This window comes from Streptomyces sp. NPDC001868 (assembly GCF_040297125.1).
In the GTDB taxonomy this organism is placed as follows: Bacteria; Actinomycetota; Actinomycetes; order Streptomycetales; family Streptomycetaceae; genus Streptomyces.
The window spans coordinates 1-56,963 of sequence record NZ_JBEOYO010000007.1; the positions used below are offsets into that span (position 1 = coordinate 1).

General features: G+C 70.5%; 53 protein-coding genes and 1 pseudogene (1 of these 54 running past the window's edge). 33 read left to right on the forward strand and 21 right to left on the reverse strand.

Going from position 1 to position 56,963, the window contains the following annotated elements:
- Positions 1-232 precede the first annotated feature (232 nt).
- Positions 233-2,635, reverse strand: a complete 2,403-nt coding sequence (lon, locus tag ABT147_RS10575) for an endopeptidase La (RefSeq protein ID WP_351404109.1) — start codon at positions 2,633-2,635, stop codon at positions 233-235.
- 172 nt (positions 2,636-2,807) lie between these two features.
- Here lon and ABT147_RS10580 point away from each other — a divergent pair, with 172 nt between their 5' ends.
- The 5 genes from ABT147_RS10580 (at position 2,808) to ABT147_RS10600 (ending at position 7,460) form a co-directional block, all read left to right on the forward strand.
- Positions 2,808-3,473: a GNAT family N-acetyltransferase gene (locus ABT147_RS10580; protein ID WP_351404605.1), complete on the forward strand. Its 666-nt coding sequence runs from the start codon at positions 2,808-2,810 to the stop codon at positions 3,471-3,473.
- A 229-nt stretch (positions 3,474-3,702) separates the two neighbouring features.
- Complete coding sequence (locus ABT147_RS10585) at positions 3,703-4,368, forward strand: RNA polymerase sigma factor (protein WP_351404111.1); 666 nt, start codon at positions 3,703-3,705, stop codon at positions 4,366-4,368.
- A complete protein-coding gene (locus tag ABT147_RS10590; RefSeq protein WP_351404113.1) occupies positions 4,319-5,794 on the forward strand; it encodes a hypothetical protein in 1,476 nt (491 codons plus the stop codon). The genes ABT147_RS10585 and ABT147_RS10590 overlap by 50 nt, the downstream gene beginning before the upstream one ends.
- A complete protein-coding gene (locus tag ABT147_RS10595) occupies positions 5,791-6,771 on the forward strand; it encodes a hypothetical protein (protein ID WP_351404115.1) in 981 nt (326 codons plus the stop codon). Before ABT147_RS10590 ends, ABT147_RS10595 begins: the two co-directional genes overlap by 4 nt.
- On the forward strand, positions 6,768-7,460 hold the full coding sequence (locus tag ABT147_RS10600) for an ATP-binding cassette domain-containing protein (RefSeq protein WP_351404117.1): 693 nt from the start codon (positions 6,768-6,770) through the stop codon (positions 7,458-7,460). Before ABT147_RS10595 ends, ABT147_RS10600 begins: the two co-directional genes overlap by 4 nt.
- On the opposite strand, the gene ABT147_RS10605 is transcribed toward ABT147_RS10600, so the two are convergent.
- On the reverse strand, positions 7,439-8,365 hold the full coding sequence (locus tag ABT147_RS10605; RefSeq protein WP_502983066.1) for a rhomboid-like protein: 927 nt from the start codon (positions 8,363-8,365) through the stop codon (positions 7,439-7,441). The two genes, ABT147_RS10600 and ABT147_RS10605, sit on opposite strands and share 22 nt — an antisense overlap.
- Before the next feature lie 214 nt (positions 8,366-8,579).
- On the opposite strand from ABT147_RS10605, the gene ABT147_RS10610 reads away from it, so the two are divergent.
- The 5 genes from ABT147_RS10610 to ABT147_RS10630 all read left to right on the forward strand — a co-directional run bounded on the left by ABT147_RS10610 (position 8,580) and on the right by ABT147_RS10630 (position 15,967).
- Entirely contained in the window at positions 8,580-9,254 is a 675-nt protein-coding gene (locus ABT147_RS10610) for a spermine/spermidine synthase domain-containing protein (RefSeq protein ID WP_351404119.1), read from the forward strand.
- A 131-nt stretch (positions 9,255-9,385) separates the two neighbouring features.
- On the forward strand, positions 9,386-10,123 hold the full coding sequence (locus ABT147_RS10615; RefSeq protein ID WP_326577558.1) for a response regulator transcription factor: 738 nt from the start codon (positions 9,386-9,388) through the stop codon (positions 10,121-10,123).
- Between the two features lie 66 nt (positions 10,124-10,189).
- Positions 10,190-11,347 (forward strand): sensor histidine kinase, encoded by a 1,158-nt coding sequence (locus ABT147_RS10620; RefSeq protein WP_351404121.1) that lies wholly within the window; start codon positions 10,190-10,192, stop codon positions 11,345-11,347.
- 574 nt (positions 11,348-11,921) lie between these two features.
- Entirely contained in the window at positions 11,922-15,701 is a 3,780-nt protein-coding gene (locus ABT147_RS10625) for a multifunctional oxoglutarate decarboxylase/oxoglutarate dehydrogenase thiamine pyrophosphate-binding subunit/dihydrolipoyllysine-residue succinyltransferase subunit (RefSeq protein ID WP_351404123.1), read from the forward strand.
- Positions 15,702-15,784: 83 nt separating this feature from the next.
- Positions 15,785-15,967 (forward strand): DUF6104 family protein, encoded by a 183-nt coding sequence (locus ABT147_RS10630; RefSeq protein WP_003961784.1) that lies wholly within the window; start codon positions 15,785-15,787, stop codon positions 15,965-15,967.
- A gap of 44 nt (positions 15,968-16,011) precedes the next feature.
- Here the strand turns inward: ABT147_RS10630 and ABT147_RS10635 are convergent, their stop codons facing one another.
- Positions 16,012-16,863: a hypothetical protein gene (locus tag ABT147_RS10635; protein WP_351404125.1), complete on the reverse strand. Its 852-nt coding sequence runs from the start codon at positions 16,861-16,863 to the stop codon at positions 16,012-16,014.
- 186 nt (positions 16,864-17,049) lie between these two features.
- Between ABT147_RS10635 and ABT147_RS10640 the strand changes: the two are divergent.
- Positions 17,050-17,875: pseudogene (locus ABT147_RS10640) on the forward strand (DUF4097 family beta strand repeat-containing protein); the annotation flags it as partial.
- 444 nt (positions 17,876-18,319) lie between these two features.
- Positions 18,320-19,432, forward strand: a complete 1,113-nt coding sequence (locus ABT147_RS10645) for a PadR family transcriptional regulator (RefSeq protein ID WP_351404127.1) — start codon at positions 18,320-18,322, stop codon at positions 19,430-19,432.
- Between the two features lie 204 nt (positions 19,433-19,636).
- On the opposite strand, the gene ABT147_RS10650 is transcribed toward ABT147_RS10645, so the two are convergent.
- From ABT147_RS10650 to ABT147_RS10665, 4 genes are all read right to left on the reverse strand, one after another.
- Positions 19,637-20,221 (reverse strand): Clp protease N-terminal domain-containing protein, encoded by a 585-nt coding sequence (locus ABT147_RS10650; RefSeq protein ID WP_351404129.1) that lies wholly within the window; start codon positions 20,219-20,221, stop codon positions 19,637-19,639.
- A complete protein-coding gene (locus ABT147_RS10655) occupies positions 20,221-20,430 on the reverse strand; it encodes a helix-turn-helix domain-containing protein (protein WP_007384656.1) in 210 nt (69 codons plus the stop codon). The genes ABT147_RS10650 and ABT147_RS10655 overlap by 1 nt, the downstream gene beginning before the upstream one ends.
- Positions 20,431-20,560: 130 nt before the next feature.
- Positions 20,561-21,526, reverse strand: coding sequence for a zinc-binding dehydrogenase (locus tag ABT147_RS10660; RefSeq protein WP_351404131.1), 966 nt, complete (start codon positions 21,524-21,526; stop codon positions 20,561-20,563).
- A 363-nt stretch (positions 21,527-21,889) separates the two neighbouring features.
- On the reverse strand, positions 21,890-23,131 hold the full coding sequence (locus ABT147_RS10665; protein WP_351404133.1) for an NAD(P)-dependent malic enzyme: 1,242 nt from the start codon (positions 23,129-23,131) through the stop codon (positions 21,890-21,892).
- Between the two features lie 612 nt (positions 23,132-23,743).
- On the opposite strand from ABT147_RS10665, the gene ABT147_RS10670 reads away from it, so the two are divergent.
- Genes ABT147_RS10670 through ABT147_RS10680 form a run of 3 tightly spaced genes read left to right on the forward strand, consistent with a single transcriptional unit; the run spans position 23,744 to position 26,459 of the window.
- Positions 23,744-24,709 carry an ABC transporter substrate-binding protein gene (locus ABT147_RS10670; RefSeq protein WP_351404135.1) on the forward strand — a complete coding sequence of 322 codons (966 nt, stop codon included), beginning with the start codon at positions 23,744-23,746 and terminating at the stop codon, positions 24,707-24,709.
- 50 nt (positions 24,710-24,759) lie between these two features.
- Positions 24,760-25,701 carry an amino acid ABC transporter permease gene (locus ABT147_RS10675; protein WP_351404137.1) on the forward strand — a complete coding sequence of 314 codons (942 nt, stop codon included), beginning with the start codon at positions 24,760-24,762 and terminating at the stop codon, positions 25,699-25,701.
- On the forward strand, positions 25,698-26,459 hold the full coding sequence (locus ABT147_RS10680; protein ID WP_351404139.1) for an amino acid ABC transporter ATP-binding protein: 762 nt from the start codon (positions 25,698-25,700) through the stop codon (positions 26,457-26,459). The genes ABT147_RS10675 and ABT147_RS10680 overlap by 4 nt, the downstream gene beginning before the upstream one ends.
- A 116-nt stretch (positions 26,460-26,575) precedes the next feature.
- Here the strand turns inward: ABT147_RS10680 and ABT147_RS10685 are convergent, their stop codons facing one another.
- On the reverse strand, positions 26,576-27,334 hold the full coding sequence (locus ABT147_RS10685; protein WP_351404141.1) for a class I SAM-dependent methyltransferase: 759 nt from the start codon (positions 27,332-27,334) through the stop codon (positions 26,576-26,578).
- Positions 27,335-27,450: 116 nt separating this feature from the next.
- Between ABT147_RS10685 and ABT147_RS10690 the strand changes: the two genes are divergently transcribed.
- Positions 27,451-28,080, forward strand: a complete 630-nt coding sequence (locus tag ABT147_RS10690; RefSeq protein ID WP_351404143.1) for a CGNR zinc finger domain-containing protein — start codon at positions 27,451-27,453, stop codon at positions 28,078-28,080.
- Here the strand turns inward: ABT147_RS10690 and sodX are convergent.
- Entirely contained in the window at positions 27,984-28,418 is a 435-nt protein-coding gene (gene sodX, locus ABT147_RS10695) for a nickel-type superoxide dismutase maturation protease (RefSeq protein WP_351404145.1), read from the reverse strand. The two genes, ABT147_RS10690 and sodX, sit on opposite strands and share 97 nt — an antisense overlap.
- A 156-nt stretch (positions 28,419-28,574) precedes the next feature.
- On the opposite strand from sodX, the gene sodN reads away from it, so the two are divergent.
- On the forward strand, positions 28,575-28,970 hold the full coding sequence (gene sodN, locus ABT147_RS10700) for a superoxide dismutase, Ni (protein WP_351404147.1): 396 nt from the start codon (positions 28,575-28,577) through the stop codon (positions 28,968-28,970).
- Between the two features lie 151 nt (positions 28,971-29,121).
- On the opposite strand, the gene ABT147_RS10705 is transcribed toward sodN, so the two are convergent.
- Positions 29,122-30,537: a glycoside hydrolase family protein gene (locus ABT147_RS10705; RefSeq protein ID WP_351404149.1), complete on the reverse strand. Its 1,416-nt coding sequence runs from the start codon at positions 30,535-30,537 to the stop codon at positions 29,122-29,124.
- A 262-nt stretch (positions 30,538-30,799) separates the two neighbouring features.
- Between ABT147_RS10705 and ABT147_RS10710 the strand changes: the two genes are divergently transcribed.
- From ABT147_RS10710 to ABT147_RS10740, 7 genes are all read left to right on the forward strand, one after another.
- The gene (locus ABT147_RS10710; protein ID WP_351404151.1) at positions 30,800-31,819 is read left to right on the forward strand and encodes a LacI family DNA-binding transcriptional regulator; all 1,020 of its coding nucleotides are present in this window, start codon (positions 30,800-30,802) and stop codon (positions 31,817-31,819) included.
- A gap of 260 nt (positions 31,820-32,079) precedes the next feature.
- Positions 32,080-33,441 carry an ABC transporter substrate-binding protein gene (locus ABT147_RS10715; protein WP_351404153.1) on the forward strand — a complete coding sequence of 454 codons (1,362 nt, stop codon included), beginning with the start codon at positions 32,080-32,082 and terminating at the stop codon, positions 33,439-33,441.
- A 217-nt stretch (positions 33,442-33,658) separates the two neighbouring features.
- On the forward strand, positions 33,659-34,642 hold the full coding sequence (locus ABT147_RS10720; protein WP_351404155.1) for a carbohydrate ABC transporter permease: 984 nt from the start codon (positions 33,659-33,661) through the stop codon (positions 34,640-34,642).
- A 2-nt stretch (positions 34,643-34,644) separates the two neighbouring features.
- A complete protein-coding gene (locus ABT147_RS10725) occupies positions 34,645-35,544 on the forward strand; it encodes a carbohydrate ABC transporter permease (RefSeq protein ID WP_351404157.1) in 900 nt (299 codons plus the stop codon).
- Between the two features lie 55 nt (positions 35,545-35,599).
- Positions 35,600-36,046, forward strand: coding sequence for a helix-turn-helix transcriptional regulator (locus tag ABT147_RS10730; protein WP_351404159.1), 447 nt, complete (start codon positions 35,600-35,602; stop codon positions 36,044-36,046).
- A gap of 9 nt (positions 36,047-36,055) precedes the next feature.
- Positions 36,056-36,535: a VOC family protein gene (locus ABT147_RS10735; RefSeq protein WP_351404161.1), complete on the forward strand. Its 480-nt coding sequence runs from the start codon at positions 36,056-36,058 to the stop codon at positions 36,533-36,535.
- Positions 36,536-36,703: 168 nt separating this feature from the next.
- Positions 36,704-37,492, forward strand: a complete 789-nt coding sequence (locus tag ABT147_RS10740) for a VOC family protein (RefSeq protein WP_351404163.1) — start codon at positions 36,704-36,706, stop codon at positions 37,490-37,492.
- A gap of 324 nt (positions 37,493-37,816) precedes the next feature.
- Here ABT147_RS10740 and ABT147_RS10745 read toward each other — a convergent pair whose 3' ends face one another.
- The 3 genes from ABT147_RS10745 to ABT147_RS10755 form a co-directional block, all read right to left on the reverse strand.
- Positions 37,817-38,230 carry a YciI family protein gene (locus ABT147_RS10745; RefSeq protein ID WP_351404165.1) on the reverse strand — a complete coding sequence of 138 codons (414 nt, stop codon included), beginning with the start codon at positions 38,228-38,230 and terminating at the stop codon, positions 37,817-37,819.
- A 166-nt stretch (positions 38,231-38,396) separates the two neighbouring features.
- The gene (locus ABT147_RS10750; RefSeq protein WP_351404167.1) at positions 38,397-38,723 is read right to left on the reverse strand and encodes a hypothetical protein; all 327 of its coding nucleotides are present in this window, start codon (positions 38,721-38,723) and stop codon (positions 38,397-38,399) included.
- 66 nt (positions 38,724-38,789) lie between these two features.
- Complete coding sequence (locus ABT147_RS10755; protein ID WP_351404169.1) at positions 38,790-39,374, reverse strand: dihydrofolate reductase family protein; 585 nt, start codon at positions 39,372-39,374, stop codon at positions 38,790-38,792.
- A 131-nt stretch (positions 39,375-39,505) separates the two neighbouring features.
- Here ABT147_RS10755 and ABT147_RS10760 point away from each other — a divergent pair, with 131 nt between their 5' ends.
- On the forward strand, positions 39,506-40,096 hold the full coding sequence (locus tag ABT147_RS10760; RefSeq protein WP_351404171.1) for a TetR/AcrR family transcriptional regulator: 591 nt from the start codon (positions 39,506-39,508) through the stop codon (positions 40,094-40,096).
- Positions 40,097-40,388: 292 nt separating this feature from the next.
- On the opposite strand, the gene ABT147_RS10765 is transcribed toward ABT147_RS10760, so the two are convergent.
- Together ABT147_RS10765 and ABT147_RS10770 are read right to left on the reverse strand one after the other, a co-directional pair.
- Positions 40,389-41,567 carry a family 2 encapsulin nanocompartment cargo protein polyprenyl transferase gene (locus tag ABT147_RS10765; RefSeq protein ID WP_502983074.1) on the reverse strand — a complete coding sequence of 393 codons (1,179 nt, stop codon included), beginning with the start codon at positions 41,565-41,567 and terminating at the stop codon, positions 40,389-40,391.
- Positions 41,568-41,777: 210 nt separating this feature from the next.
- Positions 41,778-43,184, reverse strand: a complete 1,407-nt coding sequence (locus ABT147_RS10770) for a family 2B encapsulin nanocompartment shell protein (protein WP_351404175.1) — start codon at positions 43,182-43,184, stop codon at positions 41,778-41,780.
- Positions 43,185-43,500: 316 nt separating this feature from the next.
- Between ABT147_RS10770 and ABT147_RS10775 the strand changes: the two genes are divergently transcribed.
- Positions 43,501-44,091, forward strand: coding sequence for an N-acetylmuramoyl-L-alanine amidase (locus tag ABT147_RS10775; RefSeq protein WP_351404177.1), 591 nt, complete (start codon positions 43,501-43,503; stop codon positions 44,089-44,091).
- Positions 44,092-44,145: 54 nt separating this feature from the next.
- Positions 44,146-45,123, forward strand: a complete 978-nt coding sequence (locus ABT147_RS10780) for a 1-aminocyclopropane-1-carboxylate deaminase/D-cysteine desulfhydrase (protein ID WP_351404179.1) — start codon at positions 44,146-44,148, stop codon at positions 45,121-45,123.
- Here the strand turns inward: ABT147_RS10780 and ABT147_RS10785 are convergent.
- A complete protein-coding gene (locus ABT147_RS10785) occupies positions 45,120-46,715 on the reverse strand; it encodes a Na+/H+ antiporter (RefSeq protein ID WP_351404181.1) in 1,596 nt (531 codons plus the stop codon). The two genes, ABT147_RS10780 and ABT147_RS10785, sit on opposite strands and share 4 nt — an antisense overlap.
- 59 nt (positions 46,716-46,774) lie before the next feature.
- Between ABT147_RS10785 and ABT147_RS10790 the strand changes: the two genes are divergently transcribed.
- From ABT147_RS10790 to ABT147_RS10800, 3 genes are all read left to right on the forward strand, one after another.
- Positions 46,775-47,035 (forward strand): UBP-type zinc finger domain-containing protein, encoded by a 261-nt coding sequence (locus ABT147_RS10790; protein ID WP_351404183.1) that lies wholly within the window; start codon positions 46,775-46,777, stop codon positions 47,033-47,035.
- A 345-nt stretch (positions 47,036-47,380) separates the two neighbouring features.
- Entirely contained in the window at positions 47,381-47,794 is a 414-nt protein-coding gene (locus ABT147_RS10795) for an ATP-binding protein (protein ID WP_037695150.1), read from the forward strand.
- Positions 47,791-48,960: a SigB/SigF/SigG family RNA polymerase sigma factor gene (locus tag ABT147_RS10800; protein ID WP_351404185.1), complete on the forward strand. Its 1,170-nt coding sequence runs from the start codon at positions 47,791-47,793 to the stop codon at positions 48,958-48,960. Before ABT147_RS10795 ends, ABT147_RS10800 begins: the two co-directional genes overlap by 4 nt.
- Positions 48,961-49,070: 110 nt before the next feature.
- Here ABT147_RS10800 and ABT147_RS10805 read toward each other — a convergent pair whose 3' ends face one another.
- Positions 49,071-49,523, reverse strand: coding sequence for a hypothetical protein (locus tag ABT147_RS10805; protein WP_351404187.1), 453 nt, complete (start codon positions 49,521-49,523; stop codon positions 49,071-49,073).
- 161 nt (positions 49,524-49,684) lie between these two features.
- On the opposite strand from ABT147_RS10805, the gene ABT147_RS10810 reads away from it, so the two are divergent.
- Positions 49,685-50,656: a diacylglycerol/lipid kinase family protein gene (locus tag ABT147_RS10810; protein ID WP_351404610.1), complete on the forward strand. Its 972-nt coding sequence runs from the start codon at positions 49,685-49,687 to the stop codon at positions 50,654-50,656.
- Positions 50,657-50,974: 318 nt separating this feature from the next.
- Complete coding sequence (locus tag ABT147_RS10815; protein ID WP_003992873.1) at positions 50,975-51,232, forward strand: WhiB family transcriptional regulator; 258 nt, start codon at positions 50,975-50,977, stop codon at positions 51,230-51,232.
- Positions 51,233-51,410: 178 nt separating this feature from the next.
- Here the strand turns inward: ABT147_RS10815 and ABT147_RS10820 are convergent, their stop codons facing one another.
- Positions 51,411-52,886 (reverse strand): sensor histidine kinase, encoded by a 1,476-nt coding sequence (locus ABT147_RS10820; protein WP_351404189.1) that lies wholly within the window; start codon positions 52,884-52,886, stop codon positions 51,411-51,413.
- A 623-nt stretch (positions 52,887-53,509) separates the two neighbouring features.
- On the opposite strand from ABT147_RS10820, the gene nagB reads away from it, so the two are divergent.
- The gene (gene nagB / locus ABT147_RS10825; protein WP_351404191.1) at positions 53,510-54,295 is read left to right on the forward strand and encodes a glucosamine-6-phosphate deaminase; all 786 of its coding nucleotides are present in this window, start codon (positions 53,510-53,512) and stop codon (positions 54,293-54,295) included.
- A gap of 228 nt (positions 54,296-54,523) precedes the next feature.
- On the opposite strand, the gene ABT147_RS10830 is transcribed toward nagB, so the two are convergent.
- The 3 genes in view from ABT147_RS10830 to ABT147_RS10840 are tightly spaced (at most 6 nt apart) and all read right to left on the reverse strand, a layout consistent with a single transcriptional unit that may run on beyond the window.
- Positions 54,524-56,071, reverse strand: coding sequence for a glycoside hydrolase family 3 protein (locus ABT147_RS10830; protein WP_351404193.1), 1,548 nt, complete (start codon positions 56,069-56,071; stop codon positions 54,524-54,526).
- Between the two features lie 6 nt (positions 56,072-56,077).
- A complete protein-coding gene (locus ABT147_RS10835) occupies positions 56,078-56,950 on the reverse strand; it encodes a carbohydrate ABC transporter permease (protein ID WP_351404195.1) in 873 nt (290 codons plus the stop codon).
- Positions 56,947-56,963 carry the final stretch of a carbohydrate ABC transporter permease gene (locus ABT147_RS10840; RefSeq protein WP_351404197.1) on the reverse strand. 976 nt of this gene lie beyond the right edge of the window, so 17 of the gene's 993 nt are visible here — the last part of the coding sequence; the start codon falls outside the window, past its right edge — the gene reads right to left on this strand; the stop codon is at positions 56,947-56,949. The genes ABT147_RS10835 and ABT147_RS10840 overlap by 4 nt, the downstream gene beginning before the upstream one ends.

A 56,963-nucleotide genomic window follows, 5' to 3' on the forward strand; every position in this document is an offset into this window, starting at 1 on the left:
GGGGCTGCGCCCCGTGCTTTTCAGGGGCGCGGCCCCGCCGGCTTTCAGGCCGGCAGGGCCGTGGTCTTTCACCCGGGGCTGTGGTCTTTCAGGCCGACGGGGCGTGATCCTTCAGGTCGGCGGAGCCGCGGTCTTTCAGGCCCGCAGGGGCCTGAATCTTTAGGGGCGCGGGGAACTGCGCGAGAAGCCCCACCGGACCCGCACCAGCCGACGAACCGAACCCCCCGAGCTGTCAGGCGGCCACAGACACCCCCACCTCCGCCGGGGCGAGCGCCAGTTCCAGAACCTGGCGGACATCGGTGACGGCATGGACGTCGAGCGTGTCGAGGACCTCGGCGGGCACATCGTCGAGGTCCGCCTCGTTCCGCTTGGGAATGATGACGGTCGTGACCCCGGCCCGATGCGCCGCCAGCAGCTTCTGCTTGACGCCACCGATGGGCAGCACCCGCCCGGTCAGCGAGACCTCCCCGGTCATCGCCACATCCGTACGGACCAGCCGCCCGGACAGCAGCGAGGCCAGGGCCGTCGTCATGGTGACACCGGCGCTCGGCCCGTCCTTGGGAACCGCGCCCGCCGGGAAGTGGATGTGCACACCCCGGTCCTTGAGGTCGGCGACCGGCAGCTCCAGCTCCGCACCGCGCGACCGCAGGAAGGAGAGCGCGATCTGCGCGGACTCCTTCATCACGTCACCCAGCTGCCCGGTGAGCGTCAGCCCCGCCGCGCCCGTCTCCGGGTCGGCGAGCGACGCCTCGACGTACAGCACGTCACCGCCCGCCCCGGTGACCGCGAGCCCGGTGGCGACACCCGGCACGGCCGTACGCCGCTCCGCCGGATCCTGCGCCGCCTCCGGCACATGGTGCGGGCGCCCGATGAGCCCGCGCAGATCCCCGTCGGTGACGGTGAACGGCAGCTCCCGCTGCCCCAGTTCGTGCTGGGCCGCGACCTTGCGCAGCAGCCGCGCCACGGACCGCTCCAGGTTCCGTACGCCCGCCTCGCGCGTGTACTCACCGGCCAGCTTGCGCAGCGCGCCCTCGTCGAGGACGACCTCGTCGGCGCCGAGCCCGGCCCGGTCCAGCTGCCGGGGCAGCAGGTGGTCCCGGGCGATGACGACCTTCTCGTCCTCGGTGTAGCCGTCCAGCCGGACGAGCTCCATCCGGTCGAGCAGCGCCTCCGGGATCGCCTCCAGCACGTTGGCGGTGGCCAGGAAGACGACGTCGCTCAGGTCCAGCTCGACCTCCAGGTAGTGGTCCCGGAAGGTGTGGTTCTGGGCCGGGTCGAGGACTTCGAGCAGCGCGGCGGCCGGGTCGCCCCGGAAGTCGGAGCCCACCTTGTCGATCTCGTCGAGCAGGACGACGGGGTTCATGGACCCGGCCTCCTTGATGGCGCGGACGATACGACCGGGCAGCGCGCCCACGTACGTACGCCGGTGCCCGCGGATCTCCGCCTCGTCGCGCACCCCACCGAGCGCGACCCGGACGAACTTGCGCCCCATGGCGTGTGCCACGGACTCCCCGAGGCTGGTCTTGCCGACACCGGGCGGCCCGACGAGCGCGAGCACGGCACCGCCGCGCCGCCCGCCGACGACACCCAGCCCCCGGTCCGCACGCCGCTTGCGCACGGCCAGGTACTCGGTGATGCGCTCCTTCACGTCCTCGAGGCCCGCGTGCTCGGCGTCGAGAATCCTCTTCGCCCCCCGGATGTCGTACTCGTCCTGGGTCCGCTCGTTCCACGGCAGTTCGAGCACGGTGTCGAGCCAGGTCCGGATCCACCCGCCCTCGGGCGACTGGTCGCTCGACCGCTCCAGCTTGTCGACCTCCTTGAGCGCGGCCTCCCGTACGGTCTCCGGCAGATCGGCGGCCTCGACGCGGGCCCGGTAGTCGTCGGACTCCTCGCCGTCCTGCTCGCCGTTCAGCTCGCGCAGTTCCTTGCGGACGGCTTCGAGCTGGCGCCGCAGCAGGAACTCGCGCTGCTGCTTCTCGACGCCCTCCTGGACGTCCTTGGCGATGGTCTCGGCGACGTCCTGCTCGGCGAGGTGGTCGCGCAGCTGCTGGGTGGCGAGCTTCAGCCGGGCGACCGGGTCGCCGGTCTCCAGGAGCTGGATCTTCTGCTCGGTGGTGAGGAACGGCGAGTAGCCGGAGTTGTCGGCGAGCGCGGAGACGTCGTCGATCGCCTGCACCCGGTCCACGACCTGCCAGGCGCCGCGCTTGCGCAGCCAGCTGGTGGCAAGTGCCTTGTACTCCTTGACGAGTTCGGCGACCTGGCCGGGCAGCGGCTCCGGCACGCTCTCGTCGATCCGCGTCCCCTCGACCCACAGCGCGGCGCCGGGCCCGGTGGTCCCGGCCCCGATCCGCACCCGGCCGAGCCCGCGGATAAGCGCCCCGGGGTCCCCGTCCGCCAGCCGTCCGACCTGCTCGACGGTCCCGAGCACACCCGTGCCCGCGTACGCCCCGTCGATCCGCGGCACCAGCAGCACCTTCGGCTTCCCGGGCTCCGCCCGCGCCGCCGCCTGCGCGGCCTCCACCGCGGCCCGTACATCCGTGTCATTGAGGTCCAGCGGCACCACCATTCCCGGCAGCACGACCTCTTCGTCGAGCGGCAGCACGGGCAGGGTGAGCGGTGCGGACGTGGATGCCATGATCTCTCCCTAGGCAGTCAAGTTGAGCTATGCCGACTCAATGCACCTGAGCCGATGAATGTTCCCCGAGGGGCGGGGCGTTCGCTGTGGGCGATCACGGCAGCCATGGCGGCGCCGACCGGCACGTAATAGCCTCATGCCACTATCACCTATTACGAACACGGGGGCCGTGGTGGACGGAATCGTGCGTGCCTGGGCCGACGGATGGGTCGTGTCGCGCGGCGCGGCGCCCCCGGCGGCCGAGCCCTGGGGCCTGACGATCGACATGGGGATGGCCCAGCACGTCACCCGCCACGTCTTCACCGCGACGAACGACGACGTGGAGGAGGCGACGGTCCGCAAGGTCGCGGACGCCGTCACCGGAGCCGGGACCTGGCTCAAGGTCTTCGCGGAGCCGTCGAGGGTGACCCCCTGGCTGGGCGAGGGCTGGTGGGTGGACCCCGAGCCGGGCTGCCTGATGTCGGTACGCCTGAGGACACCGAAGGCCCCGGCCCCCGTCCCCGACGGCTACCGGCTGCGCACCTGGTCGCGCGGCGGTGTGACCCGGGTGATGATCGCCGCACCGGACGGCTCCTGGGCCGCGCGCGGCCAGATCGCCCCGACCGGCGCGACGGCGGTCGTCGACCAGATAGAGACCTCCCCGGACCACCGCCGCCGCGGCCTCGGCACCCTCGTCATGCACACCCTCACCCGTGCCGCCCTCGAACAGGGCGCGGAGACAGGGGTGCTGGGCGGAACTCCGGACGGGCGGGCGCTGTACGAGTCGCTGGGGTGGCGGGTGGAGGCGCCGCTGACGAGTGCGAAGTTCACGGGGCGGCCGCGAGTGGAGCGCTCGTGAGCGGAGGGCTGCCCGAGCGGAGGGCGTACGCGCCCTCTGTGCGTCCTCCGCGCGCCCTCTGAGCGGCGCGCGGGCGCCGCCCGGACCACCCGCGCACATCCTCGCCCCACAGGACAGCCGCCACTCACGCAACCTCACACAGCGCATCGGGCGATAGCTGAACGTGATGACATTGGCGGCCGCCCCTGGTGACCTCGCGGCCCGATCGACCGACGACCACCGAGGCCGCATGACCACGTTTCCCGGGTGCCCGTCCTGCACCGACCCGCCGCCCGCACCCGCCCCCGAGGACGACGCCCCCTGCGACAGCCACCTCGTCCACGCCATGGCCGAGGGCAGCGGAGAGGCGCTGTCGGAGCTGTTCAGCCGGCACGCGGGAAGCGTCTTCGCGTATCTCCTGAACCGCGGATTCTCCGCCGACACCGCCGAGGACGCGGTGCAGGAGGCGTTCCTGTCCGCGTGGAAGGGCGCGTCGTCGTTCCACGAGGGCAACGCCATCGGGTGGTTGATGCGGATCGCCCACCGCCGGGCCCTCGACCTCGTCCGCGAGCAGGGCCGCCGTGCCGCCCTCGACGAGCGCGTCCAGTCCGCGCCCCCGGCCGACACCACGGTCCCCTCCGCCGAGGACTGCCTCCTCGCCTCCTCCCCGCGCTACACCGCCGTCGCCGTCGCCCTCGCGGAACTTCCGGCGGCCCAGCGGGACGTCATCGAGCTGCGCTATCTCCACCGGCTCAGCGTCCGCGAGACCGCCGAGCGGCTGGGGGTGGCGGAGGGGACGGTGAAGGCGCGGGCCTCGCGCGGGTGTGCCCAGTTACGGCGGTGGTTGCTGACGCATGGGGACGGAGGTGACGAGGAAGGTGGTCGCGGCGACCGGGTTCCACGTCCGCGTCCGTAACGCGTGGGCGCGGCGGACCGACTCGGGCGCCGGCCATCTGCGGGTGCTGCGAGCGCAGTTGCGGAGGGGACCGGCGGCGCCCGGAGCGGCGGTGTTCACGGTCGTCCTCCTGCTGACCGCCTGGCCCTCGCGCACCTCGCCGCACGAGGAGGCCTGGCACGGGGACTGGATCAACACGAGCGCGGTCCTCGGCTCGAGTCTCGCCTTCGGACTGCCGGTCGCCGTGGGCGTCGCCTGCTGGCAGGGCGGTGCCCAGACACGTGCCGGCATGCGCTGGGCCCAGGAACAGGCGGTACGTCCGCCGGTCGCCCGGGCTCTGCTCGCCTGCGCCCCGTCCGTCCTGTGGCCGCTGACCGCGTTCCTCGCCTTCACGCTCCTGCTCATGGGCATGACCTGGTGGACCGCCACAGCCGGAGCACCGCCCTGTCTCGAAGCGGCCTACAGCACACTGCTGCTGACCGCGCTCACGGCACTGGCGCACGTCCTGGGCGAGTTGCTGCCGCTGCGCGTCGTACCCGTTCTCGCCGCGGTGGGTTCCGCGCTGCTGCTCTCCCTCAACTCCGCCAGGACGAGCTACGGCTCCCTGGCCAACGGGCTGACGTTCTACGACGTCACTCCCGACCGGCGCTACACGGGCCGCCCCGTCCCCGGATACGAGGACGATTTCGGTTCCCCTTCGGCATACGACTACTGGGAGACCTCTGCTCCCTCCGACGTGACCTGGCCCTACTGGCTGCTCCTCGCCCTCCTGGCCACCGCGACGGCCACGGCGGTCGGGGTCCTGGCCCGGCGGTGGCTCCCCGTGGCACTCCTCTGCGCCGCTCTGACGTCGGCCGCGGTCCTGCCCGTCGACTACGCGGCCACACGCCCCGAGCCCGTCCTCATGGCGGTCCGCTGTTCACGCGGCACACCCGTTCTGTGCCTGTCGGACGACCGGGCGGCCTTCCACCAGGAGTCACGCCGGATGGTCGCCCACTTCGCCGCCCGACTGGCCGATGTACGTGGGGCACCCTCCCACTACCTGGCGACGGCGGAGACGGGACGCGGCTGCCGGTCCCCCGGCCCGTACACGTCTCCCAGGGGATGGACGGTGGAGTTCGCCGCGACCGACGCACCGGACATCCGGTTCGACGAGGTCGCCCATGACATCGCCATGTCATGCAGCCTCGGCTCCAACGACTCGCAACGGCATGCCGAGTACCTCGTCGCGGCCGTCCACACCTGGCTGGTCCCGGTCGAGCGGCGCGGCCCGCACACCCGCCCGCCGGCCGTACGCCGCGCGGTGGCCCGCCTCTCCGCCCTGCCGCACCGCACCCGCGCCGCCTGGTTGACCGACTACTTCACCGCCCTTCGACGCGATTCCCCCATCCCCGGGCTCCCGGCCCCGGGGGCAGACAGCCCGTCCCGGAAGAAGCCCGCCCGATGACCGATCCGCTGCCCCTCGTCCATCCCCTCCCGCGTATCGACGACGGCCACCTCCCCCTCTCCTGGGTCGCCGGCTACGCCGAAGGTTCCCTTTCCTCCGACCTGATCACGCACACCGAGGCCCACCTCCTCGCGTGCCGCCACTGCTCCGGCGCCGTCAACTCCTCCGTACAGAACGGAATCCACGGCATGCGACTCGACGCCATGCGTGGCGCACTGCTCAGCCGACTCGGCGGCCCCCCGCCCCCCAGCGATCCGCCGCCCCCGGCCGGGCCGGACAACGGCCGACCAGGGCGGCGTCCCCCCTGGCTGGCCGCGGTGCACGGGCTACGGCTGCCGTGGCTGTTGGCCGTACTCGCCGTGTGCACGGCCGGAGTGGGGCTCGCCCACCTCCATGACAACCGCGCCGTCCTGCCCTCCTTGCTCCTCCTCGCCCCGGTCCTGCCGCTGCTGTGCGTGGCGGCGAGCTACGGCGGAAAGGCCGACCCGTTCGCGGAGGTGACCCGCACCACCCCCTCCGGAGGGCTACGGCTTCTCCTGATCAGGACCGGGCAGGTGCTGGCCCTGTGCGTGCCGTTGCTCTCGATGGCGGCACTCGCCCTGCCCCGGACCAAGACCCTCGAAGCGAGCCCCGCCGGCTGGCTCCTGCCCTGCCTGGTCCTGACTCTGGCCACGCTGGTCCTCAGCTCGTACGTCGACAGCCGCGTCGCGGCCCTGCTCACCAGCGGTGGCTGGCTGCTCGTCGTGGGGGCGGTCGCCCACCTGTGCAGGCAGAAGTCGAACCCGCGGGCCACGGACATGGACCGGCTGGCCGACGCGCTGAGCATGCTCCTCGTCGGCACCGTCCAGATGGTCTACGCCATCGGCGCAGCCGTCCTCGTGGAGCTTCTCTTCCTCCGCCGCCACGCCTACAACACCCCCGCCCCCGGCGACCGCCGCCCCTCTCGGGGCCGACGAGACCAGCGAGCCCCTCGATGATCCACACCGACCGTCTCTGCGTACGCCGCCGCCGAACCCTCGTCCTGGACGAACTCACCCTCACGCTCGGCGAGGGCGTCCACGCCCTCCTCGGCCCCAACGGCGCCGGAAAATCCACCCTCCTGCGTGTCCTCGCCACGTCGTACTCGGCCACCGAAGGCACGCTCACCCTCCTCGACCGCGACCCCCGCGTCCCGGCCCAACGCCTGGAGATCCGGCGCCGTCTCGGGTACCTCCCGCAGGAGTTCGGGGTGTTCCGCGGCTACACGGTCCGGGAGTTCCTGTCCTACGCCGCCTGGCTGCGCGAGATGCCGGGCGGCCGTATCCCGGAGGCGGTCACGAGGGCGGCGGAGGCCGTCGGGCTGGGCGACCGCCTCGGCGACAAGCTGCGCACCCTCTCCGGCGGGATGAAACAGCGCGTCGGTATCGCCCAGGCCGTCGTCAACTCACCGACCCTGCTCCTGCTCGACGAGCCGACGGCCGGGCTCGATCCGCGGCAGCGGTCGGAGTTCCACGGCCTGGTGCGGCGGTTGGGCCGGACCGCGTGCGTGGTCGTGTCGACGCACCTGATGGAGGACGTCGAGGGTGCCTGCGACGACGTCACCGTCCTGGCCTCCGGCCGCGTCGCCTTCCACGGCCCGCTCGACGCGCTGGACGCGGCCGGCGGCTACGCGGCGGTGGTGGCCTGAGCCGGTCCCGGACCGGCCTCCGGGTATGCCCGGGCAGCGCCCCGGTCCGTCCGCCGCCACCGCCGCACCACCGGCCACATCGCCACCCCGATCGCCAAGGACAGCAGATGGCCCCAGTTCGTCATCGGGTCCGTGTACGCGATCAGGTCGTCCACCAGCATCCCGCCGAACCCCAGCAGAATCGGCCACCGCAGCCACGGCGACAGCAGCCCGGCCAGCGCGCCCACGCTCGACGCCACCCCGAAGCTGATGCCGTAGTCGAGGCGGTGGAGGGAACTGTCGGGCAGATGACCGGCCAGCACGGCGAAGCCCACCGGGACCTCGGTGGCGAGGGTGGCGAGGACGTGCCCCACCAGAAAGACCCCGGCCGTACGCCACCCGCCGATCCGGCGCTCCAGCCCGGTCAGCACCAGCAGGAAACCGAGGGCGTACGGGGATCCGACCCCGCCCGCGACCCACAGCGCGCTCGCGAACAGAACGAGCACCGGGGCCTGGACCAGATGCGCCACATCCGTGCTGGAGCCCTGGTGCAGGGCGTGCACCAGGGCCGGATCGGCGTACTCGGCGACGAGCGAGGTGACCACCAGGACGGCGGCGTAGAAGAAGGTGAAGGGCGTGGCCACGGGGGTGGGGAGCAGCCGCCAGGGGCGCGGGAGCGGGGGGCGCGTGGAGCGGGCGGGCGCGCGCTGGGCGAGCCGAACGGGCTCGCGTTCCCGCGCCTGTTGCGCCGCCCGCACGGGTGCCGGACCCGGCTGCCGCGGGATGCCGTCGAGCACGGGCCCGGTCACCGACGACGTCACGCCACCCCGCGCCGCACCCACCTCGGTCTCCCCGAGCTCCCCAGCCTCCCCGGGCGTCACGCTCTCCACGGGCTTCACGGGCTTCACGCTCTCGGCGGCATCCAAGGTGAGGCGCTCCTTCCGTTTCACCCCAGCCTCGACGCCCCGGCACCCCCCTGTCTGTGACCGCCACCACCCCGACCACGATTCACAGCAACTCGACAGGCTCGCAACAGGCTTACGACCCGGTCTGCCCGTACGGCCACGACTCGTCGTCAGCTCGTCGTCAGCTCGTCGTAATTCAGCCGTCCGCCCGCCACCGGCACGTAAAGATGGGCTCATGCCCATCACCGACGAACCCGAAGTCATCGACCGGCGCGAGGGCCCCTACGGCGAGGTCGTGCTGCGGCGGCACGGAGAGCTGTTGCAGATCATCGCCAACGGGTGCTTCTTGATGGACACCTCCGACGGCCGCTCGGAACGACTGCTGGTCGACGCCGCCCTCGCCGCACTGACCGGCCGTTCTCGGCCAAGTGTGCTCATCGGGGGTCTGGGCGTCGGCTTCTCACTCGCCCACGCCGCCGCGGATCCGCGCTGGGGCCCGATCACTGTTGTCGAACGCGAACCCTCCGTCATCGAATGGCATCGGGCCGGACCGCTGGCCGAGGTGTCCGCCGAAGCGCTCGCGGACCCCCGTACGGAGATCGTGGAAGCGGATCTCGTCGAGTACGTCAATGAGACATCCGCCACGTTCGACGCGCTCTGCCTGGACATCGACAACGGGCCCGGCTGGACCGTCTCCGAGGGCAACGGAAACCTCTACGCCCCGACCGGACTGGCAAGCTGCGCAAGGGTGTTGAGCCCTGGTGGGGTACTTGCCGTCTGGTCCGCCCAGCCATCTGCGGAATTCGAGGAAACCTTGGGGAATGCCGGGTTCCAACAGGTGCGTACCGAAGAGATCCCGGTTGCCCGAGGAGTTCCGGACGTGGTGCACCTCGCGATCCGACCTGGATAGCCCTGGTGCGGTGACTGCCCGTACCCTGCTTGCCTGACGCCGATCATTCAAGCGTCAATCGCAGTCATGCGCAGCCATGCGTAGTCAAGGGATCACCCCACGGATTCCGGAAAGCAACACAGGGGCGGGCGATGGAGCAGACACACACCACCCACAGCAGCACCACAGCGACGCCGGGCGCACAGCGCCGGGTGCTCGTGGTCGAGGACGACCCGACGATCGTCGACGCCATCGCGGCCCGTCTGCGCGCCGAGGGTTTCGTCGTGCAGACCGCGTCCGACGGCCCGGCCGCGGTGGACACCGCGGAGGCCTGGCAGCCCGATCTGCTGATCCTCGACATCATGCTGCCCGGCTTCGACGGCCTGGAGGTGTGCAGGCGCGTCCAGGCCCAGCGGCCCGTCCCCGTGCTGATGCTCACCGCCCGGGACGACGAGACGGACATGCTGGTCGGGCTCGGCGTCGGCGCCGACGACTACATGACCAAGCCGTTCTCCATGCGTGAGCTGGCCGCCCGCGTGCATGTCCTGCTGCGCCGCGTGGAGCGGGCCGCGCTGGCCGCCACCACACCGCGCTCGGGCATCCTGCGCCTCGGCGAGCTGGAGATCGACCACGCGCAGCGCCGCGTCCGGGTCCGCAGCGAGGACGTACACCTCACGCCCACCGAGTTCGACCTCCTCGTATGTCTCGCGAACACCCCGCGTGCCGTACTGTCGCGCGAGCAGCTGCTCGCCGAGGTGTGGGACTGGGCGGACGCGTCCGGGACGCGGACCGTGGACAGCCACATCAAGGCGCTGCGGCGGAAGATCGGCGCGGAGCGGATCCGCACGGTGCACGGTGTGGGGTACGCCCTGGAGACCCCGAATCCCTGACCTGTGCTCGCCGTCCGCGTGCGCGGGGCAGACGCAGGCAGGTAGGCACAGGGGGCTGGTGGCGTGATGAGCGGAGTCGGTGACCCGAGGTCCCGGAACCGGAATCCCGGAGGCGCGCAGGCACGGAAGGGCGCGGGACCGCTCGGCGGTCTGCGTCCCTTCTCGATCAAGACGAAGCTCGGCGCGCTCGTCGTCATCTCGGTCCTCATCACGACCGGTCTGTCGATGATCGCGGTGCACACCAAGACGGAGCTGCGCTTCATCACGGTGTTCTCGATGATCGCCACACTCTTGATTACGCAGTTCGTGGCGCATTCGCTCACCGCCCCGCTGGACGAGATGAACGCGGTCGCCCGGTCCATCTCGCGCGGCGACTACACCCGCCGGGTCAGCGAGAACCGCCGGGACGAGCTGGGTGACCTCGCCCACACGATCAATCTCATGGCCGACGAGCTGGAGGCCCAGGACCGCCAGCGCAAGGAACTCGTGGCGAATGTCTCCCACGAGCTGCGCACGCCCATCGCGGGCCTGCGGGCGGTCCTGGAGAACATCGTCGACGGCGTCACGCAGGCCGACCCCGAGACAATGCGTACGGCCCTGAAGCAGACGGAACGCCTGGGCCGCCTGGTGGAGACCCTGCTGGACCTCTCACGCCTGGACAACGGCGTGGTCCCGCTGCGCCGCCGCCGCTTCGAGGTCTGGCCGTACCTCTCGGGCGTCCTCAAGGAGGCCCAGATGGTCTCCTCAGCCCGCGGCGGCATCGCCTCGGACTCCGGCAAGCACACCCGCACCGACGTGCACCTGCACCTGGACGTGCACCCGCCGGAGCTGACGGCCAACGCCGACCCGGAGCGCATCCACCAGGTCGTCGCCAACCTCATCGACAACGCGGTCAAGCACAGCCCTGCGCACGGCCGCGTCACGGTGAGGGCCCGCCGGGGCCCGACCCCGGAATCCCTCGACCTCGAAGTCCTGGACGAGGGCCCCGGCATCCCCGAGTCCGAGTGGCACCGCGTCTTCGAACGCTTCAACCGCGGCGCCGTCAGCTCCCCCCACGGCCCCGGCAGCGACGGCGGCACCGGCCTGGGCCTCGCCATCGCCCGCTGGGCGGTGGACCTCCACGGCGGCCGCATCGGCGTGGCCGAGTCCCCGAAGGGCTGCCGCATCCAGGTGCTCCTCCCCGGCGTCTCCCCCCAGCCCGGCCAACGCCCCCAGCCGGCCTGACCGGCATGGGTGGCGCCCAGCGCTTTTAAGGGGCGCGGAGAACTGCGCGAGCAACCACACACAACCCGCACGCGCCCACGAACCAGCACCCCCGAGCTCTGAGGCGCAGGGGGGCAAAGGGGCACAGCCCCTTGAGGATGGGACGGGTAGGGGCGGCGGGGGCGAAAAATCCCCCGATACCCACATCCCGCATGGCCGAATCCCCCCACCCTTGCCAAATATCGCTCATCCTCCCGGGGCTTACTTCTCCCCCAAGTTGACGTAAAGTTCGAAGCGGAGCCACAAGATCCACGCCACGTCCGCCCAGCCGGACACGTGTGATCAGGTGCGTTCAGGCAGAGGGCCGCGTCCACATACCCGCAGGCCCCACCCGACGCATGCCCCGCACCCACCCCCCACCCCCATTCCAGACCGGAACCACGCTTGTTTCCCGCCATTTCCACCCCCGAAACACGCTTTCCGATGTGACTTACACGACGAAGAGCGGACTCGGCCTGACCTTCCCGGCCACGGGGGCGTAGCCTTAATTCCCGCTGTCCATCACCTTGTGAAGCGGAAGAGGGCGGTTGCCGCCGTGTCGCCACAGTCCCCCAGTAACTCGAGCATCTCGACCGACGCAGACCAAGCGGGTAAGAACCCCGCCGCGGCCTTCGGTCCGAACGAGTGGCTCGTCGATGAGATCTATCAGCAGTACCTCCAGGACCCGAACTCGGTAGACCGAGCCTGGTGGGACTTCTTCGCCGACTACAAGCCAGGCGCCGCTGCCGCCTCGGCTCCGGCGAGCACTGCGGCCGCGGGGGCCGCAGCGACCACCACGCCCGCGGCACCCGCCGCGCCGGCCCAGGCCGCACCCGCCGCCCCGGCGGCCCCGAAGCCCGCCGCGGCTCCGGCCCCGGCCCCCGCGAAGCCCGCGGCAGCGGCCCCCGCGCCCGCCAAGCCGGCGGCCTCCGCCCCGGCGAAGCAGGCCGCGCCCGCCGCCGCTGCCGACGGCCCGGAGCTGATCACGCTGCGTGGCCCGGCCGCCGCGGTCGCGAAGAACATGAACGCCTCCCTGGAGCTGCCCACGGCCACGTCCGTGCGCGCCGTCCCGGTGAAGCTGCTGTTCGACAACCGCATCGTCATCAACAACCACCTGAAGCGCGCCCGGGGCGGGAAGATCTCCTTCACGCACCTGATCGGCTACGCGATGGTGCAGGCCATCAAGGCCATGCCGTCGATGAACTGGCACTACGCGGAGAAGGACGGGAAGCCCACCCTCGTCAAGCCGCCGCACGTCAACTTCGGCCTCGCCATCGACCTGGTGAAGCCCAACGGCGACCGCCAGCTGGTCGTCGCGGGCATCAAGAAGGCCGAGACGCTGAACTTCTTCGAGTTCTGGCAGGCCTACGAGGACATCGTCCGCCGCGCCCGTGACGGCAAGCTGACGATGGACGACTTCACCGGTGTCACGGTCTCCCTGACCAACCCCGGCGGCCTCGGCACCGTCCACTCCGTGCCGCGCCTGATGCCCGGTCAGTCGGTCATCATGGGCGTCGGTTCCATGGACTACCCGGCCGAGTTCCAGGGCACGAGCCAGGACACCCTCAACAAGCTCGGCATCGCGAAGGTCATGACGCTCACGTCGACCTACGACCACCGGGTCATCCAGGGCGCCGCCTCCGGCGAGTTCCTACGCGTCGTCGCCAACTCCCTCCTCGGGGAGAACGGCTTCTACGACGAGATCTTCGAGGCGCTGCGCATCCCCTACGAGCCGGTCCGCTGGCTCAAGGACATCGACGCCAGCCACGACGACGACGTCACCAAGGCCGCCCGGGTCTTCGAGCTGATCCACTCCTACCGGGTCCGCGGCCACGTCATGGCCGACACCGACCCGCTGGAGTACCGCCAGCGCAAGCACCCCGACCTGGACATCACCGAGCACGGGCTCACCCTGTGGGACCTGGAGCGCGAGTTCGCGGTCGGCGGTTTCGCGGGCAAGTCCCTGATGAAGCTCCGCGACATCCTCGGCGTCCTGCGCGACTCGTACTGCCGTACGACCGGCGTCGAGTTCATGCACATCCAGGACCCGAAGCAGCGCCGCTGGATCCAGGACCGTATCGAGCGCCCGCACACCAAGCCGGAGCGCGAGGAGCAGCTGCGCATCCTGCGCCGGCTGAACGCGGCCGAGGCCTTCGAGACCTTCCTGCAGACGAAGTACGTCGGCCAGAAGCGCTTCTCCCTGGAGGGCGGCGAGTCGGTCATCCCGCTGCTCGACGCGGTCATCGACTCGGCGGCCGAGTCCCGCCTCGACGAGGTCGTCATCGGCATGGCCCACCGCGGCCGGCTGAACGTCCTGGCGAACATCGTCGGCAAGTCGTACGCCCAGATCTTCCGCGAGTTCGAGGGCAACCTCGACCCGAAGTCGATGCACGGCTCCGGCGACGTGAAGTACCACCTGGGCGCCGAGGGCACCTTCACGGGCCTGGACGGCGAGCAGATCAAGGTCAGCCTGGTCGCGAACCCCTCGCACCTGGAGGCGGTCGACCCCATCGTCGAGGGTGTCTCCCGCGCCAAGCAGGACATCATCAACAAGGGCGGCACGGACTTCACGGTCCTGCCGGTGGCCCTGCACGGCGACGCGGCCTTCGCGGGCCAGGGCGTGGTGGCCGAGACCCTGAACATGTCGCAGCTGCGCGGATACCGCACCGGCGGCACGGTCCACATCGTCATCAACAACCAGGTCGGCTTCACGGCCGCCCCGGAGTCCTCGCGTTCCTCCATGTACGCGACGGACGTGGCCCGCATGATCGAGGCCCCGATCTTCCACGTGAACGGCGACGACCCGGAGGCCGTGGTCCGCGTCGCGCGGCTCGCCTTCGAGTTCCGTCAGGCGTTCAACAAGGACGTGGTGATCGACCTCATCTGCTACCGCCGCCGCGGTCACAACGAGTCGGACAACCCGGCCTTCACGCAGCCGCTGATGTACGACCTGATCGACAAGAAGCGCTCGGTGCGCAAGCTCTACACCGAGTCCCTGATCGGTCGCGGCGACATCACCCTGGAAGAGGCCGAGCAGGCGCTGCAGGACTACCAGGGCCAGCTGGAGAAGGTCTTCACGGAGGTCCGCGAGGCCACCTCGCAGCCGGCGTCCGCCGAGGTCCACGACCCGCAGGACGGCTTCCCGGTCGCGGTGAACACCGCGATCACGGCGGAGACCGTCAAGCGCATCGCCGAGTCCCAGGTCAACGTCCCGGACCACATCACCGCCCACCCGCGTCTGCTGCCGCAGCTGCAGCGCCGGGCGTCGATGGTCGAGGACGGCACGATCGACTGGGGCATGGGCGAGACCCTCGCGATCGGCTCCCTCCTCCTGGAGGGCACCCCGGTCCGCCTGGCCGGCCAGGACTCGCAGCGCGGCACCTTCGGCCAGCGTCACGCGGTGATCATCGACCGTGAGACGGGCGAGGAGTTCACGCCGCTGATGTACCTCTCCGAGGACCAGGCGCGGCTGAACGTCTACAACTCCCTCCTCTCCGAGTACGCGGCGATGGGCTTCGAGTACGGCTACTCGCTCGCCCGCCCCGAGTCCCTGGTGATGTGGGAGGCCCAGTTCGGCGACTTCGTCAACGGCGCCCAGACGGTCGTGGACGAGTTCATCTCGTCGGCGGAGCAGAAGTGGGGCCAGACGTCCGGCGTCACCCTGCTCCTCCCGCACGGCTACGAGGGCCAGGGCCCGGACCACTCGTCCGCCCGCCCGGAGCGCTTCCTCCAGCTCTGCGCGCAGAACAACATGACGGTCGCCATGCCGACCCTCCCGTCGAACTACTTCCACCTCCTGCGGTGGCAGGTGCACAACCCGCACCACAAGCCGCTGGTCGTCTTCACCCCGAAGTCGATGCTGCGCCTCAAGGCCGCCGCGTCGAAGGCGGAGGAGTTCACGAGCGGCGAGTTCCGCCCGGTCATCGGCGACAGCTCGGTCGACCCGAACGCGGTCAAGAAGGTCGTCTTCTGCGCCGGCAAGGTCTACTACGACCTGGAGGCCGAGCGTCAGAAGCGGGGCGTCACCGACACGGCGATCATCCGCATCGAGCGGCTGTACCCGCTGCCGGGCGCCGAGGTCCAGGCCGAGGTCAACAAGTACCCCAACGCCGAGAAGTACCTCTGGACCCAGGAGGAGCCGGCGAACCAGGGTGCCTGGCCGTTCATCGCCCTCAACCTGATCGACCACCTCGACCTCGCGGTCGGCGCGGACGTCCCGCACGGCGAGCGCCTGCGCCGTATCTCCCGCCCGCACGGCTCGTCGCCGGCGGTGGGTTCGGCGAAGCGGCACCAGGCCGAGCAGGAGCAGTTGGTGCGTGAGGTGTTCGAGGCCTGAGGCCTCGAAAGCCGTACGCAACCGGGCCGCACCCCCTCTCCGGGGGTGCGGCCCGGCCGTTTGGGCGCACTTATCCTTGACCCATGTACTTCACGGACCGTGGCATCGAGGAACTGGAGAAGCGGCGCGGCGAGGAGGAGGTCACCTTCGAGTGGCTGGCCGAGCAGCTGCGGACGTTCGTCGATCTGAATCCGGACTTCGAGGTGCCGGTGGAGCGCCTGGCGACCTGGCTGGCACGGCTGGACGACGAGGACGAGGACGAGTAGCCGACCGCCCGGCCCGAGTGTCCGACCGCGCGGCCGGATCGGTGTCAGTCGCGCGGGTGCGCCAGGTCGTACAGCAGGCCGAGGGCGCCGTGGGCGATCAGGAGCCCGCCCGCGGTGAGCCAGCCGGGGCTACGGCGGTGCAGGCCCCAGGCGGTGAGCGGTAGGCCCGCGAGGAGCTGGGCGGTGGCGAGGGCGCGGGCCCTGGGCGTGCCGGCCCAGGGGAGCCAGGGGCCGAGGCGCCCGCGTTCGAGGGCGTCGAGCTCCGTACGGACCGCCCCGCGCCAGCCGGTCCACTCGATGCGCTGCACGCCGGGCTGGACGCGGGCGACCTCGCGCAGACGGTCGGCGGGTTCGCCCGGGGTGAGACCGGCCGGGAGCGTCAGTCCCGCGCGGGTGAGGACGGCGAGGAGGCCCAGCAGCCGGGCGCGGGCGTCCGCCGCCGGGTCGGGTCTGGTGAGGTCGTCCAGGGACTGGGTGTCGAGGACCGGGTCCAGGCCCAGTCGGGCGGCGAAGGTACGCATCGCCTCGTCCTCGCCGGCCGGGGTGCCGTTCGCGAGCCATACGTAGCCGACGGTGCGACGGAAGCCGGAGGCGAGGGTGTAGCCGCTGCGGTCGGCGTCCCACCAGAGGGCGAGCACGGGCCAGGGGACGCCGACGGCGAGGGCGGTCGCCCAGCCGGTGAGGACGCGGTCGACGTGCTCTCCGCCGTGCAGCCAGGGCTTCCCCTCGGGCACGAGCGCGGTCCACTCCGGGCCGGCCGGGGTGAGCAGCATGCGTTCGCGGAGCAGCTGGGCGACGGGGGCGACGGAGTCGGGATCCGCCCGGCAGAGCAGAAGCGCGCCCGGGGCGGGGGTGGGCCGGGGGGCACGGGATCCCTGGGAGCGTTCCGTCGACATGCACCCACGCTAGGGCGATTTGCCCACATACCTCCCTACGGGATCACCAGAACGGGTGTATTGACTTTCCGTGACCGCGATATATCGTGAATTACGGAAGACGCGATATGGCTCGTATGACGCACCAAGTGTGCGGGCGCGTATGGCGTGTTCCGTCCTGCCGGGTCTGTCGAGGAGGTCAGCACCATGTCCGAGTGGTCCGTCGCCGAGCCGCGGAAGCTCACGTTCGAAGATCCGGTGACGGCACTGCATGTGCGCATCGTCAACGGCACGGTGAATGTGATGGGCACCGACGAGGGTTCCGCCCGTCTGGAGGTGTCCGACGTCGAGGGCCCACCGCTGACGGTGACCCAGAAGGACGGCACCCTGACCGTGGCCTACGACGACCTGCCCTGGAAGGGCTTCCTGAAGTGGCTCGACCGCAAGGGCTGGCGTCGCAGCGTCCTGGTGTCGCTCGCCGTCCCGACGGGCACGCGTGTCGAGGTGGGCGTGGTCGGCGCCACGGCCGTCGTGTCCGGCCTTGCCGGGCGTACGGAGGTGAAGGGCATCTCGGGCGACACCACCCTGGTCGGACTGTCGGGCCCGGTGCGCGCCACGACGGTGTCGGGGAACGTGGAGGCGCAGGCCCTCACGGGCGCTCTCCGGCTCAGCTCCGTCTCCGGCGACCTGACCGTCATCGAGGGCTCCTGCCCCACCGTGAAGGCCGACTCGGTGAGCGGCTCCATCATCCTCGACCTCGACCCCACGGGCGGCCCCACCGACGTCGGCCTCACCAGCGTCTCCGGCGAGATCGCCATCCGCCTCCCCCACCCCACCGACACCGAGGTCGAGGCCAACACCGCCAGCGGCACCATCTCCAACGCCTTCGAAGGCCTCCGCGTCAGCGGCCCCTGGGGCGCCCACAAGGTCACCGGCCGCCTCGGCACGGGCAACGGCCGCCTCAAGGCCACCACCGTCTCCGGCTCCATCGCCCTCCTCCGCAGGCCCCCGACGGAGGACGAGCCCTGGGGTGAGGAGGCGGGGAGCGGGGGCCCGGCGGAAGCCGGGGATCCGCAGACCGGCGACGCCACGGAAAAGACCGGGAGCGCAGGGCTGAGCACCGGCATTGGGGAGAGCGGGGAGCCGGGGCCGCCACCAGGCAAGGTCCCGGGCGGTGCGGAGCCGTCGGTGGGCGCGTCCAGCGACGGCTCCGGTCCCGCCGGTGGCACACCGGAGTCCCCGTCAGCGGGCGCGGCCGCGCCGGGCGCGCCCAGCACCCCGCCAGGTACTCCGCCGGGCACCTCACCCGTGGGCCGGACCGATGACGTCACCGGCCACCCGCCCACCGGCCGGCCCGGCGGCGTGACCGACAATCCGTCCGAGGGCTCACCCGAGCTGCCGGACAGCCCACCGGACCACGCCCCCGCCCCGACCGACCGCACGAACGACCGCACGACCGACAAGAAGGTGCTCTGACATGCCTCCCGTCTTCGCCCACGGACGCCTGCGGCTGTATCTCCTGAAGCTGCTGGACGAGGCGCCGCGCCACGGCTACGAGGTGATCCGGCTGCTGGAGGAACGCTTCCAGGGCCTGTACGCCCCCTCGGCCGGCACCGTCTACCCCCGCCTGGCCAAGCTGGAGACCGAGGGCCTGGTCACCCACACCACCGAGGGCGGCCGCAAGGTGTACGCCATCACGGACGCGGGCCGCGCCGAACTGGCCGACCGCAGCGGCGAGCTGGCCGACCTGGAACTGGAGATCCGCGAATCGGTGGCGGAGCTGGCCGCCGAGATCCGGGCCGATGTACGCGGCGCGGCGGGCGACCTGCGCCGGGAGATGCGGGCGGCGGCCTCGGAGGCCCGCAAGGGAGGCGGCGAGCAGGCGCCCCTCGGCGACTTCGGGGAGTACGCCGACAACGAGTCCTGGCGCGCCGCGAAGGAGGAGATGCGGCGCGTCAAACAGGAGTGGAAGGAGCAGGCCCGTCGCGCGAAGGACGAGAGCCGGCGCGCCCGCGAGGAGGCCCAGCGCGCCCGCCGCCAGGCCAAGGACGCTCAGGAACATGCCCGCACCCAGGCCCAGGAGGAGTTGCAGCGCATCGCCAAGCGGGTCCAGGACCACGTCCAGGACCACTTCACCCGGGGCGACTGGCCGACGGGCGTACGGGAGGGGCTGACCGAACTGGCCAAGGAGTTCGGCGAGTTCGGGAAGGACTTCGGAAAGGAGTTCGGCAAGGACTTCGGCTTCGGGCGTACGGGGGCAGGGACCGGTGCGAGCGCGGGTACCGAGACCGGAGGCTCAGCGGATTCCGGCGCCGGGAGCAGGACCGGGGCCCGGACCGGCGTCGGGGAGCCCGAGTACTCCACGACCCCCGAGGAGTTCCCGGCCGACTACGAGCCCGCCTGGGTGCACGAGCCCCCCACGGGCGACCCGGCCCGTGACCTCGACCGCCTCCTGGACCGCTTCCGCGACGACATCCGCGACGCGGCCCGCGACCACGGCGTGACCGAGGACCAACTCCGCGACGCCCGCCACCATCTGTCGACAGCGGCGGCCCACATCGGCCTGGTCCTACGAGCACCGAAGGGATGAGCCAGGGAGGAGACACGGCAGGGGCAGGGGCAGGGGCGCAGCCCCGCCCCTGAGGGGCGCGGGGAACTGCGCGACAAGCCACAACGAACGGCCAGCCCGCAACGCACCCCGCCCCCACCCCAAACCCGAACCCACCCCAATCCCCAATCACCAATCACCAGTCACCAGTCACCAGCACCCGGTCACCAGCACCCAGTCACCCATTCACCCGGCCTTGGCCTCCCCCACCCCATAAAGAACCCGCTCCAACGCCTCGTACGTCACCCCATGGTCCGCGAGTACCTCGGCCGGGACCCCGGGGCGGGTGGTGAGGGCCAGAAGAAGGTGCTCGTCGCCGATGTGGCGATCCCGGTGCGCGTGGGCGACACGAAGGGCGCGGGTGAGGACATCCTTGGCGCCACGGGTGAAGGGCCGGTGCCCGGAGAGCCGCCCTCGACCACTCCGGGCGGCACCCTTCCCGCCCGGCTCCAACGCGCCCACCCCATGAGCCTCCTCGACACGGGAGACGATCTCCGAGAGGTCGATGCCGAGGCCCGAGAGGGCGTCCGCATCGGCCCGGGAGAGACCACCCCGCCGGCGGGCCTCACCGAGGGCCCGCCCCACGGAGTCCCGGCGATCACCCCCGGCCGGCCCCAGCGCGGCCAGGGCGAACGAGGCGCGGCTGGCCTCGCGGTCCAGCAGGGAGAGGAGGAGGTGCTCCTCGGTCACCTCCCTCGCATGGGCGCGCTCGGCATGGTCCACCGCTCCCAGAACCACCGCTCGGGCGTCTTTCGTGAACCGTTCGAACATCAATGCCTCCCGTACTTCTTGTGCACGGCCTGCCTGCTGACTCCGAGTTCCGCGGCGATCTCCTGCCACGACCAGCCCTGATTGCGCGCGCTGCGCACCTGCACCGACTCCAACTGCTCCAGCAGCCTCCGCAGCGCGGCGACGGCCCGCAGCCCGACCCGGGGGTCACGATCGCCCGCGCGCTCGGCGAGATCCGTTGCTTCGGTCATGACGTCAACTTAGGTTGACATGCCGGGCAATGTCAACCCCAGTTGACATGACGACGGCCGGCCCGATGCACAGAACCGGGCCGGCCGCACGTCTCAACGGATCGAAGGAGTCCCTCAGGGAACGAGCCCGTCAGGGACCGGTGAGCACGATCTTGCCGAACTGGTCGCCCGCCGCGAGGCGTTCGAAGCCCTCGCGGGCACGGTCCAGGGGCAGCACCTCGTCGATGACGGGGCGGACGCCGGTCACGGCGCAGAAGGAGAGGAGGTCCTCCAGCTCGTCCTTGGTGCCCATGGTGGAGCCGACCACCTTGAGTTCGAGGAAGAAGATGCGGGTCAGTTCGGCGTGGGAGGGGCGGTCACCGCTGGTGGCGCCCGAGATGACGAGGCTGCCGCCGGGGCGCAGCGACTTCACCGAGTGGGACCAGGTCGCGGCGCCGACGGTCTCGATGACCGCGTCGACGCGCTGCGGCAGCCGCGCCCCCGGCTCCAGCGCCTCCACCGCGCCCAGCTCCAGGGCCCGCTTGCGCTTGGCCTCGTCCCGGCTGGTGGCGAAGACCCGCAGTCCGGCCGCCTTGCCCAGCACGATCGCGGCGGTGGCGACACCGCCGCCGGCGCCCTGGACGAGGACGGAGTCACCGGGGCGTACGCCCGCGTTGGTGAAGAGCATGCGGTACGCCGTCAGCCAGGCGGTGGGCAGACAGGCGGCCTCTTCGAAGGAGAGTTCGGCGGGCTTGGGGAGCACGTTCCAGGTGGGGACGGAGACGAGTTCGGCGAAGGTGCCCTGATAGCGCTCGGTGAGGATCGAACGGGGTTCCTTGGGGCCGACACCGTGGCCGGTCTGGCCGATCACCGAGTGCAGGACGACCTCGTTGCCGTCCTCGTCGACGCCGGCCGCGTCACAGCCGAGGATCATGGGCAGCTTGTCCTCCGCGAGGCCGACGCCGCGCAGGGACCAGAGATCGTGGTGGTTCAGTGAGGCGGCCTTCACCTTGACGGTCGTCCAGCCGGGCCTCGTCTCCGGGGCCGGGCGGTCGCCCAACTCCAGTCCGTCGAGCGGTTGGTCACGGTCGATGCGGGCGGCATAGGCAGCGAACATGCGCCTGACCATAGGGCGACGCCGGGGCCGATGGAACCGAACCCCACTGTGACACGCGTCCCGTCGGCGCGTGACGACTCGGGCTGACGGGGTTCGTGGGCGGCCGCAGGTCCGTGGGACTTCTCGCGCAGTTCCCCGCGCCCCTGAAAAAGCAGGGGCTGCGCCCCATGCTTTTCCCCTGAGTGGCCGAAGGCCCTCAAGGGGCGCGGGGAACTGCGCGAGCAACCACAACACACCCGCACCCGCCAACGCACCGGACCCCCCGAGCTATAAGGCGGCGGGGGGTCGAAGGGGCACAGCCCCTGGGGATGGGAACGGGTAGGGGCGGCGGGGGCGAAGAACAACCCCACACCGCCCCGAACATCACCGCCGAGCCACACCCTCCGCCCGAGCCGCCGCAGCCACCGCCGCGGTAACGGCCGGAGCAACCCGCTCATCGAACGGCGACGGAATGACGTAATCCGCCGCAAGATCGTCCCCGACGACCGCCGCCAACGCCTCCGCCGCCGCGATCTTCATCCCCTCGGTGATCCGCGAGGCCCGCACCTGCAGCGCCCCCGCGAAGATCCCCGGGAAGGCGAGCACGTTGTTGATCTGGTTCGGGTAGTCGGACCGCCCGGTGGCGACGACGGCCGCGTACTTGTGGGCCACGTCCGGGTGCACCTCGGGATTGGGGTTGGCCATGGCGAACACGAACGCGTTCTCCGCCATCGAGGCCACCGCCGCCTCCGGGACCGTACCGCCGGAGACGCCGATGAAGACGTCCGCGCCGGCGAGGGCGTCCTCCAGGGAGCCCGAGAGCCCCGCCTTGTTGGTCAGCTCGGCGAGCTCCCGCTTGACGGGCGTGAGGTCCTCACGGTCCGCGGAGACGATGCCCTTGCGGTCGGTGACCGCGACATCGCCGAGACCGGCCTCCAGCAGCATCTTGGCGATGGCGACGCCCGCCGCGCCCGCGCCGGAGATCACGGCCCGCAGATCGCCCAGCCCACGGCCGGTCAGCTTCGCCGCGTTCCGCAGCGCCGCCAGCGTCACGACCGCCGTACCGTGCTGGTCGTCGTGGAAGACCGGGATGTCGAGGGCTTCCTGCAGCCGCTTCTCGATCTCGAAGCAGCGGGGCGCCGAGATGTCCTCCAGGTTCACGCCGCCGAAGGAGGGCGCGAGGCGGACGACGGTCTCGATGATCTCGTCGACGTCCGTGCAGGCGAGCGCGATCGGCACCGCGTCGACGCCGCCGAACTGCTTGAACAGGATCGCCTTGCCCTCCATCACGGGGAGGGAGGCCTCGGGGCCGATGTCGCCGAGGCCGAGGACCGCCGTACCGTCCGTCACGACGGCGACGACCGACGACTTCCAGGTGTAGTCGTTGACCAGGTCCGGCTGCTCGGCGATGGCGGTGCACACCCGCGCGACGCCGGGCGTGTACGCCAGGGAAAGGTCGTCCTTGTCACGAATCGGCACGGTGGCCTGCACGGCCATCTTGCCACCGCGGTGCAGCGCGAAGGCGGGGTCGAAGGCGTCGAGGGAATTGAGAGGCTCTCCGCCGCCCTCCTGGCCCGTACTGCCGTCGCCGCTGTCGGTGCGAGGATTGACAATCTCCGCTGCCACTTTGTGTACCCCTTAGGTCTTCATGGCTTGAGGGTGAGAACCGCTCCCGGTTCGGGAGCGGGCGGGCACCGCGTAAGTCCCGGGTCACCGATACGTACGGCGACGCCTGCGGGCTCAGACGCGACGGGCGCGCCGCACACGCGCCCTGGGCCCCGGATGAGGGGTGTAAGGAACCTTCTTACCGGACGGACGGCATCGACGACGAGTCCACGCGTCTTCATACCTCGAAGGTCACAACTCGAAGGTCATTTGAAGACGATCATGGTTGGTTCGACTCATCGACGGATGGCGGGACAAGTCGGATCACATCACGACAAGTCCTGTACGGCCACGTGCGCGGAGTTCGTGGCCGACCGCATCCTGAGATGCACCGAAGATCTTCCGGCCGGAAGAGGGGATTCCCGCACAAGATCCGGTGTGATCACCTGGTCCGCAGCGGTTCGTGGGTCATTCGGGGTTCGCCCGTTATCCGATTTTGACATGGCTGGTCATCTGAATGCACATGCCCGAATGGCAAGATGCCGTAATCACACGAGGTCGCCACACTCGAAGACGCGTGTTAATCGTCGACCTGTCGGCAACTCCACACCACCCCCGCCGGAGGAACCCACCATGACCGCAAGCACCACCTGTCGTACGACCGGCCTGCGTTCCCGTACAGCCGCGGTCGGAGCGATCGCGGTCGCGGGCGCCCTGCTGCTCACCGGCTGCGGTGACCAGACCAAGAAGAAGGAGAGCGGTTCGGAGACCGCCTCCACGAGCGCGGCCCCGCTGGCCGACAAGCTTCCCGCGGCCCTCCGGGACAAGGGCGTGGTGAACGTCGGTTCGGACATCGCGTACGCCCCCGTGGAGTACAAGGACTCCTCCGGCAAGGTCGTCGGCATCGACATCGACATCGCCAACGCGATGGGCAAGCAGCTCGGCGTGGACTTCAAGTTCCAGAACGCCACCTTCGACACCCTCATCGGTGGCCTGTCGGCCAAGCGCTACGACATCGCGATGTCGGCCATGACCGACACCAAGGACCGCCAGGAGGGCATCGACGCCGACACCGGCAAGAAGGTCGGCTCCGGCGTCGACTTCGTCGACTACTTCACCGCGGGTGTCTCGCTGTACACCAACAAGGGCGACGACCAGGGCATCAAGACCTGGGACGACCTCTGCGGCAAGACCATCGCGGTGCAGCGCAACACGTTCTCGCACGATCTCGCCAAGGACCAGGCGAAGAAGTGCAAGGACGACGGCGGCAAGGCGCTCAAGATCGAGGACTTCGCCACCAACCCCGAGGCCGAGACCCGGATGCGCTCCAAGGGCGCGGACGTCGTCTCCGCCGACTACCCGGTGGCCGCGTACTCCGTGAAGACCTCGGGAGGCGGCGACTACTTCGAGATCGTCGGCGACCAGGTCGAGGCGGGCCCGTACGGCATCGCCGTCGCCAAGGACAACGCCGAGCTGCGGGACGCGCTGCAGGCCGCCGTGCAGGCGATCATCGACAACGGCGAGTACGAGAAGATCATCAAGAAGTGGGGTGTCGAGGACGGCGCGATCACCGAGGCCAAGATCAACGGCGGCACCTGATCCGCTGCTGGTCCCGGCTCGGTTCTGTTCGTTCCTGAAAGGCTCCACCCGTGACTGTTGACGTCAGCAAGACGGACGGTCCCTCGGACACGCCCCCCGCCGGCCCGGAGGCCCTCAAGGCCATTCCGGTCCGGCACCCGGGGCGCTATGTGTCCGCGGCCATCGCGCTCGCTCTCCTCGGCTCCATCGTCTACGCGTTCGCGCAGGCGAAGAAGATCAACTGGGGCGCGATCCCCGACTACTTCTTCGACGACCGCATCATCGAGGGTGTCATGAACACCCTCCTGCTCACCGTGGTGTCCATGGTGATCGGCATCGTCGGCGGCATCCTGCTCGCCGTGATGCGGCTGTCGAAGAACCCCGTGACCTCGTCGGTCGCGTGGTTCTACATCTGGTTCTTCCGCGGCACCCCGGTCCTGGTCCAGCTCTTCGTCTGGTTCAACCTCGGCCTGGTCTTCGAGTACATCAACCTCGGACCGATCTACAAGGACTACTGGTCCTCGTTCATGACGCCGCTGCTGACGGCGCTGCTCGGCCTCGGTCTCAACGAGGCCGCGTACATGGCGGAGATCTGCCGCGCCGGTCTGCTGTCGGTCGACGACGGCCAGACCGAGGCGTCGCACGCGCTCGGCATGAGCCAGTCCAAGACGCTGCGCCGGATCGTGATCCCGCAGGCGATGCGCGTGATCGTGCCGCCGACGGGCAACGAGGTCATCAACATGCTGAAGACCACGTCGCTCGTGTCGACGGTGCAGTACGTGGATCTCCTCAAGGCGGCTCAGGACATCGGCCAGGGCGCGGGCGCGCCCGTGGAGATGCTGTTCCTCGCCGCCGCCTGGTACCTGATCCTGACCAGCATCTTCAGCGTCGGGCAGTACTACCTGGAGCGGCACTACGCGAAGGGGTCCTCCCGGTCCCTGCCGCCGACCCCGGTCCAGCGTCTGAAGACGGCCCTACTGCCCGTGCGCCGCCCGAAGGGAGTCTCGGCATGACCGCCATGGTGAAGGCCGAGGGCATCCACAAGTCCTTCGGCCCCGTCGAGGTCCTCAAGGGCATCGATCTTGAGGTGCAGACGGGCGAGGTGTTCTGCCTCATCGGCCCGTCAGGCTCCGGCAAGAGCACGTTCCTCAGGTGCATCAACCATCTTGAAAAGATCAACGCCGGCCGGCTGTACGTCGACGGCGAGCTGGTCGGCTACCGCCAGAAGGGCGACAAGCTGTACGAGCTCAAGGACAGCGAGGTCGCGCTGAAGCGCCGTGACATCGGCATGGTGTTCCAGCGCTTCAACCTGTTCCCGCACATGACGGCCGCGGAGAACGTGATGGAGGCGCCGGTCCAGGTCAAGGGCGTCAGCAGGGCCCAGGCACGCGAGCGCGCCCTCGCCCTCCTGGACAAGGTCGGCCTCGGCGACAAGGCGGGCAACTACCCGTCCCAGCTCTCCGGCGGCCAGCAGCAGCGGGTGGCCATCGCCCGGGCGCTGGCCATGGAGCCGAAGCTGATGCTCTTCGACGAGCCGACCTCGGCGCTCGACCCGGAGCTGGTCGGTGACGTCCTCGACGTCATGCGCGATCTGGCCGAATCCGGTATGACCATGATCGTCGTCACCCACGAGATGGGCTTCGCCCGCGAGGTCGGCGACAGCCTGGTCTTCATGGACGGCGGTGTGGTGGTCGAGTCCGGCAACCCCCGTGATGTGCTGACCAACCCGCAGGAGGAGCGGACCCAGTCCTTCCTCTCCAAGGTGCTCTGACGGTGCTCTGACCGGTACGCACGGGTGAGGGGCGGTACGGATTCCCGTACCGCCCCTTACTCGTGCACCGAAGCGCGGGTACCGGCGTTCGGGTACCGGCGTGTGTGCGGGCGGGCCTACTTCACCGCCAGCACCAGCGAGTCGGAGGGCGAGCACCACACCGCGCGGGCCTCGGCGAAGCCCTTCTCACGCAGGACGCGGGCGTGCCACTCGACGCTCTGGACGTCGCCCTCGGCGTGCTCCCCGTAGATCTCGAATCGGCGTGCCGTCGGCGCGGCGAGCACGGGGTCCTGGGCGGCGAGCTGCCACCATTCGGCCCAGTCGACGACGCCGTCCGCCTTGGCTTGTTCCATACCCGCGTGACGGTGCGCGCGCTCCGCGGCGTTGATCCGGGGCGTCGTCTCGTCGATCATGTGGTCCGCGTTCATGAAGACACCGCCGTCGCGGACCAGCTCCGCGACCTGACCGTAGAGAGCGGCGAGGGGTTCGCTGTGCAGCCAGTGCAGGGCTGTGGCCGTCAGGACGGCGTCGTACGAGTCGTACGGCAGCCGGGCCGTCCAGTCGGGGTCGGTGAGGTCGGCGGTGACGAAGGTGACCCGGTCGTCGCCCTCGAAGGTGCCCTCGGCGATGGTCAGGAGGGCGGGATCGAGGTCCACCCCGGTGCTGACGGCTTTCGGGAACCGCGCGAACAGTCTGGACGTGATGGAACCCGTACCGCAGGCGAGGTCGAGGACGCGGGGCTCGGGGCCGGCGAAGGCCTCCACCATGTCCAGCATCACCCGGAACCGCTCCTCACGGTCCGGCAGGTACCACTCCTGCTGCCGGTCCCAGCTCTCCTGCCAGGCATGCCAGTCGGTTCCGGCCGTGGTGGTCATGAGGTCCCCTTCCTCCGTGTACGCCGTCTTCCGCCTACCGCGTAATACCCTGTAAGCACGAGCAGCCATTACCTGACCCGCACCACGACAATAGAGCGCCCCCGTAAGGACTACAAGTGGAACTGGCCCATTACTCGGACTACGCCGTACGCCTCGTCAACACCGAGGAGCCGGCCCGGGGCAAGGACACGCTCACCTCGGTCGAGGCCGTCCGTGATCTCTTCGGGCCCAGCCGGCAGGCGGCCCGGCGGGCGACGGACGCCGATGTCACCCGGTTCCGGTCGGTGCGTGCCCGGCTGCGCTCGGTCTTCGAGGCGGCGGACGGCGGTGACGAGACCCTCGCCGTGGACCTGCTGAACTCACTGCTGCTGGAGTTCCCGGTGAACCCGCAGATCTCCGGACACGACTTCCGGGACGACGACGGCCGCCCGCTGTGGCACATGCACCTGGCGGACCACCCCTCCAACGCGACGGCGGGCTACGCGGCGATCGCGGCGATGGGCCTGGCCTTCCACCTCACCGAGTACGGCGTGGACCGGCTCGGCCTGTGCGAGGCGGCCCCGTGCCGCAACGCCTATCTCGACACCTCCACCAACCGCTCCCGGCGCTACTGCTCGGACCGCTGCGCGACCCGCGCCAACGTGGCCGCCTACCGGGCCCGCAAACGCCTGGAGGCGGACCGGTCGCCGAACACGGGCCGGGCCGCCGAGAGCGCCCAGCGGGCGAGCGCGAACGGCGAGCGCTGACCGTCCGGCCGGGGCCGGTACCGGAACCGCACCTTGCCGAGCACGAGTTCGTCGGGCACCACCCCGTAGTCGGTGCTGTCCCCACCCGCGTAGGCGTTGTCCCCGAGCACCCACCAGCCACCGTCGCGCCGCTCGGCGATCCGTTTCACGACGAGCAGGTCCTGCTGGAAGGGGTGCCGCAGCACCAGCACGTCACCGACCCCGAGGCGGGCGCCGTAGTGGACCAGCAGCTGGTCCCCGTGGCGCAGCGTCGGCACCATGGAGGGTCCCGTCACCTCGGCCACCCCGAAGGGCAGGAGGGCCCTCCCCCGCTCGCTCTCCTGCGACGGCTCCGGCATCACCCGGCACCTCCCCGGTCCGTTCCTCTCCGCTTCTCCACCAGTCCCAGTCTGACCCCGGACTTTTGTCCTAAGCCCATGGGGGCACTCGCGAAAAGCTCTCTCGTAGGGAGTAATGTCCCACCTGAGAAGACGATCACGAGGAAGGAATGCTCCATGCTTTCCCGCCTGTTTGCCCCCAAGGTCAAGGTCAGCGCGCACTGCGACCTGCCCTGCGGTGTGTACGACCCGGCCCAGGCCCGCATCGAGGCGGAGTCGGTGAAGGCCGTGCAGGACAAGATGGCCGCCAACGACGACCCTCACTTCCAGGCTCGCGCGACCGTCATCAAGGAGCAGCGCGCCGAGCTCGCCAAGCACCACGTCTCGGTGCTCTGGAGCGACTACTTCAAGCCCCCGCACTTCGAGAAGTACCCGGAGCTGCACCAGCTGGTCAACGACGCCCTCAAGGCCCTCTCGGCCGCCAAGGGCTCGACCGACCCGGCGACGGGCCAGAAGGCGCTCGACTACATCGCCCAGATCGACAAGATCTTCTGGGAGACCAAGAAGGCCTGACCCGGCCTCTCTCGCCCGCACCCGGTCCGCATACCACCGTCCAGTACGGCGGTGTGACGGGCCGGGTGCGGTCGTGTTCGGGGGTGGGAGACGCCGAACACGACCTCGGCCCTCAGCTCGGTCAGGACGGCACCACGACCGGCTGATCCCATCAACTCCGGGCGTGGCCGGGCCAGATGGCCGAGGCGTCGTCGCGGTCGGGGGCCGGGAGGCGGAGGGGGCGGACGGGGACGACGGTCCGGGTGTGGTCCCCGGTGACGGCTGTCCAGGGCACGGGCTGCCCGGAATAGCACAGGCTCGTCAGGACGAAGACACCGTCCGCGTAGACCTCGACGTACTCACCGACGGTCAGGATGCGCAGGGTGGCGGCCGGTTCGGGGAGGACTGTCTCGGCGAGGAGGGTGCCGGCGGGGCCGGAGATCCGGAGGTTCCGGCCGTCGCAGCCGACGGTGAGGGCGGGGCGGTCGGAGTCCGTGGTGGCGGTGCGGAGGGTGACTTCGACGGGGTCGGCGGAGAGCTCGATGTCGCCGACCGCGTGCAGGGTGGGGGCGGTGGTCCGGTCCCCCAGCCAGGCGTCCAGGCCCGGCCACCAGGCCAGGTGGGGGGCTGAATCCTCCCGTACGACCAGGGACTTGGGCTGGGCGAGCATGCCCCGGCAGTGGTCGCCGGTGTCGGTCAGACCGACTCGGCGGGGGGAGGTGTGCAGGACGACCCGGGAGCCGTCGGGGGCGGGGATCACGCGGGGGGCGTACGCCCCCGTGGGGCCGAGTTGCCCCCGCCGGGTCCAGGGGCCGCGCAGGCGCGGGGCCGTCCACGCCTCGAAGCCCCGGGTCGCGCCGATGGAGCCGAGAAGGAGCCAGGTGCCGTCGTCGAGGCGTTCCAGGACCGGGCATTCGAGTTCGTCGACGTCGCCGGGCGAGATCAGCGGCGGGTGGACCGTCCAGTTCTCCAGGTCGGGGGAGGTGGCCAGGGCCACACAGCCGCTGACCTCCACGGGGAGGGAGGCGTCGCTCGCGCAGATCACCATCGCCCAGCCGCCGTCGTCACCGCTACCGCCCCCGTCAGCGCCGCCGTCGCCGCTACCGCCCCCCTCAGCGCCGCCCTCGTCGTCACGTACGACGAACGGGTCGCGCCAGCCCATGCGGTCGGCTGTGCGGTACCAGCGGGGGTCCGCCTCGACGACGGGTGCCGTGCCGTGGCGCCGCCACCCCGTGCCGTCCGTGCGGTCGGCGTACGCGAGGCCCACGGACTGGAGCGGCCAGCCCTCCGGCGTCAGTCCGCTCACGCCCGTGTAGAACATCGCCATTCCGGTGCCGTGACGGAACGGATGCATCGTCCACACCGCCTGCTGGTCGAAACGGCCGGGCAGACCGTTGCCGAAGGCGGTGCCCTCGGGCCGCCAGTCGACCAGGTCGGCGGAGGTGGCCCGGCCGTAGGAGGTCTCCATCCGCAGATGGTCGAACTCGGCGGTCCAGGGGCCCTGGAGATGCAGCACGGTGTACGTGCCGTTGTCGTCGCGGAGCAGGGCGAAGTCGTTCACGCAGAGGCCGGGCGGGGCGTATCGCATGCGCAGCAGTCCTGTCGCTCACAGCGCCCAAACGCGTGCGCTGACCAAGGGTCCGGAAGATCTCACTTGAGAATCAGCGCAAGTAAAACTGAACGCAAACGCTTGCGCAACAGAGGAGGCGGGTCTACGGTCACGTCACTCCACGGATCACACCGACGTGAAACCGGCGCGGTACCCGGACCATGACCGGCCGCCCACGCAATGGCTTCGCGACGGTGCGGTACCCCTCCGTACCCACGCCCTACCGACGGGAGAAGTCGCCGTGACGGTCAGCATCACCGATGTCGCCACCGCCGCCGGTGTCTCGGCATCCACCGTGTCCCGCGCGCTGCGCGGCCGGCCGGGCGTCTCGGACGAGGTGCGCGCCCAGATCACGGCCGTCGCCGCACGGCTCGGCTATACGGCGTCCCGCTCGGCGTCCAGCCTGGCCAGCGGGCGGACCTACACGATCGGGGTCGTCGCCCCGTACATCGGCCGCTGGTTCTTCGGCACTGTGCTGGACGCCGCCGAGCAGGTGTTCAGCGCGGCCGGGTACGACGTGCTGCTGTACAACCTGGGTTCGCCCGAGGCACGCAAGCGTTTCTTCACCAAGCTGCCGGTGCGCAAGCGGGTCGACGCGGTGCTGTCGCTGCTCATACCGGACGAGGACGAGTCCGCCGCCCTGCGCTCGCTCGGGGTGCCGCTGGCCTCCACGGTCGGGGGCCCCCGGCCCGGCTTCACGGTGGTCGGCATCGACGACCGGGCGGGCGCGGAGAGCGCCGTACGGCATCTGGTGAACCTCGGCCACCGCCGGATCGGCACGATCGCCGGGGCCAGCGGCCCGCTGCACTGGACCACCCCCGTCGACCGTCGCGCCGCCTATCTGCACGTCCTCGCCGAGGCCGGGATCGAACACGACCCGGCGCTGGTGGTGGACGGCGACTACACCGTCGACGGCGGTGAGCGGGCGATGACCGAACTGCTGGCCGCGTCCCGGCCGCCGACCGCCGTGTTCGCCCAGTCCGACGAGATGGCGATGGGCGCGCTGCGCGCGCTCAGACGGCATCGGCTCCGGGTGCCGGACGACGTGTCCGTGGTCGGCTTCGACGACCACGAACTCGCCGACGTGGTCGGGCTGACCACCGTCGCCCAGCCGGTCGCCGGGCAGGGCGCGGAGGCCGCGCGGCTGCTGCTGCGGCGGCTGGACGAGCCGGACGGCGACCAGCCCGGCCATGTGCAGATGCCCATCCGACTCGTCCTGCGCGAGACGACGGCCCCGCCGCGCCCGCGCGGACCCCAGTGACCGCCCGCACACTCCTGCGCACTCCTGCACACTCCGACCTACGGGACCCAAGTCCCCGTCCGCGCACCGCTCTTGACCGGCGCGCCCCGACGCCGGAAGGCCCCGCACTTCACACCCGCTCCCGCTCCCGATCGATCTCGATCAACTTCACTCGATCTTGATTGAATTCGCCTGATTCGGCTCGATTCCGCTTGATTTCAGCGCGATTCCGCTCGATTCCGCACGATTCCGCACGATTCCGCCGCACGGAGGCACACACCATGAGCCCGATCTCCAGCTCGACCAGCAGAAGGTTCCGCCGCACGGCCCGTGCGGGACTGGCCCTGGCCCTCCCCCTGGCGGCGCTGGCCGCCTGCGGTGGGGGCGGGGGTGCCGGCGGCGACACGTCCGCCGAGGCCGGCAGCGGTGAGGGGACGATCAGCGTCTGGGCCCACCAGGGCCAGAAGGCCGAGTCGGAGGCGCTGCAGAGCGCGGTGAAGGCCTTCAACTCCCCTCAGGACAAGGTCAAGGTCGAGCTGAAGCTCATACCCGAGACCGACTACACCAAGACGATCACCGCCACGGACGCCGACAAGCTGCCGGACGTACTGGAGTTCGACGGCCCGACCATGGCGAACTTCGTCTACACCAAGAAGCTCGCCCCCATCGACGGCCATGTCTCCGCCAAGACCCTCGACAACGCCACCGACGCGAGCAAGGCGCAGGGCGAGATCGACGGCAAGCACTACGGCCTGGGCATGTTCGACTCCGGGCTCGGCATGTACGGCAGCAAGAAGCTGCTGGACGCGGCCGGCGTGAAGTACCCGAAGGGCGTGGACGACGCCTGGACGGCGGACGAGTTCGACGCGGCGCTCAAGGCTCTGAAGGCGAAGGACTCCGACGGCAAGGTCGTCGACCTCCAGGAGGGCAGCGGCTACGCCAACGAGTGGGGCACCTACGGCTTCGCCCCGATCGTCTGGTCGGCCGGGGGCTCCCTGCTCAAGGACGGCAAGGCGGAAGGGGCCCTCGACACCCCGGCCGTGGTGTCGGCGATGAAGACCTTCCAGTCCTGGAAGACGTACACCGACGCCAACACCGACGGCAACGCCTTCGCCAAGGGCCGCGTCGCCCTGAGCTGGGTCGGGCACTGGATGTACCCCGCCTACAGCGAGGCGCTCGGCGACGACCTGGTCGTCCTGCCGCTGCCCGACTTCGGCGACGGCCCGAAGACCGGCCAGGGTTCATGGGCCTGGGGCGTCGGCGCCAACTCCAAGAACGCCAAGGCGGCGGGTACGTTCCTGGACTTCCTCCTCAACGACGCCAACGTGGGCGCGATGACGAAGGCCAACGGCGCCCCGCCCGCCACCAAGTCCGCGCTCGCCGCCAGCGAGCTGTACAAGCAGGGCGGCCCGCTCCAGCTCTTCGCGGACCAGCTCGCCAAGCCCTGTGGTGACAGCGACATCAGCAAGTCGTGCGTCGCCGTCACCCGCCCGGTGACCGCCGGATACCCCGTGGTGACCGCGAAGTTCAGCGAGGCCGTCAACTCGGTCTACGGCGGCGCCGACCCGAAGGACGCCCTGGCCAAGGCCGCCCGCGCCATCGACCGGGACTTCTCGGACAACGCGGGTTACGCCATCCCGTAGCCGACGTCCCGCCCGTCCCAGCCGACGTGACGCCCGTCCGTAGCCGATGGCCCGCCTCCATAGCCGATGGCCCGCCCGTCCGCGGGCGACGTCCCGTCCCGTCCGTAGCCAACTGTCGACAGTCGACGTCCCGTCGTCGAACCTCCCGTCGGACCCATCGGCGGGGGCGGGCGCGCACACCGTGGCCGCCCGCCCCCGCCGGGAAGAGGACCCACCCGTGACAACCGTGGAACCCGCGCCCGCCGCGGCCTCTGGCCGGGAGCCGGCCCCACCCCTCGCCGCAACGGCGCGTCCGTCCCGCAGGAACCGCGAGTGGCTGCACGGACTGCTGATGTCCGCGCCCGCCGTCGCCGGACTCGTCGCCTTCGTCGGCATCCCGTTCTGCTACGCCGTGGTGCTCTCCTTCTACAACGTGCGCCTCGGCTCCCCGCTGGAGCCCACCTTCTTCGGGATCGAGCAGTACCGGCGGCTCTTCACCGACCCCGACCTGTCCGGCCCGTTCCTGCGGGCACTGCTCAACAACCTGACCTTCGCCGTGGTCGTCGTCCCCCTCCAGACGGGCCTCGCGCTCGGCCTGGCGATCCTGCTCAACCGCAAGCTGAAGGCGATCGGCCTGTTCCGGTCACTCTTCTTCATGCCGGTCGTCTTCCCGATGGCCCTGGTCGCCGTGATCTGGCGGCTGATCCTCGCCCGCAGCGACCAGGGCATGCTCAACTCGGCGCTGGACGCGGTGAGTCTCGGCAACTGGGGTGCGTTCGACTGGCTCGGCGACGGGCTGACCGCGATGGCCTCGATCATCGTGCTGTCGGTGTGGCAGGGCGTCGGCTTCCAGATGGTGATCCTGCTCGCCGGCCTCCAGCAGATACCGGGCGAGCTCTACGAGGCCGCCGAACTCGACCGGGCGTCCCGCTGGCAGCAGTTCCGGCACGTCACCCTGCCCGGCATCCGCGGCACCCTCGTCTTCGTCGCGCTGCTGACGTCGGTGCTGTCGTTCCGGGTCTTCGACCAGGTGTACGTGCTGGTCAAGGGCGGCGGGCTCGACGAGGACGCCGCCCGCACGGTGATGTACCAGGCCGTGACCACCGCCTTCGACCAGAACAACATCGGCCAGGCCTCCGCGATCACCGTCGTCTTCTTCCTGATCGTCGTCGTCCTGACCCTGATCCAGCGCCGCGTCGTCCGGCCCGACAACGAGGACTGAGCATGAGTACGACCACGAGTACGAGCATGAGTACGACCACGGGCACCGGCGCGGCCGGTGGCGGCCTCTCGCGCGGCTCGCTGCGCCGCGCTCTCGACTACGCCGTCCTCTCCGTCCTGGCGTTCGTCTTCACTCTGCCCGTCCTCTACCTCCTCCTCGGCAGCCTCAAGCCGTCCGACGAGGTCCTGAACGGCCTGTCCGGTTTCCTCCCCACCCATCTGTCCTTCGACAACTACGCCGCCGTCCTGGACAGCCTGAACTCCGACAGCACGGGCTACTTCTGGCAGTTCATGGGCGTCTCGCTGCTGGTGGCGTTCGTGGTGGTGACCGGCGGCCTGTTCGTCAACTCGATGGCGGCGTACGGCCTTTCGCGGCTGAAGTGGCGGGGCAGGGAGGCCGTGTTCACCCTCGTCCTGCTGCTGATGCTGGTCCCGTTCGAGTCGGTGGCCGTGCCGCTGTTCTACATGTTCAACGACCAGCGGAACACGCTCTTCATCCAGGCGCTCCCCTTCGTCGCCAACGCGTTCTCGGTCTACCAGTTCCACACGTTCTTCCGCTCGATCCCGCCGAGCATCGAGGAGGCGGCCCGGCTGGACGGCGCGGGCCCCTGGCGCACCTTCTTCGCGATCATCGTTCCGATGTCGAAGCCGGCGTTCGCGTCGGTCGCGATCCTGACCTTCCTCACCCAGTGGGGTTCGTTCCTGTGGCCGGTGCTGATGGTCTCCGACCCGTCGGTACGGCCGCTGCCGCTGGAGATGAGCGTCTTCCAGGGCCAGCAGCCCCCGGACTGGGGCCAGATCCTCGCCTTCGGCGTCCTCCTCGTCCTCCCGGTACTGATCGTCTTCGCCTTCTTCCAGCGGTGGTTCGTCCAGGGGGTGGCCAGCTCGGCGGTGAAGGGGTGACCGGGCGTGGGTCTCCCCGTGGTCCGTTGTCAGTGGTCGGTGCGATGCTGTGGGCATGAACCGGGACGATCTGGTGCGGCTGCGGCGGGCGCGGGACCGCATGGACCGCGAGTACGCCGAGCCGCTGGACGTGACAGCCCTGGCCCGCACCGCGCTGATGTCGCCCGGCCACTTCCAGCGCACCTTCCGCGCGGCCTTCGGCGAGACGCCGTACGGCTATCTCATGACCCGCCGGATAGAGCGCGCCAAGGCGTTGCTGCGCCGGGGCGACCTGTCGGTGACCGAGGTGTGCGTCGCCGTGGGGTGTACGTCGCTGGGCTCCTTCAGCTCCCGCTTCACGGAGCTGGTCGGTGAGACGCCGAGCGCGTACCGGGCGCGCTCGCACGAGGAGAGCGCGGCGATCCCCGCGTGCGTGGCGAAGCGGCTGACCCGGCCGGCCCGGCATCGCATACGCACGGCGGAACCGGGCGAGCGTCCTGCGGAACCGAGTGAGGCGTCCTAGCGTGAGGGCATGGCTACGAACGATCCGAACACCACGCGCGCTTCGAGCAGGCTTCCGATATCGGATGTGAAGCTGGCCCAGTGCTTCCTCGCCGTGGACGACCACGACAAGGCGCTCGCCTTCTACCGCGACGTACTGGGCATGGAGGTCCGCGGTGACGTGGGCTTCGAGGGCATGCGCTGGGTCACCGTGGGCTCCCCTCTCCAGCCGGACGTCGAGATCGTCCTGGAACCCCCCGCCGCCGACCCCGACATCTCCCCCGCCGACCGCGAGACCATCGCCACGCTCCTCGCCAAGGGCGTCCTGCGCGGGGTCAACTTCACCACCACCGACTGCGACGCCCTCTACGCCCGCGTCGAGGCCTCGGGCGCCGATGTCCTCCAGGAACCCACGGACCAGCCCTACGGCGTCCGCGACTGCGCCTTCCGCGACCCTGCGGGCAACATGCTGCGCTTCATGCAGCGCCGGGGGGAGAGCGACGCGGGGTGACTGGTGGGGCAGCGGGCGGCGGGGCAGTAAGTCGGCGCGGCAGCGGGGCGGCGCGGCAGCGGGTCGGCGGGGGCGGCGAAAACCTCGTTGCGTGGAGCCGGGGGTCGGGAGAACGTACGAGGCGTTCGGCCGTGAGGGGCGGACGACCGTACGAGAGGGAGCGGCGCTGTGGGCGGAGTGGGCGGGAACGGCAGCGGTGGGGACGCGGGGCCGGGCGGGGCGATTCGGTGGACGTACGCCTTCGTCGACCGACCGATGGCCGGGTTCGAGCGGGCGTGTGCCTTCTGGACGGCGGTCACGGCGACCGAGCTGTCCGAACCGAGGGGCGACCTGGGCGAGTTCGTGACCCTGCTGCCCGAGACGGGCGACGCGTGTGTGAAGGCGCAGGGTGTCCTGTCCGGCGCCGGCGGTGCTCACCTGGACTTCGCCGTCGAGGACATCCCCGCGTTCGTGGACCGGGCGGTCAGGCTCGGCGCCGAGGTGGTCGCCCCGCACGACGGCTGGGCGGTGCTGCGCTCACCCGCCGGTCAGCTCTTCTGCGCGGTGCCCTGGCACGGGGAATCCGTGCGGCCACCGGTGGTCGACGGGAGCCGGCTGGACCAGGTGTGCCTGGACGTGGCGCCGGCCGCGTTCGAGGACGAGGTCGCGTTCTGGGCGGCACTGTCGGGCTGGGACTCCCATCCGGGCTCCCTCCCGGAGTTCCACGTACTGCGCCCCCCGACCGGCCTCCCTGTCCGCATCCTCCTCCAGCGCCTCGACACCCCCCGCCCCACCTCCGCCCACCTCGACCTGGCCTGCACCGACATCGCCACCACCCGCACCCACCACGAATCCCTCGGCGCCACCGTCGTGTCCCACCACCCCCACTGGACGGTGATGCGCGACCCGACGGGCGGCACGTACTGCCTGACAGGCCGAGCCCCGGAAACAGGCGGCCTCCCCTCGACAACGAGCTGACACCCCCAACCCACGACGCCCCGATCCCGACGGCACAGCAGCATCCAGGTGCCGCCCCCTGAGCCCCGACGACCACTGGGACGGTGCCCTGCACCCCGGGTGGCGGCGGCCCGGGGGATCCGCAGCGAAGCCCCAAGGGAACCCGGCGAGCACGGAACCCGGGCACGGACGCGCGGGCACGGGGTCGAAGGGGCGGAGCCGAAGGGGCGGGGTCGAAGGGGCGGAGCCCCTGGGGATGGGAAGGGTAAGGGCGGCGGGGGCGAAACCAGCAGGCCCAGCCCCTACCCCCGTCACCCGAGCCGCCCGCCCGCCCGCCCCAGCAGCTCAGATGTCCCCCGCCCCATCCAACACCGGCCGAATGACCACCGGGTACTCCGTGAGCCCCTCGGGGCCGGGGCACCGGGCGACGCGGGCCGCGATCTCCGTGACCCGGTCCAGGCTCGCGCAGTCCAGCAGCCAGTAGCCGGCGAGCAGTTCCTCGGTCTCCGGGTACGGCGCGTCCGTGATCACCGGCTTGCCGTCGGCGTCGGCGGTGACGAACCGGGTCCGCGCCGGCTCGGCCAGCCCCTGCCCGTCGATCATCTCCCCGGTCTCGGCGAGGTCGTCGTTGATGGAGCCCATGTGGGCGTACATGGCCTGCAGTTGCTCCCGCGTCCAGGCCGGGGAGTGCTCGGACGCGTTGCCGCGCATGCCCTCGTAGTCCGCCTGGGTGCCCAGGACCATCATCAGGTACTTCATGAGTCCGCTCCTTCGTCCGTCCTCCTCGGTTCGAACCACCCGCGGCGGGCGGCTCTCACCGGAGACGTCAGAGCCGTCCCACACCTCTCGACACACCCGCGCGACGCCCCGAGTTCTCTCCGAAGCCACGACTCCACGAACCCACCTGCCCGGTGAGCAAGGCCCGTCAGACGTTCCCCGCGCTCTTCTCCTCAGTCGTCCCCTCGGTCATCCCCTCGGCCTTCACCTCGGGCCGCGCGCCGGCCTCCGCCACCTGCACGTCATGACCACCATGCGTGCCATGACTCCCGTGCGTCCGCCGGGCCACCGCCCGGGGTTTCTCCGCGGCGGCCGGTTCGGCCTCGACGGCCTCGTCGACGTATGCCGCACACTCGTGATTCCTGCACGGACCCGGACTCCATACGGGTACCCACGCGCCCAGCGTCTTGTGCCGCCGTACGACCGTGGCCACAGGCTGTCCGCAGACCGGGCAGACTCGCTCGTCAATGCCCATGCCTTCAGGGTATGACCGACGGGGCCGGGCCGCTCCCCGCCGTACAGGGGCAATCGGCGACACCGCTCACCGCTTCCTGCTGTACGTCCGCACCACCACCCCGTTGTCGAAGCCCCGCACCTCGTCGAGCGTGAACTCGGAGAGGGCGAAGCCGGAGCCGAACATCGGCATGCCGGTGCCCAGCACGATCGGGTACGTCTTGATGAACAGCTCGTCGATCTCGTCGATCAACTCGCCCGCGAGGGCCGAGCCGCCGCAGAGGTAGATGTCGAGTCCGCCGTCCTCCGCCTTGAGCTCGCGGACCCTGCCGACCAGGTCGTCCGAGATGATCTCGACATGCGGGTCGGGCGACTCCTTCAGCGTGCGCGAGGCGACGTACTCGCGCAGATGGGCGTAGGGGCTGGTGATGCCCTCCCGCAGCGCCACGTCGTAGCTGGCGCGGCCCTGGATGATCGTGTCGTACTCCTTGTTCGGCAGACCGTCGGTGCCGATGAGACGACGCACATGGCTCGGGTTGGTGTCCGGGTGCTCCGCGTTGAGGTATTCGGCGAAGTCGCCCACCACGAAGGGGTACATGAACGACGCGTCGCCGTCCTGGTCCCCGATGAAGCCGTCGATCGAACAAGCGACGAAGTACGTGAGCTTGCGCAAACCGGTCTCTTTTCCTTGTCCGACAGGTGATCGCCCATGCGACCACCGCTCAACCACGTCAGTTATAGTACTTCAGATGTAGTGGTTGCAAGGCATTACTCATTGCTTCAGACACTGGACAAGGAGCCCGGATGGTCAGGAACCCGGAGCGCAGGGCCGCTCTGCTGGACGCGGCGGTGGAGGTGCTGGCGCGGGAGGGCGCGCGCGGACTGACGTTCCGGGCGGTGGACGCCGAGGCCGGGGTGCCGGTGGGCACCGCGTCGAACTACTTCGCCGACCGTGACGCCCTGCTCCACCAGATCGACGCGCGGCTGAAGGAACGACTGACCCCTGACCCGGCCGTGGTCGAGGAGCTGCTCGCGTCCCCGAAGGACCGGACCCTGGTCATGGCCTTCATGCGCGACCTGCTGTCCCGCGTCACCGGCGACCGCACCGGCTATCTCGCCCACCTCGAACTGCGCCTGGAAGCCACCCGCCGCCCGGCCCTGCACGCCTCGTACACCGAGTCGGTGCGCGGCGAGCTGGAGTTCGGGATGCGCTTCCACCGCGAGGCGGGTCTCCCCGGCGGCGACGAGACGGTCATGGTCCTCTACCTGGCCATGCAGGGCCTCCTCCTCGAACACCTCACCCTGCCGGAGGTCCTGAACGACGCCCTCCCCGGTGTCACCACCCCCGAGACCCTGATGGAGCGCATCGTGAAAACGATCGTCCCGGCCCACTGACTCCAGCGCGGGTCCCGCCCAGCAGGGGCGCGAGGAACTGCGCGATCAATCACTCACGACCCGCACCCGCCCACGAACACCGGCACCCCCGAGCTCTCAGGCGCAGGGGGGCGAAGGGGCACAGCCCCTGGGGACGGGAACGGGTAGGGGCGGCGGGGGCGAAACCCGGCGGGCCCCGCACACCGTGGGGATGTGCGGGACCCACCGACCATCCGAAGGCACCGGCCCCGCGCAGGGTCAGGTCGGCACGGCGCCACCACCTCCGGAGCATCAACCACCGCCAGGCCTCGCCTCAGCTGCTGCGCCGCGTCACGAACTCGGCCAGCGCCAGAAGCCCACCGGCCGACTCCGGATCCGGAACCGCGCGGGCGAGCTCGTGCATGGCCCGGGCCATACGGTCGGCGGCCTGGACCTGCGCCCAGTCGCGCCCACCGGCCCGCTCCACCACGAGCGCCGTACGCTCCAGATCGCCCTCCGCGTACGGCAGCCCGTACAGCTCGGCGAGTTCGGCGGCCTCCGGGGTGCCGGAGGCGAGCGCGGCGACCACGGGGAGGGACTTCTTGCGGACCATGAGATCCGCCCCGGCCGGCTTGCCGGTACGGCTGGGGTCCCCCCAGATGCCGATCACGTCGTCGATGAGCTGGAAGGCGAGCCCGGCCTCCCGTCCGAACGCGTCCAGAGCCTCGACGTCCTCGTCACCTGCGCCCGCGTACAACGCCCCCACCGCACAGGCGCAGCCGAGCAGCGCGCCCGTCTTCGCCTCGGCCATCGCGAGCACCTCGTCGAGAGTGACCTCCTCGGGCCTGCGGCCCTCCAGCTCGGTGTCCGTGTGCTGGCCCTCGCACAGCTCGACGACACAGGCCGCGAGCCGTGCGGAGGCCGCGGCCGACGCCGGATGCGGGTCCTCGGCGAGCAGTCGCTGAGCGAGGGCCTGCATGGCGTCCCCGGCGAGGATCGCGTCGGGGATTCCGAACACGGTCCACGCGGTGGCCCGGTGTCTGCGGGTGATGTCCCGGTCCATCACGTCGTCGTGGAGCAGCGTGAAGTTGTGCACCAGCTCCACCGCGGCGGCGGCCCGGACGGCGACGGACTCCCGCCCGCCGAGCGCGGCTACGGCGGCCAGGACCAGCGCCGGGCGTATCGCCTTGCCCGCGTTGCCCGCGGCCGGGGCGCCGTCCGCGTCCTCCCAGCCGAAGTGGTAGCGGGCGACCCGGCGCATCGAACCGGGTAACGACTCGACGGCCCGGCGCAGTTCGGGATCGACGGACACCCGGGCCTGCTCCAGGATCCCCGCGGCCTCCTGCCCGTCGAACACACTCGCCCCACCCGCCCGGCCGGCCCAACCCTGATCACCGACAGGAAACCCGCCCCTCACCGGCTCCCCGTCCCCCTTCGGCCCCACCGCTCCCCCCGGATCCCCCGCTCCCAGCGGCCCCGAGGCCTCCCCCACAGGCCTCCGCCGCTCCGGGATCTCGCCGCTCGGCGCGCCCCCGCTGTCCGAGGTTTCGGCGGGGCCCCGCTTGGCCTCGGTCATGAACCGCGCCATGAATTCCGTCGTGAACTCACCCATGGGATCGCCTCGGAGAGTCCGGGGACGGTGGTGCCTGCGCTGCCGATGGGCGCGCGGGCCCGGGGTGCACCCGCCCTGACGAGCGGGTGCACGGCGTCCGGTCGGACAAGGTCACCGCCAGCGGCCGATCTCGACGTTCTCCAGAACGCCGAGCGCGTCGGGGACCAGGACCGCGGCCGAGTAGTAGGCCGTCACGAGGTACTTGATGATCGCCTGTTCGTTGATGCCCATGAAACGCACGGACAGGCTGGGCTCGATCTCGTCCGGGATGCTCGCGGCCCGCAGACCGATGACACCCTGGTCGTCCTCGCCGGTACGCATGGCGATGATCGAGGTGGTCCTGGCCTCGGTCACCGGGATCTTGTTGCACGGGTAGATCGGCACACCGCGCCAGGTGGGGATCCGGTTGCCGGCGATGTCGACGGTCTCCGGGACCAGCCCGCGCTTGTTCAGCTCGCGGCCGAACGCGGAGATCGCGCGCGGGTGGGCGAGCAGCAGCTTGGTGCCCCGGCGGCGGCAGAGCAGCTCGTCCAGGTCGTCCGGGCTGGGCACCCCGTCATGCGGCTGGAGCCGCTGGTCGTACTCGCAGTTGTGGAGGAGGCCGAACTCGCGGTTGTTGATCAGCTCGTGCTCCTGGCGCTCCTTCAACGCCTCGACCGTGAGCCGGATCTGCTGCTCGGTCTGGTTCATCGGCTGGTTGTAGAGGTCGGCCACGCGCGTGTGGATGCGCAGGACGGTCTGGGCGACGCTGAGTTCGTACTCGCGCGGCGCGGCCTCGTAGTCGACGAAGGTGTGCGGGATGTCCGGCTCTCCGCTGTGGCCCGCGGCGAGGTCGATCTCCTTCTCGCCGTAGGTGTTGGTGCGCTGCGACGGGATCGCGCGCTGCTCCTGAAGGTGCTCGCTCAGGGTGTCGGCGCGCTCCGCGAGCTGCTCGACGGCCTGACGCGGCAGGACGAGCACCGTGCACGCGGTGACCGCGCGGGCCGTGTACTCCCAGATCGCCTCGGGGTCGAGCAGTGCCTGTTCGCCGAAGTAGGCCCCGTCGGCGAGGACGCCGAGGACCGCGTCGTCGCCGTAGGGCCCGGTGCCGATCTTCTCGACCTTGCCGTGCGCGAGCAGGAACACCTCCGACGCCTGGCTGCCGAATTCGGCCAGTACATCACCGGGCGCGAACTCCCGCTGTTCGCACCGCTGGGCCAGCTCGCCCAGCACGTCGATGTCCTCGTAAGTCCGCAGGGCGGGCAGTTCGCCCAGCTCCGCGGGGATGACGGCGACCCGGTCGCCGGTCTTCACAAAGGTGACGCGGCCGTCACCGACCGCGTAGGTGAGCCGCCTGTTGACCCGGTACGTACCACCCTGCACATTCACCCAGGGCAGGGTGCGCAGCAGCCAGCGCGAGCTGATCTCCTGCATCTGGGGCGTGGACTTCGTGGTGGTGGCCAGGTTCCGGGCAGCGGCCGTGCCGAGACTCTGCTGCGGCTTGTCCTGCTGCGAGCGGACCTCTTCGCCTACCGACATACGGATTTCCCCTCCGGGTGTGCACTGATATCGCGGTCACCGATCTCGCGATCCAGCCTCCCATCACGGAGCGTGCCGATGCTATTACCCGAAAGAGCGGGAATGGATCTTAGAAGACTGGGCATATCAGGGCGCTTTGTCGAGACTCGTGTCGACTCGTGCCCCTGCCCGCACTCCTGTGTCTCTCGCCGAATCTGACCGGATCGACTCGTACGGCCCAGCCTCGACTGGCTCCCGGCGGGAGTCAGGAGTACGAGTCTGCGTACGAGGCGGCCACGACCGGCGGCCGTCGCCACACGGCACGAAGGAGTCGGCCATGGCCCCACCCATGTCCGCGGGCAGGTTTCTCACCGTCCTCAGGAACGAGGGCGTCCGGGTCGTCGAGGTCGGCGACTGGGAACATCACAACCGCAATCACGTGGGCCCCTGGGGTCCCGTCCACGGCGTGATGATCCACCACACCGTGACCTCCGGCAGCGACCGCACCGTGCGCATCTGCCGTGACGGGTACTCGGGACTGCCCGGCCCGTTGTGCCACGGCGTCATCACCAAGGACGGCCGGGTCCACCTCGTCGGCTACGGCCGCGCCAACCACGCCGGTCTCGGCGACGACGACGTGCTGCGGGCCGTGATCGCCGAGAAGGCGCTCCCGCTGGACAACGAGTCCAACACCGACGGGAACCGTCACTTCTACGGCTTCGAGTGCGAGAACCTCGGCGACGGCCAGGACCCCTGGCCGAAGGCCCAGCTCGACGCGATCGAACGGGTCTCCGCCGCCATCTGCCGCCACCACGGCTGGAACCAGCGGTCCGTCATCGGCCATCTCGAATGGCAGCCCGGCAAGATCGACCCCCGGGGCTTCACCATGACCTCCATGAGAAACCGCGTACGGGACCGCCTGAAATAGGCGCCGGGGCACACGGTTCCGACGCCGACCGGTCATGTGTCCGACAATGGGCACGTGACCGGCCAGCCCTCCGCCCCCGACCCCACCGCCGCCCTGGACCCCCGGCTGCCTTCCCCCCTCCAGGAGGCCGCGGACGAGCGCTTCGCCCGGCACGGCGTCCGGCTGCTCCTCAAGCGCGACGACCTGATCCATCCGCGGCTCGTCGGCAACAAGTGGCGCAAGCTGGCCCCCAACCTGCGTGCGGCGGCCGGCCGGCCGCTGCTCACCTTCGGCGGCGCGTACTCGAACCATCTGCGGGCCACCGCCGCCGCGGGCCACCTCCTGGGCCTGCCCACGATCGGTGTGGTCCGCGGTCAGGAACTGGCCGACCGCCCCCTCAACCCGTCCCTGTCCCGCTGCGCGGCGGACGGCATGCGGCTGCACTTCATCGACAGATCGACGTATCGCCACAAGTCCGACCCGGTCACGCTGGCCACCGTCCTCCGCGACGCCGGCGCCCAGGACGCCTATGTCGTCCCCGAGGGCGGCAGCAACTCCCTCGCCGTGCGCGGCTGCCGGGACCTCGGCGTGGAACTGCGCGGCCGGGCCGACGTCGTGGCCCTCGCCTGCGGCACCGGCGGCACCCTCGCCGGTCTGGCCGCCGGACTGACCCCCGACCAGCGCGCCCTCGGGATTCCGGTTCTCAAGGGCGGCTTCCTCGAAGAGGAGATACGACGGCTCCAGGACCGGGCTTTCGGCGGGCCGCGCGGCGACTGGCGTCTCGACGACCGCTTCCACTTCGGCGGCTACGCGCGCACCACCCCCGAACTTGACGCCTTCGCCGCCGACTTCGAGGCCCGTCACTCCCTGCCCGTCGAGCGTCTCTATGTCGCCAAGTTGCTCCATGGACTTGTCGCCCTGGCGGCGGAGGGTGCCTTCCCGCGCGGGACGACGGTCGCCGCGGTGATCACCGGACGCCCCTTCGAGGAATTCGGAGAAGTGGAACACACACCCCGGGAGAACTCCCGGGACGACTCCCGGAACACCTCCTAGGACGCCTCCCGGTAGACCGCCGCCTCCTCCAGGTCCAGCCGTCGCAGCAGCGTGCGCAGCATCTCGTCGTCGATGTACCGGCCGTCCCGCAGCCGTACGAAGACCGCGCGCTCGGCGCCGATCATCTCCCGGGAGAGTCGGCTGTAGACGTCGTCGACGCTCTCGCCGGTCACCGGGTTGACGGCGCCGAGCCGCTCCCAGACGGCGTTGCGGCGCCGTTCCAGGACCGTGTGGAGGCGGTCGACGAGCGGGGGCGGCAGTTCGTTGCGCTCGTCGGCGAGGAGTTCGTCGAGGCGGGCCTCGGCGGCGCGGGACGCCTGGGCCTGGGCGTTGGCCTCGGCGAGGGTCTCGGCCTGCTGGTCGCGTCCCGGCAGCTTCAGGATCCGGATCAGCGGCGGCAGGGTCAGCCCCTGGATGACGAGCGTCCCGATGACCGTCGTGAAGGTCAGGAAGAGGATCAGGTTCCGCTCGGGGAAGTCGTCGCCGCCGTGCACCGTGAGCGGGATCGAGAAGGCGATGGCCAGCGAGACGACGCCCCGCATTCCGGCCCAGGAGATGACGAAGGGCCCCTTCCAGGTGGGGTTGTCCTCCCGTTCCCTGATGCGTCGCGACAGGATCCGCGGCAGGAAGGTCGCCGGATACACCCACACGAACCGGGTCGCGACCACGACGAGGAAGACGGCCACGGCGTACCAGGTGGCGCGCGCCCCTTCGTACTCCTCCAAGCCTTCGAGGACGACCGGGAGCTGGAGGCCGATGAGGGCGAACACGGCGGATTCCAGCAGGAAGGCGACCATCTTCCAGACGGCCTCCTCCTGGAGGCGGGTGGCGAAGTCGACCTGCCAGTTGCGGTAGCCGAGGTACAGGCCGACGACGACCACGGCGAGCACCCCGGAGGCGTGCACCCACTCGGCGAGCCCGTAGGCGACGAACGGGATCAGCAGCGAAAGGGTGTTCTGGAGCAGCGCTTCCTTCAGGTGGGTGCGCAGCCAGTGGATCGGGACCATCAGCAGGAGCCCGACCGCGACACCGCCGACCGCCGCCACCAGGAACTCCACGATCCCGCCGGACCAGCTCGCGCCCTCGCCGAGGGTGGCCGCGAGTGCCACCCGGTAGGCGGTGATCGCGGTCGCGTCGTTCACCAGGGACTCGCCCTGGAGGATCGTGGTGATCCGCGACGGCAGCCCCACCCGCCGGGCGACCGCCGTCGCCGCGACCGCGTCCGGCGGAGCGACCACCGCGCCGAGCACCAGCGCGGCCGTCAGCGGCAGCCCCGGCACGATCAGATACGCGGCCCAGCCCACGGCGAGGGTCGCGAAGAGCACATAGCCGACCGACAGCAGCGCCACGGGCCGCAGTTGGGCCCGCAGGTCGAGGTACGAGCTGTCGCTGGCGGCCGTGTACAGCAGCGGGGGCAGGATCAGCGGCAGAACGATCTCGGGGTCGAGCTCGTAGTGCGGCACTCCCGGCAGATACGACACCACGAGCCCCGCCGCGACCAGCAGCAGCGGGGCGGGCACCGGCGTACGCCGGGCGGCCCCGGCGACCGTCGCGCTCCCGGCGACCAGCAACAGCAAGGGCAAGAAGTGCATCGCTTCCGCCGCCTTCGTTTCCGCGCGATGTTCCGCGCACCCGTCGTAACCTGGCAATCATGAAACAGTGCACGCACACGGACGCGCTGCCGCACCCCGCGCCTGATCCCCTCACCGACACCTGCCCGGAGTGCCTGGCCGCCGGGAGCCATCCGGTGCAGTTGCGGATGTGTCTGGAGTGCGGACACGTGGGCTGCTGCGACTCCTCGCCGATGCGGCACGCCACCGAGCACCACAAGGAGAGCGGCCATCCCATCATGCGCACGTTCGAACCGGGCGAGACCTGGCGCTGGTGCTTCGTCGACCATGTACTCGTATGACGGACCATGGCGGACCATGTACGCGTACGAGCCCGAAGCCGAGCGCCGCACGACGGAACCATGTCACCCCGTGACACGTCGACGTACTCGTGTGACAAGGTTCGGCAGTCCGGCGCCTGGGTACGTCAATCCGGCGCGCGCTCTTCCTATTTGAGGCCCGCAGACCTCTAGCCACCGAGCGTATTCATAGGCTTACTATGAGTGACAGCATGGGGTGGGGTCCTCAGGACCCCGAGGACACGGCGCTCGGTAGCGCGATAGCGTCACCGCTGAACCACGTAGCGCGTTACCCCGGGGGGCGACCCCTGGGCCCCCGAAAAAGCTTGTACCACCTTGGAGGTGAGGGTGTCCCAGATCGCAGGCGAGCCCGGGACCCAGGACTTCGTGGAAGTCCGGCTGCCGGCCGCGGGTGCCTACCTGTCGGTGCTGCGTACGGCGACGGCCGGCCTCGCGGCCCGTTTGGACTTCACCCTCGACGAGATCGAGGACCTTCGCATCGCGGTCGACGAGGCCTGCGCGATCCTGCTTCAGCAGGCCGTGCCCGGCTCGGTGCTCAGCTGTGTCTTCCGTCTGGTCGACGATTCGCTGGAGGTCACGGTCTCGGCCCCCACCACGGACGGGCACGCCCCCGCGCGTGACACCTTCGCCTGGACCGTGCTGTCGGCCCTCGCGGGCAAGGTCTCCTCCGCGGTGGCCGACGACAAAACCGTTTCGATCAGCCTCTACAAACAGCGCGGCGCGGGACCCGGGCCGGCGTGAGGAACGGGGACGGGCCGGTGCGGGACGAAGAACGCGGCACACGGGAACTTCCCGCGGAGGACGACGGCGGTCCGAGCGGACCGGCGCATCTGGCGGACGGCGTCGACGGCATCCCCGAACAGGCCCGGCCGCACCCGGAGGACGAATCCTCGGCGGCGGTCGGAATGTCTCGATGGGCGGATCCGGCCGACGACGAGGAGCACGAGGCGCCCTCCGGCGGGCAACCGGATCCGGAGGGTGCCCTACGGAGCACCACGTCCTCACGAGGGCGGACTGGGGCCTCCCCCGCTCCAGCACAGTCGGGAGCTGGGGGAACGGTGACGGCGGGCGGGACTATGAGCGAGCACGAGCGACACGACGAGGCGGGTGCGCCGCAGAGCGCGCAGAGTGTGCGAAGCACGCACCACGACCCTCAGGACCGCAGCGGGGCGCGAGCCCTGTTCATAGAGCTGCGCGCCCTGCCGGACGGCAGCGCCGAGTACGCGGAGCTGCGCAACCGGCTGGTCCGGATGCATCTGCCGCTCGTGGAGCACCTCGCGCGCCGGTTCCGCAACCGCGGCGAGCCGCTGGACGACCTGACGCAGGTCGCCACCATCGGTCTGATCAAGTCGGTGGACCGCTTCGACCCGGACCGCGGCGTGGAGTTCTCCACCTACGCGACCCCGACGGTCGTCGGCGAGATCAAGCGCCACTTCCGCGACAAGGGCTGGGCGGTGCGGGTGCCGCGCCGGCTCCAGGAGCTGCGCCTCGCGCTGACCACGGCCACGGCCGAGCTGTCCCAGCAGCACGGCCGTTCCCCGACGGTGCACGAGCTGGCGGAGAAGCTGGCCATCTCGGAGGAGGAGGTCCTGGAGGGCCTGGAGTCGGCCAACGCCTACTCCACGCTGTCCCTGGACGTCCCCGACACCGACGACGAGTCCCCGGCCGTCGCGGACACCCTCGGCGCCGAGGACGAGGCACTGGAGGGCGTCGAGTACCGGGAGTCCCTGAAGCCGCTGCTCGAAGACCTCCCGCCCCGCGAGAAGCGGATCCTGCTGCTGCGCTTCTTCGGCAACATGACCCAGTCGCAGATCGCCCAGGAGGTCGGCATCTCCCAGATGCATGTCTCCCGGCTGCTGGCGAGGACCCTGGCGCAGCTGCGGGAGAAGCTGCTCGTCGAGGAGTAGCGAAGCCGGGAAGCGGCGAAGCCGCGGAGGAACGCGGCCGCGGAGGAACGCGGCCGCGGAGGAACGGAACAGCGAAGTGGGACAGCGGATACGCCGGTCCTCGCGACCGGCTATCGCCCGGATTCCTCCGCCCGGCCCGGCCCCTGGATACCGAGGGCCCGGGTCGTCGCGGGATTGAGCAGCAGGACCAGCGCGGCGACGGCGACCACGGCGAGCACGATGCCCGCCGGGATCGCCACGCTGTCGGCGCGCAGCAGGTTGTAGGCCACCGGCAGCGCCATGATCTGGGTGATGACGGCGGGCCCCCGGCTCCAGCTCCGCCGCAGCAGCAGTCCGCGCGCGGCGATCAGCGGCAGCAGGGCCAGCGCGACGAGGGTGACGCCCCCGGTGACGCCGGTGCTCAGGTCGTCCGGGTCTCCGGTGAGACCCAGGACGAGCATGGCCCCGCCGCCCACCAGCAGGGCCACTCCCTCCAGCGCGGCCAGCGCGGCCGCGGCGGTCAGCCGCCCGGGGCGGGGCTCGGCGTCGGAGGTGTCCGGGGTGGAGGTCTGCTCAGGGCTCACGTGTGAAGGGTAGCCCTCGCCCTCCGGCCGGATCCGACCCCGGTGCCCGGCACGTACCCCGCTTTCGCGCGCCCCCACGTGCTCATCGTCACTACCCGATCTTCCCCTTGATCCGCACCTCGGTATGGGCCGAGTACCACCCAGTAGGTACGCTGCAACGCATGCGTGCACTTCTCGTGGTCAATCCGGCGGCAACCACCACAAGCGCACGTACGCGCGATGTGCTCATCCACGCGCTCGCGAGCGAGATGAAGCTCGAGGCGGTCACCACCGAGTACAGAGGCCACGCGCGGGACCTCGCCCGGCAGGCCGCGGAGGGCAAGGGCGACATCGAACTGGTCGTCGCGCTCGGCGGCGACGGCACGGTCAACGAGGTCGTCAACGGCCTGCTGCACCACGGCCCCGCCCCCGACCGCCTCCCCCGCCTCGCCGTGGTCCCCGGCGGCTCCACCAATGTCTTCGCCCGCGCGCTGGGGCTGCCCAACGACGCGGTGGAGGCGACCGGCGTCCTGCTCGACGCCCTGCGCGAGAGCCGGGAGCGCACGATCGGCCTGGGCATGGCCTCGGGCACCCCGGGCACGGAGGACGAGGCGGTGCCGTCCCGCTGGTTCACTTTCTGTGCCGGCCTCGGATTCGACGCGGGTGTGATCGGCCGGGTCGAGCAACAGCGGGAACGCGGACGGAAATCCACACACGCTCTTTACCTGCGTCAGGCATTTCGGCAGTTCCTGGAAGAGCCTCATCGCAGACTCGGCACGATCACTGTGGAGCGGCCCGGGCAGGACCCGATTTCCGATCTTGTGCTGTCCATAGTCTGCAACACGTCCCCGTGGACGTTTCTGGGCAATCGCCCGGTGTACGCGTCACCTAAGGCCTCGTTCGATAAAGGCCTCGATGTGCTCGGTCTCAGCCGCATGTCGACGCCCGCGCTCGCCCGATATGGCACACAGTTGCTCACTTCGTCCCCCGAGCGCGGACCCCAGGGCAAGCACGCCACCACCCTGCACGATCTGACCGACTTCACCTTGCATTCGAAGGTCCCCCTCCCCCTCCAGATGGACGGCGACCACCTCGGACTGCGTACGAGCGTGACGTTCACAGGCGTACGCCGTGCACTGCGTGTGATTGTGTGAGCGGAACGGGCAAAAGTCCTTCCACTCGAACGTTTAGGCCAGGATCCACCCCATGGAAGTACGGCTGTGACACAGTCGACACCGAGGAATCAAAAAAAACTTTCCGGAAGGGGTTGTATCCGCCGCTGAGGTTTGCGAGTCTCTACGTGGCGCTCGGGACAGCCCGCAACACCGGCTCAAGCAAGCGCCAGAACCCCTCCTCAATCCACAGGACCACACCAGTCCGTCTGGTGATCGGCCCTTCACTTGTTGAGGGATTCGTGAAAGCGTTCACATTCACAAGCAACGTGCAAGTAATACCAAGGAGAGGTAGCAGCCATGGACTGGCGTCACAACGCCGTTTGCCGCGAGGAAGACCCCGAGCTCTTCTTCCCCATCGGCAACACCGGTCCTGCGCTGCTGCAGATCGAGGAAGCCAAGGCTGTCTGCCGTCGCTGCCCGGTTATCGAGCAGTGTCTGCAGTGGGCGCTTGAGTCCGGCCAGGACTCCGGCGTCTGGGGTGGTCTCAGCGAGGACGAGCGCCGCGCCATGAAGCGCCGCGCCGCCCGCAACCGGGCCCGTCAGGCATCCGCCTGATATCCCACCCAGCAATAGCCTGAGCTTGGCGGCGCGCACAGCGAGTGCGCTTCTCCCGCCCCCGAGCCGCAGCGCGCAGTGCCCCCGGTGCGCTTAATCAGCCACTTGCCCGAGCCCCGGACCAGATCATGGTCCGGGGCTCGGTGCTGTTTCGTCGTTGCGGGCACCCCTGCTACTGCTACTTCTGTGCCAGCACCGGGATGTCCAGGATCACCTGGGTGCCCCGCTCCGGAGCCGGGACCATGTCGAAGGTGCCGCCCAACTCCCCCTCCACCAGCGTCCGTACGATCTGCAGGCCGAGGTTGCCCGAGCGGTGCGGGTCGAAGCCCTCGGGGAGGCCGACGCCGTCGTCCTGCACCGTGACGAGGAGACGGGTCTCCTTGGTGGTGCCGCCGCGTACGGCCGAGACCTCGACGGTGCCGGTGTCGCCCTCACGGAAACCGTGTTCGAGGGCGTTCTGCAGGATCTCGGTGAGAACCATGGAGAGCGGCGTCGCGACCTCCGCGTCCAGGATGCCGAAGCGTCCGGTGCGCCGGCCGACGACCTTGCCCGGGGAGATCTCGGCGACCATGGCGAGCACCCGGTCCGCGATCTCGTCGAACTCCACCCGCTCGTCCAGGTTCTGGGACAGCGTCTCATGCACGATCGCGATCGACCCGACCCGTCGTACGGCCTCTTCGAGGGCCTCCCGGCCGCGCTCGGACTCGATGCGCCGGGCCTGGAGCCGCAGCAGCGCGGCGACGGTCTGGAGGTTGTTCTTCACCCGGTGGTGGATCTCCCGGATGGTCGCGTCCTTGGTGATCAACTCACGCTCGCGGCGCCGCAGTTCCGTCACGTCCCGCAGCAGCACCAGCGAACCGATGCGCGGCCCCTTGGGCTTGAGGGGGATCGCGCGGAACTGGATCACGCCCTCGACGGACTCGATCTCGAACTCGCGCGGCGCCCACCCGCTCGCCACCTTGGCCAACGCCTCGTCCACCGGCCCCCGGGAGGGCGCGAGTTCGGCGGTCGTACGGCCGAGATGGCAGCCCACGAGGTCGGCGGCGAGACCGAGGCGGTGGTACGCGGAGAGGGCGTTCGGGGAGGCGTACTGGACGATGCCGTCGGCGTCGAGCCTGATCAGCCCGTCGCCGACGCGCGGCGATGCGTCCATGTCGACCTGCTGGTCGGGGAACGGGAACGCTCCGGCGGCGATCATCTGGGCCAGGTCCGACGCGCTCTGGAGATACGTCAGCTCCAGCCGGCTCGGGGTCCGCACGGTCAGCAGATTGGTGTTGCGCGCGATGACACCGAGCACGCGCCCCTCCCTGCGCACGGGGATGGACTCGACCCGTACGGGCACCTCCTCACGCCACTCGGGGTCGCCCTCACGGACGATGCGGCCCTCGTCGACCGCGACGTCGAGCAGGGGGCGGCGGCCGCGCGGGACCAGGTGGCCGACCATGTCGTCCTGGTACGAGGTGGGGCCGGTGTTGGGGCGCATCTGGGCCACGGAGACATAGCGGGTGCCGTCGCGGGTGGGGACCCAGAGGACCAGGTCGGCGAAGGAGAGGTCGGACAGCAGCTGCCACTCCGACACCAGCAGATGCAGCCACTCCAGGTCGGAGTCGCTGAGAGCGGTGTGCTGGCGGACGAGTTCGTTCATGGAGGGCACGTGTGCGAGCGTACCTGGCGGTACGAACATGACCGGAAACAGTGGGGGGCGTGGCCGGTAAGGGCTCGGGAACCGGCTGTTGTCGGGCCCGGAGACACCCGCGGGCCGCGGCGCCTGAGAGGGACCCTCAGCCCTCCCGGCACCGCAGCCCGGAGCAACATCGACCGTGGGGTGTGCGGTCCCAGTCGGCCGAAGGATGAGGATCCGGAGCAGTCAGGGCAGAGAGCGCCGGGTCCTCGTCCGCCTTCCTGTGCGGGGAAGACGGAGGCTTGTTCTTCTTCGCCTGTGGTCGTCCGCGGCCGTGAGCCGCTGATCGATCACATGCTCTACCACGCATTGTTGACTAGACCACTGCGTGTGTCCATGCGTTGGCAGATGTTTGTTGTTGTTCCCTTGCCCGACATCTGCCGACGGCTCCTACGCAGAGTAGCCCCCTTCAGCATGAGGGCGGGCCGGAATGCCGCGTTCGGCGATCGGGCTCTCGGCGGGGAATTCACCGCTCGCGGCCCCTTCGCGTGGAGGCCACCCCTGCTAGATTGGTCTACACCACATGAGAGATGCTTGACCCCACGGGTTCCGGTCGAGCCTTCTTGAGTCCTTCTTCCCAGATCGGCAGGCACAGCGTGGAAGTTGTCATCGTTCCGGATGCCAAGGCGGGTGGCGAGCTCATAGCCGAGGCGATGGCGGAGTTGCTCCGGCGCAAGCCCGAGGCGCTGCTCGGGGTGGCCACGGGGTCGACCCCGCTGCCCATCTACACGGCGCTGGCGCGGAAGGTGCGGTCCGGTGCCGTGGACGCCTCGCGGGCCCGGGTCGCGCAGCTCGACGAGTACGTGGGGCTGCCGGCCGAGCACCCCGAGTCGTACCGCTCGGTGCTGCGGCGCGAGGTGCTGGAGCCGCTGGGGCTCGGCATGGACGCGTTCATGGGGCCCGACGGGACCGCCGAGGACGTGGCGGCGGCGTGTGAGGCGTACGACAGGGCGCTGGCCGGGGCCGGGGGTGTGGATCTGCAACTGCTCGGCATCGGGACCGACGGGCACATCGGGTTCAACGAACCCTGCTCGTCGCTCGTCTCCCGGACGCGGATCAAGACGCTGACCGAGCAGACCCGGATCGACAACGCGCGGTTCTTCGACGGCGACATCGAACAGGTGCCGCACCACGTCATCACCCAGGGCATCGGCACGATCCTGGAGGCCCGGCACCTGGTGCTGCTCGCGACCGGCGAGGGCAAGGCGGACGCCGTCGCGGCGACCGTGGAGGGGCCGGTGGCGGCGGTGTGCCCCGCCTCGGCGCTGCAGCTCCACCGTCACGCGACCGTCGTGGTGGACGAGGGTGCCGCGTCGAAGCTGAAGCTGGCGGACTACTTCCGGCACACGTACGACAACAAGCCCGACTGGCAGGGGATCTAGCGCCGCCGGGACATGCCTAGGCGCCACGGCCCGATGGGAGGGGCTGTGGCGCCTCTGTGCGTCTGAGCTGCGGGGTGTCGGACGGCGGGGTGTCGGACGGCGGGATGTCGGACGGCGGGATGTCGGACGGCGGGATGTCGGACGGTGGGATGTCGGGCGGTGGGATGTCGGGCGGCGGGTGGAACGGGTGGCGCGCGTGTCCGCCCGTTCCACCCGCCGTCCGGCCCGCTACCGCACTCCCGCGATGACCTCGGCCGCCGCCCTGCCGCAGACCCTCGCCGCGCCGTGGGTGGCGATGTGGAGGGCGCCTCGGGGCGGGGACTGGGGGATGCCCATCTCCACGACGATCGTGTCGGGGCGGGTGGTGAGGAGGGTGTCGAGGGCGGTCGTCATCCAGGGGTGGCGGTGTTCGTCGCGGACGACGGCGACGACACGGCGGGGGCCGGCGACCGCCAGGGCGGAGGCGCCCGCGCTGTCGCCCGCGAAGGTGCCCGTCTCGGTGCCCGGGAGGAGGCGGGCCAGCTCCGCGCCGACGCCCCAGGGGGTCTCGTCGCCCACGGCGATGTTCGCCACCGGGGTGAAGGCCGCGACGTAGAGGGGCTGGGTGGGCGGCTCGTAGGGCGCCGCGACGGTCGTCGTGAGGGCGCGGCGGGCGGCCACGAGTCCGACGCCCCCCTCGGTGCCGCCCGTCCCGCCGGTGGCCTCGGGCCCTGTGCCGTCGGCGCGGCCCGCTCCCCCGGCCGCCGCCCGTGTCCACTTCGCCAGCTCCCGGACCCGGTTCGCCGCGTCCGCCAGGCGTTCCTCCGCGAGGTCGCCGTGGCGGACGGCGGTGACGAGGGCGTCACGCAGACGGCGGACGGTCTCGTCGTCGGCGAGGCCGCCGCCGACGCAGATGGCGTCGGCACCGGCGGCGAGGGCGAGGACGCTGCCGTGTTCGATGCCGTAGGTGCCGGCGATGGCCTGCATCTCCATGCCGTCGGTGACGATGAGGCCGTCGTAGCCGAGGTCGCCGCGGAGGAGGTCCGTGAGGATGCCCCGGGACAACGTCGCCGGAAGGGCCGGGTCCAGGGCCGGGACCAGGATGTGGGCGCTCATCATCGCGCGCGAACCGGCGGCGATGGCGGCGCGGAAGGGGGCCAGGTCCCGGGATTCCACGAGCGAGCGGTCCGCGTCGATGCGGGGCAGGGAGAGGTGGGAGTCGACTGCGGTGTCGCCGTGGCCCGGGAAGTGCTTGGTGCAGGCGGCGACGCCCGCGGCCTGGAGGCCGGTGACATAGGCGGCCGTGTGGCGGGCGACCAGGTCGGGGTCGGCGCCGAAGGAGCGCACCCCGATGACCGGGTTGGACGGGTTGGCGTTCACGTCGGCCGACGGGGCCCAGTTGAAGTCGACACCGCACTCCGCGAGGCGCCGGCCCAGGGCGAAGGCGACCTCCCTGGTCAGGTCCACGTCGTCGACCGCGCCCAGGGCGTGGTTGCCCGGGAAGGAGGAGCCGTTGCGGACCTCCAGGCGGGTGACGTCACCGCCCTCCTCGTCGATCGCGACCAGGACGTCCTCGTGCTCGGCACGCAACCGCGCGGTGAGGGCGGCCAGTTGTCCGGGCGAGACGATGTTGCGGCCGAAGAGACCGACGGAGGCGAGGCCCTCGCCGAGGCGGCGGAGCAGCCAGTCGGGGGCGGTGGTGCCCGTGAAGCCGGGCTGCAGGACCGTCAGCGCGTCCCGCGCGAGCCCGTCCTGTCCGGAAGGGGAACCGGGCGAGCCGGTGGCGAATGTCGTCATCGGGGGTTATCCCTTCACGGCGCCCGCGGTGAGGCCCGCGGCCATCTTGCGCTGGACGAGGAGGAAGAGGACGACGATCGGCACGGCCATCATGGTGGAGCCGGCCATCATCGGGGCGTATTCGGTGCCGTGCTTGGTGGTGAAGTTGCCGAGCCAGACGGTCGCCGTCTGGTTCTGCTGGCTCATCAGCATCAGGGCGTACAGGTACTCGTTCCACGCCTGGATGAACCCGTAGACCGAGGTCGCCACCATGCCCGGCGCGAGCAGCGGGAACACCACGCGGATGAAGGCGGTGGTGCGGGAGCAGCCGTCGACCATGGCCGCCTCCTCCAGCTCGCGCGGGATGTTGACGATGAAGCCGCGCAGGGTCCACACGGTGAACGGGAGGATGAAGGTCAGATAGGTGATGATCAGACCGGTCAGACGGTCGTACTGGCCCAGGTCGTTCAGGAGCAGGAAGACCGGGATGATCATCGCGACCAGTGGGACCATCTGCACCGCCAGGATGCCGACGATGACCACTTTCCGGCCGCGGAAGGCGAAGCGGGAGATGGCGAGGGCGGCCAGCATGCCGACGACGACGCCGATCACGACGACCGTGAGGGAGACGATCAGGCTGCGGCCGACGGGGCCCCAGAAGTCGGCGATGTCCAGCGCCCGGCCGAAGTTGGTGAAGGTGATCGCCGTCGGCAGCAGGCTGGGGTCGGGGTCGATCGCGTCCTTGGCCGGTTTGAACGCCGTGTTGAGCATCCAGTAGACGGGGAAGCCGGCCGTGACGAAGACGAACAGGCCGAGGAGGTTCCAGCCGAGCCTGGACTTCCGGGGACCGGAGCGGCTCTTCGTGTTCTTCCGGGGACCGGAGACAGTGGCAGTGCTCATTCGACCTCTCCGA

Coding starts and splice junctions, on each gene's coding strand:
- ABT147_RS10680 (WP_351404139.1), top strand. CDS start 25,698: ATGACCGCCATGGTGAAGGCCGAGGGCATCCACAAGTCCTTCGGCCCC.
- ABT147_RS10770 (WP_351404175.1), bottom strand. CDS start 43,184: ATGTCGGTAGGCGAAGAGGTCCGCTCGCAGCAGGACAAGCCGCAGCAG.
- ABT147_RS10750 (WP_351404167.1), bottom strand. CDS start 38,723: ATGGGCATTGACGAGCGAGTCTGCCCGGTCTGCGGACAGCCTGTGGCC.
- ABT147_RS10635 (WP_351404125.1), bottom strand. CDS start 16,863: ATGTCGACGGAACGCTCCCAGGGATCCCGTGCCCCCCGGCCCACCCCC.
- ABT147_RS10745 (WP_351404165.1), bottom strand. CDS start 38,230: ATGAAGTACCTGATGATGGTCCTGGGCACCCAGGCGGACTACGAGGGC.
- ABT147_RS10785 (WP_351404181.1), bottom strand. CDS start 46,715: ATGCACTTCTTGCCCTTGCTGTTGCTGGTCGCCGGGAGCGCGACGGTC.
- ABT147_RS10725 (WP_351404157.1), top strand. CDS start 34,645: ATGAGTACGACCACGAGTACGAGCATGAGTACGACCACGGGCACCGGC.
- ABT147_RS10730 (WP_351404159.1), top strand. CDS start 35,600: ATGAACCGGGACGATCTGGTGCGGCTGCGGCGGGCGCGGGACCGCATG.
- ABT147_RS10670 (WP_351404135.1), top strand. CDS start 23,744: ATGACCGCAAGCACCACCTGTCGTACGACCGGCCTGCGTTCCCGTACA.
- ABT147_RS10775 (WP_351404177.1), top strand. CDS start 43,501: ATGGCCCCACCCATGTCCGCGGGCAGGTTTCTCACCGTCCTCAGGAAC.
- ABT147_RS10685 (WP_351404141.1), bottom strand. CDS start 27,334: ATGACCACCACGGCCGGAACCGACTGGCATGCCTGGCAGGAGAGCTGG.
- ABT147_RS10835 (WP_351404195.1), bottom strand. CDS start 56,950: ATGAGCACTGCCACTGTCTCCGGTCCCCGGAAGAACACGAAGAGCCGC.
- lon (WP_351404109.1), bottom strand. CDS start 2,635: ATGGCATCCACGTCCGCACCGCTCACCCTGCCCGTGCTGCCGCTCGAC.
- ABT147_RS10815 (WP_003992873.1), top strand. CDS start 50,975: ATGGACTGGCGTCACAACGCCGTTTGCCGCGAGGAAGACCCCGAGCTC.
- ABT147_RS10600 (WP_351404117.1), top strand. CDS start 6,768: ATGATCCACACCGACCGTCTCTGCGTACGCCGCCGCCGAACCCTCGTC.
- ABT147_RS10615 (WP_326577558.1), top strand. CDS start 9,386: ATGGAGCAGACACACACCACCCACAGCAGCACCACAGCGACGCCGGGC.
- ABT147_RS10735 (WP_351404161.1), top strand. CDS start 36,056: ATGGCTACGAACGATCCGAACACCACGCGCGCTTCGAGCAGGCTTCCG.
- ABT147_RS10705 (WP_351404149.1), bottom strand. CDS start 30,537: ATGCGATACGCCCCGCCCGGCCTCTGCGTGAACGACTTCGCCCTGCTC.
- ABT147_RS10660 (WP_351404131.1), bottom strand. CDS start 21,526: ATGTTCGCTGCCTATGCCGCCCGCATCGACCGTGACCAACCGCTCGAC.
- ABT147_RS10790 (WP_351404183.1), top strand. CDS start 46,775: ATGAAACAGTGCACGCACACGGACGCGCTGCCGCACCCCGCGCCTGAT.
- ABT147_RS10630 (WP_003961784.1), top strand. CDS start 15,785: ATGTACTTCACGGACCGTGGCATCGAGGAACTGGAGAAGCGGCGCGGC.
- ABT147_RS10645 (WP_351404127.1), top strand. CDS start 18,320: ATGCCTCCCGTCTTCGCCCACGGACGCCTGCGGCTGTATCTCCTGAAG.
- ABT147_RS10610 (WP_351404119.1), top strand. CDS start 8,580: ATGCCCATCACCGACGAACCCGAAGTCATCGACCGGCGCGAGGGCCCC.
- sodX (WP_351404145.1), bottom strand. CDS start 28,418: ATGCCGGAGCCGTCGCAGGAGAGCGAGCGGGGGAGGGCCCTCCTGCCC.
- ABT147_RS10715 (WP_351404153.1), top strand. CDS start 32,080: ATGAGCCCGATCTCCAGCTCGACCAGCAGAAGGTTCCGCCGCACGGCC.
- ABT147_RS10655 (WP_007384656.1), bottom strand. CDS start 20,430: ATGACCGAAGCAACGGATCTCGCCGAGCGCGCGGGCGATCGTGACCCC.
- ABT147_RS10595 (WP_351404115.1), top strand. CDS start 5,791: ATGACCGATCCGCTGCCCCTCGTCCATCCCCTCCCGCGTATCGACGAC.
- ABT147_RS10810 (WP_351404610.1), top strand. CDS start 49,685: ATGCGTGCACTTCTCGTGGTCAATCCGGCGGCAACCACCACAAGCGCA.
- ABT147_RS10830 (WP_351404193.1), bottom strand. CDS start 56,071: ATGACGACATTCGCCACCGGCTCGCCCGGTTCCCCTTCCGGACAGGAC.
- ABT147_RS10585 (WP_351404111.1), top strand. CDS start 3,703: ATGACCACGTTTCCCGGGTGCCCGTCCTGCACCGACCCGCCGCCCGCA.
- ABT147_RS10760 (WP_351404171.1), top strand. CDS start 39,506: ATGGTCAGGAACCCGGAGCGCAGGGCCGCTCTGCTGGACGCGGCGGTG.
- ABT147_RS10620 (WP_351404121.1), top strand. CDS start 10,190: ATGAGCGGAGTCGGTGACCCGAGGTCCCGGAACCGGAATCCCGGAGGC.
- ABT147_RS10650 (WP_351404129.1), bottom strand. CDS start 20,221: ATGTTCGAACGGTTCACGAAAGACGCCCGAGCGGTGGTTCTGGGAGCG.
- sodN (WP_351404147.1), top strand. CDS start 28,575: ATGCTTTCCCGCCTGTTTGCCCCCAAGGTCAAGGTCAGCGCGCACTGC.